Below are 57,671 nucleotides of genomic sequence, written 5' to 3'. Positions count from 1 at the left end.
ATATCCGGCGTGCCATGAAAGCCAATTTCATTCCGTCCATCTGACCAAAAACCAATCCATCTATCTCCCAAGGGACTATCCGTACCAGCCTCAAATACTTTGCCAGTAATCGGGTGACGCCAGATTGGATAGTGTCGCATGTGGATCACCTGGAAAGAACCTGTAGGCGTTTCCCAACCTTTCTTGCCGACAGCAATCGGGTAGCTAGCTATCACCTCATCTCCTGCGTACACATAAGTACGGCGATCGCTTAAATCAACCACCACTTGCGTCTTGACATTGGCCAGCCTACTAGATGGTATTTGTTGGGCTGAAGCCTTAGACCACAGACCTTTTGGCCAACTATCCGCAACTGGATTTTGTCTTTCTACTTGCGCCACCAGCCGCGTTTGGGTTGGTAGGTCGCTTGCTTTAGCTACATTATTCTTAATAATTTGGGGCTTAGTTTGAGGCTTAATCGTAGAAGGCTTGAGAGAAGCCCTACGAGTAGTTGTTTTAGCTAGATTCTTCTTAATTATTTTTGATTTAGTTTTAGGTTTAATAGTAGAGGACTTTGGTGTAAACGTCCTCTGGGCAGTCGAGCCTTGGGTAACTTCATCAAGTGGCACAGATCCACCCAGCGCAATTTCCCCCAAACTCACTTGGGAAAGATTCTTGTAGACTCCCTCTGGCCGGCTTCCCTTAAGATTGGTTCGGGTAGAATCTCGCCGCATCAAAGTAGATGCAGACTTCTCATACTGCCGTTCCGCCGTACTAATGCGCCAATGGACAGCTAAGGATAAAAATGCTGTGCCAAAACAAAGCAGCATTACCATACGCCCTACAGATTCGTTTCTTACCATTGCCATCGCCTATTGTTTATCCCTGACATATCCAGCCGAGCAATTGGATGAGTTCATCATCCGATTATCAAAAATTTATCAATACTTATCATTTCTGCTGTAAATCTGCCAACACCTCTGGGCAAACTAAGACTATGCAAATTGTCCCAGCGGCAAAATTCCAAGTGAGCAACTTCATTCCTCAAAAGTTCTGAGGATCGTAAGCCTCTCCTAGGACTTTTTGGTGGAACTCTTGAAATGTAGCAATCAATCATTAATGGTGTAGGTGGATGAAAAACCATGTTTGAAAAACTATTGCTAGCGGTAACAATTACATTTTCCCTTAATTTATTTTTTCAAGTTCGCGTACCAGAGCAACATAACTCTAGTGCTGCCTTCGGGCCACAACCAGAACAATCAGCAACTATTCTGGTAACGAAATCAAAAAATTAAATCACCATTTTAGCAACCATAGCAACCTAACTTCCAGAAATTATTACCCGAATTTTAAAGGTATCAAGAAGTTAGAATTACAAAATTTTATCTTCATTCTTATAGCCAAATTTAATTATTTTGATCAAGCGTATATACCCAGTTGCTAAAAGTACTAAAATGTGCATCGTGTCGCGCCTTTGTTCGTTGATGGGTCTTAGGCGACTATGGGAGCAGTATAAGGAAAAGTGGCTCTGCTTATTGCTATAAATGTATCCAAAATTGTATGCTTCAGTGTTCCAGTCATAAATCCGTCACCTGAGCATGGAACTTCTGTCTCATTAGCAGGTCTAATAGATAGGGATGATTTAGAGCCAGTACGATCTATGAGTCAATCGATTACTGTATCCTGGTCAACGGTTGATGCAAAGTATCCAGAAGCATCAGTGCAAGTTGACAAACTCCCTAACCACGATTTAATTTTGCGCTGTCAAGCCGGACTGCGACCAGACCGTGCTGCTTTTGCGGAACTATTACGCCGCTATCAAAGTCAGGTCGATCGAGTTCTATACCACCTGGCTCCAGATTGGCCTGACAGAGCCGATTTGGCTCAAGAAGTTTGGATTCGAGTGTATCGGAATATTAACCGATTACAAGAGCCTGCTAAATTTCGGGGCTGGTTAAGCCGCATTGCCACGAACTTGTTTTACGACGAGTTACGGAAACGCAAGCGGGTTATGAGTCCTTTGTCACTGGATGCTCCCCGTTCCTTAGAGGACGGCGAGATGGATTGGGAAATAGCTGGCGATACCCCAGGTCCGGAGGAAGAACTGACAACTAGAGAATTTTACGAGCAATTGCGGGAAGCGATCGCGGATTTACCAGAAGTTTTTCGTACTACCATTGTCCTCAGAGAAATCGAAGGCATGGCTTATGAAGAAATTGCCGAAATCACTGGAGTTTCTCTAGGAACTGTAAAGTCAAGAATAGCCAGAGCTAGATCGAGGTTGCAAGCCCACTTGCAGAATTATCTAGACTCCTAATTTACAGTATCTTGCCTCTGCCCAATGGGAGAATTTAAGCATAGATTAAAAATTACCAGAAAGACGTAGATTGTTTCTGCCTTAAAGAGGAAAATTGCCTAATTTTCCGGAAATTCCCGCCCACTTTACCCGTGTATGAATTGGTAATAATGTTAAGATGACTACTGATTCTCAGTTTTATGACCGTTCTCCTTTGCAACTTCCTCAAGATTTGTCAGATGGAATGGCCAAGCATACCAATGAATCAACGGGTCTTATGGATATGGTGAAGCGCGATCGCTTCGAGTTATTGAGTGCTTATCTCGATGGTGAAGTCACAGCCACCGAACGCAAGCAAGTAGAAGAATGGCTGGCAAATGATGCCTCAGTTCAATGTTTGTATGCCCGATTGTTAAAGCTGCGCCAAGGCTTGCGGACGCTCCCAGTGCCAGCAGCCCAACAGTCGCCAGAAGAAACAGTTCAACAAGTTTTGACACGTTTGCGCCGCCGCTCCCGTTTAAACTGGATGGTGGGAGCTGCGGCCGTTGCCGCTTGCGCGATCGGTGCACTATCTAGCTTAGTAGGTGGTGGTTCGATGGTGCCGCAACTGGCACAACGACCACAAAGAGAACCTATACAAACGTCCTCAGCGTCTATAGTTCCCCCTTCACCGCTGATGGTGGGACTAAATAACCCGGTAATTGAAATTCCGAAAGCAGCAGTAGCCTCTCCAGAAAATTCAATTTATCAGGTACAGCCGCAACGACATGACCCGAAACAGGACATAAACTAATCGCAAAGTTAACAGTTTACAGATCATAACTGTACTTTGGGGTTAAACCACAGCCGCTCCACCAGCCCCCAGGTTGGAGGAAGCCTCCTAATTGATCAATTTTCTTTAAAGTCATTAAATAAACCCAAGCCCAACCCAGAGAGAGCGACTGTGGCTCATAAACCTCGATAATTTGTCGATTATAGAGGTTTTCTGGTGTTTGTCTATTGGGCTGGTAATCTTCCAGCACATCTAGCTCATTTAAAATCTTTGGATTGGAAAAAGAGAGTAAATATCTGTAAACTTGGCTATCCCCTAGCGTCATCGCTGGGTAGCCCATTGGCAGAGCAAATAATTTGCCTTGTACAAGAGCTATTTTGACATCAACTACTTTGCCACTACAGTATCTTTTATAGTTAGCTTCACCTGGTTTGAGCGTGCCGTAGACAAAAACCCTCACCAAATCAGAAAACTTTATATTTGATTCAACCATTTAAACCTTCATCAAATAACTCTTGCGATATCTGAAAGGGTCGCAGTTTGAGCATAATCAGGCTACTCCTCAACCGCATTGATATATATATAAATCTATGAGTAGTTGACCTACAATATTTAGATTAACCTGCTATGTTGACATAGGTGGTTGACATAGTAAATAGACTTAGACCCAGTAGGAGAATTTTTGGTGGATTCCCGATACAACCCAGCAGCAATTGAGGAAAAATGGCAAAAAACATGGGTAGAACTTGGCTTAGATAAGACACCGACAGTTAGCAACAAGCCAAAATTCTACGCTCTTTCCATGTTCCCTTATCCATCAGGTAGCCTACACATGGGTCACGTCCGTAATTATACAATTACCGATGTGATTGCCCGCCTCAAGCGAATGCAAGGGTATCGGGTAATACACCCAATGGGTTGGGATGCCTTTGGCTTGCCAGCAGAAAACGCTGCCATTGACCGTGGTGTAGCACCAGCAAAGTGGACTTATCAGAATATGGCTCAGATGCGGCAACAATTGCAGCGTCTTGGTTTATCCATTGATTGGGAATGCGAACTTGCTACCTGTTCACCAGATTATTACAAGTGGACACAATGGATTTTCTTGCAGTTTTTGCAAGCAGGGTTAGCTTATCAAAAAGAAGCAGCTGTAAACTGGGACCCGATTGATCAAACTGTACTAGCAAATGAGCAAGTTGATAACGAAGGACGTTCTTGGCGGAGTGGGGCAATAGTTGAGCGCAAATTGTTACGCCAGTGGTTTTTCAAGATTACCGACTATGCCGAAGAGTTGCTCAATGACTTGCATAAATTGACAGGTTGGCCGGAACGCGTCAAATCGATGCAGGCAAACTGGATTGGCAAATCTACAGGCGCTTACTTAGAATTTCCCATCATTAGGATAGATGAAAAAATCGGAGTGTACACCACACGCCCAGATACAGTTTATGGTGTCAGCTACCTAGTGTTAGCACCAGAACATCCCTTAACAAAGCGTGTCACTACAAAAGAACAACAAGCGGCGGTAGAAGCCTTTATTAAAGAAGTCTCCCATCAAAGTGAGTTGGAACGTACCTCTGAAGATAAACCGAAGCGGGGTATCCCCACAGGTGGTAAGGCAATTAACCCATTTACAGGGGAAGAAGTGCCGATTTGGATTGCTGACTATGTACTGTATGAGTATGGTACTGGAGCAGTTATGGGTGTACCAGCACACGATATCCGGGATTTTAAATTTGCCAAAAATTACGATTTGCCAGTTGATTTTGTCATCGTTTCCCCAGATGATGTTGAAGGTTTTGACTTAACGCCAACATCAGAGATTGATGAAGTCACACAACTCATTCAAATTGAATACAACCAGGCATACACTGAACCAGGAATTTTAATTAATTCTGGGGCTTTTACTGGTATGACTTCTACAGATGCTAAACAAGCAATAATTCAATACGCCGAACAACAAGGTTTTGGTAAAGTGCGGGTGCAATATCGCTTGCGGGATTGGTTGATTTCGCGGCAGCGTTACTGGGGCGCACCGATACCTGTAATTCACTGTCCCAACTGTGGGATAGTTCCTGTACCTGCCAAAGATTTACCCGTACAGTTACCGGAAGAAGTGGAATTTACTGGACGTGGCGGTTCACCTTTGACTCAGTTGTCAAGCTGGGTAAATGTACCTTGTCCGACTTGTGGCACTCCGGCAAAGCGTGAAACTGACACGATGGATACTTTTATTGATTCCTCGTGGTATTTTTTGCGCTTCCCTGACGCTAAGAATGAACAACAGGTTTTCGATTCTGGTAAAATCAATGACTGGATGCCAGTCGATCAGTATGTGGGTGGGATTGAACACGCGATTTTACATTTGTTGTATTCGCGGTTCTTTACTAAGGTTCTGCGGGACAGAGGCTTGTTAAATTTTGATGAACCTTTCCAACGCTTGTTAACTCAAGGTATGGTGCAGGGTTTAACTTACCTAAATCCTAATAAGGGTGGTAAAGATAAATGGATTCCTTCTAATCTGGTAAATTCAGCCAATCCGCGTGACCCCCAGACAGGTGAACCGTTGCAACGTCTCTATGCCACCATGTCTAAATCAAAGGGCAACGGTGTAGCGCCAGAAGATGTAATTTCCAAATACGGTGTAGATACAGCGCGGATGTTTATCTTGTTCAAAGCGCCGCCAGAAAAAGATTTGGAATGGGATGAAGCCGATGTGGAAGGACAATTCCGCTTTTTAAATCGGGTTTGGCGTTTAGTGACAGATTATATTGCGGTTGGGGTATCCCGTAAAAAAGCTCAACTCTCTGATTTAACTAAAGCAGAAAAGGAGTTGCGGCGGGCAATTCATACGGCTATTCAAGCGGTGACAGAAGACGTAGAAAACGAATATCAATTCAACACAGCTATTTCAGAATTGATGAAATTGAGTAATGCCTTAACTGATGCTGACGGCAAAAGTTCATCAATTTACGCAGAAGGTATTCAGACTTTGGTGGTTTTACTAGCACCATTTGCACCACATATTGCTGATGAATTGTGGCATTTATTGGGTGAAAGTGATTCAGTTCACACTCAAACTTGGCCATCATTTGACCCGGCTGCTTTGGTAGCTGATGAAATCACTTTAGTGATTCAAGTTATGGGTAAAACTCGCGGCTCGATTCAAGTACCAGCACAAGCAGATAAAGCCGCGTTGGAGAAATATGCCCGTGAATCAGAAATTGCCCAGCGTTACATCGAAGGTAAAGAGATTAAAAAGGTAATTGTAGTGCCTGGAAAGTTGGTGAATTTTGTAGTTACCTAAGTACAGCTTTGCATAAAATTGTAGCGAATTGAGGGTTTAAATTTAAACGCAGATGTGCTTCGCCTTTTTGCAGGGTAGGGGCGCAGATAATTCGCTACGAATTAATGAAATGTTGTACTTAGAATCGATAAAATTGTAAATGTAGCCTGACAAAACATCAGAGGATTTACATCTGTGACACTCAAAGAGTTAGAACAACAACTTCTTACTCTCAGTTCCGATGAAAAATTGCAGGCTATACATTTACTTGCTCAAAGTCTTGGTAACAATTGGCAAGGAATTGAAAAAATTCCTAGAGTCTATGGTGGAGAGGCTCGCATCGCTAAAACTCGTATTCCCGTTTGGGTACTTGTGGAAGCTCCTCATCTTGGATATAGTAATGCTGACCTTTTGACAAGCTATCCAACCATTACAGCTACAGATTTAGCTAATGCTTGGGTATATGCAGAAGCTCATCCCGATGAAATCGAATTGGCAATTGAGCGTAATGAGGTTGCCTAATCGATGGCACGATTTTATGCAGATGAGCAGTTTCTATTTCCAATTGTGGAATTCTTACGGGCTTTGGGACATGATGTTTTGACAGTTCAAGAAGCAGAAAATGCAGACCAAGGTATACTTGATGAGGAAGTCCTAGCATTTGCCATAAGTCAAGAACGCTCAATATTAACTATCAACAGAGTTGATTTTATCCGTTTGCATCGTCGTGATTCTAACCACTTCGGTATTATTGTTTGCACGAACAATCGTAATTGGTAACAATTTTCAGCACGGATAAATGAGGCTGTGGCAGCAGAAGAACCGTTGCAAGGAAAACTAATTCGTGTGGTACGTCCGGTCACTTAAAAAGGTTTTAATAGAACGCGCAAATGCTAAAGTCGTCAAGTATATGTTGCAACAACTCTTTTACCAATAGTTTACTTTTCTGATGTATGTGTATTTAAAAACATCTATCTGATCGTCCAGAGAGTTGGACTGTTTTATTTATACACAAAAAAGCGCTTGAGAGTTTTGCTCACTCAAGCGCTTTTCCGTAAAAGCTTATACCAACTCACTCGTTTGATGCAACATTTGAAATCTGCAACACTCCCTAAGGAGGGAGTATTACGAGGATAACTTGTGACAAACATGTGGTGAAATGGTATCACTCCTTGCACTAACTAAGAATATCTCTTTTGCAAGAAGACCGGGGATCTAGTGAGTGACAGTTTATGAACTGAACACTAGTTAAAAACGACTCACCGTGAATAGTAACTAAGAAGACTAAGCACGATTGTAGCAATTTTGTAAGTATAGTATAAAAACTTATAGTTTATGAGCGCCCGCCGTCAGCATCGCTTAGCACTAAGTGCAGTATCAAAAAGTGCAGCAATTAGTAGCATAGATATCTCAATTTCTGCGTCAAATTAGTTGCTATTAAATAAGCCAGAAAAGGCTTGGATATTGGTATCGAAGCGATTTTGACTCAAATAAATCATAGATGAAGGTATTTTTTAGAGAATGGCAACCCAAGAACAAATCTTTGACCCAAATAGATTGAAAAGCTTGGGTTGGGTATCTTCTATCTCTTAGCAAACGGTGACATCCAAGTCTTCCGTATAGTGTAGGGGGTTACTTCTTTCGTGGAAGCAAAACACAACTTTTTCACCGACAATTACCGCGATATTCAAAACGATTTTGCGTTTTTCTATAAAAACAACTGAGGTGGATTATGGGTAGATTTAAGAATTTATTGTACCTATGCTTCATCTACATAGATGTTTCATCCTTGGCTAAAATAGCCGTTCGCCTACGAACAGACACCTTAACCTGGCGTCTAGGTGTGTGGTAAGATTGCCTAGAACAAAGGTTTGATCTGAGTTGGAGTCTGGTATAAATTGCAAAGGTCAAGCTGACCGATCATTAACTCCCACGATACTTTTCCTATGAATTTGGAAAATATACAACAAGGCTGGTGACGATCTGAGTGGAATTTGTAGATGAATATCTAGGATTTACTATCAGACTTAACCAACTTCCCACAATTTTGACTTTTATTTGACTTTTAGGATAGACACATGAACGATAAGCTGATGCTGATGATTCCAGGCCCTACACCGGTGCCAGAAGCTGCCTTACTGGCATTAGCCAAGCATCCGATTGGGCACCGTACTAGTGAATTTAGCAACATATTGGCAGAGGTGACAGAAAACCTCAAGTGGCTGCACCAAACTCAAAGTGATGTGCTGATGCTGAATGTCAGTGGTACGGGTGCTGTAGAAGCGGGAATAATTAATTTTCTCTCTCCAGGCGATCGCATTTTAGTTGGTTCTAATGGTAAATTTGGCGAACGCTGGGTAGAAATTGGTCAAGCCTACGGTTTGAATGTAGAAGAAGTTAAGGTGGAATGGGGAAAACCCTTAGACCCCGCAGTATTTGCCGAAAAACTTCAAGCAGATACTCAAAAGCAAATTAAAGCTGTAATCATTACCCACAGTGAAACCTCGACGGGTGTGTTGAATGACCTAGAAACCATCAACCGCCACGTTAAAGAACACGGTGAAGCTTTAATTATCGTTGATGCCGTCACGAGCTTGGGTGCGTTCAATCTACCTGTGGATGCTTGGGGTTTGGATATAGTCGCCTCTGGTTCCCAAAAAGGTTATATGATTCCGCCAGGATTGGGTTTTGTTTCTGTCAGTCCCAAAGCTTGGGAAGCTTATAAAACTGCGAAGCTACCGAAATATTATTTGGACTTAGGCAAATATCGTAAAGCCACAGCCAAAAATACAACTCCATTTACTCCGCCTGTGAACTTGATCGTAGCGTTACACACCACGTTACGAATCATGAAAGAAGAAGGCTTAGAATCAATATTTGCTCGACATGAACGGCTCAAAAATGCTACCCGCGCCGCCATTAAAGGGTTAAATTTACCCCTGCTTGCAGCAGATAATTCCGCTAGTCCGGCGATTACAGCTGTAGCACCACAAGGAATTGAACCGGATAAAATTCGGTCATTGATGAAAAAACGCTTTGATATTGCCCTCGCTGGTGGTCAAGATCATTTGAGCAATAAAATTTTCCGTATTGGTCATTTGGGTTTTGTGAGCGATCGCGATATTCTTAGCTGTATAGCATCCTTAGAAGTTACCCTAACGGAACTTGGCTACGAAGATTTCACCCCTGGTTCTGGTATAGCAGCAGCAGTTAAAGTGTTTAGTCAGTCCTGAGTAATAAATCAAAAGAGCGAGTTGATAATTTAACTCGCTCTTTTAATTTGTATATACAGTAAAAACCGTCAGTCAAGAGAGCTATATATCAATCTTTGCATCAGGTAGAGTTGATGTGACATACCTCAATCTTCCTAAATGACACCAAGTTGCCCTAGATAGTATTATTTGCTTTGAAGAAAGTCGTACTATATCTTTGACACCAAACAAGACTAACTTTGGCAACTTAGTATCATACAAAATTGGCATCAATAGTATTCTTTGAGATTCTGCTAATATGCATTTGCTAGAAACTTTTAAACCAAAGTCTAAAAACTACAATCCAAAATTGGTATAATCTACGCCGTCTCCAGCCAATCATAAATTTGTTCTAATTGCTCTAGAGTAATTAACCCATATTGCCAAAGAATCATTGCCAAAGGGCCTGGGTCTTGCTCCCGATGCCGAAGCGCCACCGCTAGTGATGCTGTAGAAATTGCCAAATCTTCTTGCAAAAAATTAATCAGTCGAGAATATTTTGATGGTGACATTTGTATCTCACCTCCTTGTGCAGAATGTATTGTCATATATCAATTCATCATTACTTGGTAGACAGTAGCCAGTATTTCATCTGTCACTGTGCCGTTATCGGCCATACACCCCAGCACAGTTTTTGTTAATCTGCCTTCAACAGAGGCTTCCCATAGAAGGTCTGAGAAATAAAAATTCTCATACAAATCATCTGCTAGCTTATTAAGCAGTATTTTTACCTAATTAAATTGGCTTCATCTTATTTACCTTTGTGTTTTATTTAATTACACAGGTAGTAATAAAGATTCCATAGCCTATACTCTCTTATTGGCGACTATTTACACTTGCGCCCAAGGGAATATTTTTGAGACCAAACCTGAAGACTGCGATTTCAGGTTTGAGACAGTAGAATTTTACATTATTACCACAGTTTTTAAATAGTAGCGTTACAAGTGCTATTTGACCACATAAAGTGACATTTTTTACAGAAAAAATATATATTTCGACCGTATAGGCTCTCAACCGAGTAATTACCCAAGTTTTTATCCCCGCAAAGCACTGGAGTTTCAAAACTCAATTTTGAGAATATCGCCCACTTTCAACTTCAATTCGGCAGTTCTTCCAGAACGAAGTTCAATCACCTTATCAATTGGTGTATTGGGGCCATAGGTAGGACAAGGCTCACTTGCACAAGGAGGTGCAGCAACCTGAATATATTTAACTACACCTTTATGTAGAAACACCATGTCCAGAGGTACAGGTACATTCTTCATCCAGAAACTGACTGGTTGTGCTGAAGGGAACCCAAACAGCATCCCTCGGTCATCTGGCAAAGCCGGCCGATACATCAACCCCATCGCTTGCTGTTGTGACGTCTGCGCTACCTCTAATTGAATCGTTGTACCATTAGGCACAATGGCTTTAGCAGAAATTGGTAGTTTTTGACCTAAACTCTCTGGTGCTGGAGTTTCAGAACCAGAGGTGAGGCTAGAAGATTTAGCTGTTGTTGGCACAGAACAACCCATCAGAAAAATACTTAGCACTATCGAGAGCAAACTTAGCCGACGAGTCATATAGCTTTTTAATTTTGTAATTTAGACTTCAATTTTACAGTGTTGTAGGCAGAAAAACCCCTTGGGTGGGAGGCAGTAGCACCCAAACAAAGCATTCCCAGTCTGAAACTGGAAATGACGCAAGGAGATAAGCAAACTCCCGCTACAGTATACTAGGATTCTCTTAAAACGTACCCTACGCCTCGCACTGTTTGAATCAGGCGCTTTTGACCTTCATCTTCGATTTTTAACCGCAAGTAACGAATGTACACTTCAATCACATTTGATTCACCCAGAAAGTCGTAACCCCAAACATTTTCTAGAATTTGTTCACGGGTTAACACTTCACGAGGATGTTCCATTAAGAATTTTAATAGTTCAAATTCCTTCATTGTCAGGTCAATTGGTCGCCCATTATGTATGGCACGGCGAGTTGCTATGTCTAAAATTAAATCCCCAAAGCGTAATTGCTCCGTGGTATCTACATCGGGTTTTAAGTAGAGGCGAATCAACTTCAAAAAGTCTTCTGAGCGGTAAGGCTTAAGGATGTAATCATCCGCTCCAGCTTCTATACAAGCTACACGATCATCAACTGTATCCCTTGCCATTAAAATCAATACAGGCGATCGCATACCAGTGCTTCTCATATTTTTGCACAATGAGAGTCCTGATTCTCCTGCTAACATCCGGTCTAAGACAATTAAAGCAGGTTGGCGATCGCGACAGTGTTGTAAACCACTTGTCGCATCATGAGCCAAAATTGATTCATAACCGGCTTCTTGCAAATCGCAAGAAAGCTGATTTGCAAGGCTCTCATCGGTTTCAATCACCAAAACACAGGGACTTTGAGCAACTGTCATAACAATTTGAGATATTGGATTTGGGATTGTAAAGATATTCCAGAGAAAATCTTTACATCAGTTATTAAAGTGCAATTACCAGTTTTGAGTGATGTAACAATCCTGATTTGACGCGCTGCTAAAGATGTTTTAGCACGTTCAGGTGTCAGCTATCGAATTCTCGGATGCAATCTTAATAACTAACTCCAAATTCCATCTCTATACCAGTAATTCTGGAAGGAAATCACTAAGTTGGGGAGTATGGAGTAGGAAGATCAGGGAGAAATCAATTCAAAATTCAAAAACTTTTGCCTCCTGCCCAATGCCTACGGCAATTCTACCGAAGTTGGTTTAGCGATATGTGGTAAACCCCAACCTAATTTTTCTCGCAAAATTCGGAAAAACTCAGGCGGTTGCAGGCGAATAAATCTGGCACTATATTGCGATCGCTCCATATATACTCGATCTTCTGGTAAGATATAGCACCCTCCATTCCCATCTACTACCATTACCAGCCGAGGGATATTGACTGGGTAGATATTCACTGATTCAGTATCTGGAAATACCAATGCTCTAGAAGCTAGGGAATGGGGACAAATGGGTACTAGCTGTAAAGCAGGTACGCCAGGAGTCACAACTGGGCCACCAGCACTCAATGAGTAAGCTGTAGAACCAGTAGGCGTAGAAACAATCACACCATCTGCGGCAATATCTACTGGCGCATGACGCCCTATGGCAATTTCAAAATGGCACATAGAGGTCAAAGGTTCCCGGTGCAGTACCATTTCATTCAAGCAGAGCGCTTCCCACAGTACTGAATCATCCCGAAACACTTTGACGGTGAGCATGGCTCGTTCTTCAATTTCATACTCACCCGCCATTGCCTGTTCTAGTGCTTGGGGCAATTGGTTCAGGAAAGTTTCCGTCAAAAATCCCATGTGGCCGGTATTCACTGTTAACAGTGGAATCCCACAGGGGGCTACCTGACGAGACGCTGCTAAAACAGTGCCGTCTCCCCCTAATACCACTGCAAACTCCATATCTGAGTCAAAACCAGGGGGTGTTAGACCGTCAATGGGGGTGTGGCACACAGGACTATCCGGGTTAGGGTAGCCCAGTATACCACCAATACTCGATGTGATACATACATTCCAACCGGCTGCGGTTAGCTTGTCTTTTAACTCGATAGCGACACGGCCCGCTATCGGTTTAACGTCATTGTAGATAATGCCTGCTTTCGGCACACTCAAATATCCAATTTTAGGCGATGCTCTGTATTATGTAATCGTTACACATTTTTGGTCATGTAGTCATTAATCTAGAGTCAAATATCCAGAGTCTAGAGTTTTACGACTCATGTCTGTTTTGTAATGACTATTGACTGTTGGCTTTTGAAGATTGTTTAAAAGGAGTTTTTTTAGGTTTCTGCTTTTTATTTTTATTTTTTTGGTAGTCTACCTCTTTGAGTTTCTTCATTATTCGGCTGAAGTACTCTTGTAGATAGCTTTCTAGGGTTGTGGTTTGTTGCGGATCTAAACCAAACACTGTGTATACTTCATCCATTAAAGCATTTAACTGTTTACCACTAGCCAATACTTCTGTAAATGCCAGTCTGTCTGCTACGTTCCATCCCCACTGAAAGAATCGCATAATACCCTGCACAGCACGCAGTAAGTTTATTGGCATCCGCGTTACTCTGGCATCTTTTCCAGATAAGCGTTCGCACAGGTTGATAATTTCTTCTGCACTCCATGCACGAGTACCGACTACAGGAAAAGCTTGGTTTTCCGTTTCTGGTACACTCAATGCTCGGATTGCAAACTTAGCAATGTCTTGAGTGTCCATATAGGCGATGGGAGAAGAATTACCTGTTACCCAAACTGGCTGTCCTTCCAAAATGGGAATCCCATACTGACCGATTAAACCTTGCATAAACCCAGCTAGCCGCAAGATGGTATAATTCAAGCCTGACTCAGCCAAGAATAGTTCTGTACACCGCTTAATTTCCATTAGCGGCACTTCTGGGTATTTATCAGCATCTAAAATTGAAAAGAAGATAAAACGCTCGACACCTGCTGCTTTTGCTGCTTGAATCAATGCTACTTTGCCTTCCCAGTCCACTTGTTTGATACTCAGTGAATCTGTAGGGCGAGATGTTGAGGCATCAATAACTTGGGTTACACCTTCTAATGCTTGCGTTAGGGTATTGGGGTAACGTAAATTTCCGGGGACAAGTTCTGCACCCCATTCTTTAAGAAAAGCTGCTTTTTTACTGCTGCGGACAAGACAGCGTACTTTATATCCATCATCGATAGCACGACGAGCCACTTGTCTTCCTAAGGTGCCAGTGGCACCGACGATTAATAATGTCATGAGGGTTGTAATAAATTTTAATGTTTTATGAAAAGAATGTTATCAGAATAACCTATGCAAACAAAAGTTTACATCTTTTCTCAGAAAATCAATTTATTTGGATAAACTCATGAAAAAATAGCTGTCCGGTTAACGGACAAGCTTTTTTCTCATTTCGATGACAAAGGGAGTGGGGAATAGGGAGAATAATAACTTTTAACTCCTAACTCAGCACGGGCTAAACCTGAGCTATCCGCTAACAGCCCTCAATTATTCTTCTGTGCCCTGAATTTTCAGTAACAACGCGCCTAAGCCCCAGCCCACGAAGATTAAACCGAAAGACAATAGAGCTGCATTCAAAAGTTCGCCGCCCATTAGTATGATTCTCCTTATGCAAAGTGGTGTGTAAACTAGGTCTACTAGAAGCTTTTCAATAGTTGCTAGGATTAGACCTGTGTAAATAATTTTAAACTAGTTTAGCAGGTAATCCCTACTGGCTTGGGGGGCAATCCCTACTGTTGGGAGAAGAGAGATGGGTAAATTGAGAAAATTTAATGATAATAATTATGAAGAGATTTTATGTATCAAAATAATCAAGGTAGTTTAATAAGTTTTGTAAAAGAAAATTGTCCGCGTTTGGCGCTGACGCTGGGAGATCCGGCGGGGATTGGGCCGGAGGTGATTTTGAAAGCTTTAGCTGATCCAGAAATTCGTAAAAAATATGACGTTACAGTAGTGGGTAACGGAGATTTGCTCGCACAGATTTATTACAAACTGAATTTAACTGAGAATTTAGTAGCTTTGGCAAATCCAGATGAGTTGTCAGTCAGCAATGTGCAGTTGGATGGAAAAATTAAAGATCAAATTATTTCAGGAATAGGTAATGCAGCTAGTGGTGCGGCTAGTTTTGCATATATGGAATATGCGATCGCTCAAACACTGGCTGGTAAATTTGATGCTATTGTCACAGGACCGATCGCTAAATCTGCTTGGAAAGCCGCAGGCTATAATTATTTAGGGCAAACAGAACTTTTGGCACAAAAATCAGGTGTTGACCGTTTTGGGATGTTATTCGTAGCGCGATCGCCTCATACTGGTTGGACACTTCGCGCTTTACTTGCTACCACACATATTCCCCTACGTCAAGTAGCCGATGTGTTGACACCGCAGTTGTTGACACAAAAACTGGATTTGCTGGTGGAGTGCTTGGAGAAAGATTTTGGTATATATAGAGGGAGAATTGCGATTGCCGGGTTAAATCCTCACAGTGGCGAACAGGGACAACTTGGACATGAAGAACAAGATTGGTTAATTCCCTGGTTAGAGCAAGAGCGGCAAAACCGACCACAATTGCAACTAGATGGGCCAATACCGCCAGATACAATGTGGGTTAAACCTGGTCAAGCTTGGTATGGAAATTCTTTAGTAGAAAATCCTGCTGATGGCTACTTGGCACTTTACCACGACCAAGGCTTAATTCCTGTGAAGCTGATGGCATTTGATCGGGCAGTTAATACTTCTATTGGTCTTCCTTTCGTTCGGACTTCACCAGATCACGGAACAGCATTTGATATTGCGGGTAAGGGAATTGCTGATGCTACGAGTATGAAAGCAGCAATACATTTAGCGGCTGAGTTGGTTAGTCAAAGATTGGCAGTGGGTTGTGGTTAAAAGTTCTTTGTTGCAATATTTACTAGGAGTAATGCTTACTTGAATTTTAAAATTATCGGAGACATCACAATATTGAAATAATTGCTGTTGGTAACTCCATTCGTGAACTAAAACGCTTGCGTAAAACTTATGGTTCAGGACGGTAGCGGAAACTTAAAGGCTTTGCAACCATTAACTTAGACGACGGAAGCATTTATGAAACGGAGTTACACTGGTATGAAGCCCACAGAATTGGTAAGAAAGAAATTAAAATAAAACGTTTTCTATAGGAGTAGTTATGCAGTCAGCGAACACAGAAACTCAATATGTTGTTTGCATTAGCAACAAAGATTATCCTGCTTCTTTAGAAATTCGGAAAATTTACCAGACTGTTCCTGATTCTGATGCTGTTAAGCACCAAATGATTAGAGTTATTGATGAATCAGGTGAACACTATTTATATCCTAGTAATTATTTTGTATTGATTGAATTACCAAAAGCGGTTGCAGAAACTTTTTATCTAGCTAGTTAAAATTTCATTAAGTTATTTACTGTCTGAGGCTTGGGCAGACACGAAATCACCAAATCAGTTTGTATCAATGTCCCAAATTGACACAACTTATACGGTCAAGCCTTAGTAAAAGTATCTAGGTAAGTCAGATGCTATGAAAATTTATAATTATTACCCCATGCATAAATGCACCCTTTTGTCTCATTAATAAACAATGGTGCAAATACTCATTAATTACAAATTAGTATTCTCATCAGGTGCTTCAAACTTGTAACCATAGCCCCGTACAGTTTTAATAAACTCCGGTATGCTCGGATCGACTTCCATCTTTTTGCGAAGCTGACCAATATGCACATCAACCACCCGCCCATCTCCTATGTAGTCGCAACCCCAGATTTGTTGGATTAGTTGTGGACGACTCCAAGCCTGATTAGGATGACTTGCCAAAAAATGTAAGATATTAAATTCCAGCGCTGTTAAGGCAAGAGTTTTATCGTTAAGTGTTACCTCTCGGCCCTCTGGATTAATTACTAGTTGCTTGAAAACGATACGTTGTGTTGGGGAGGGATTGATGTAGCGTATCCGCCTCAAAAGAGCTTCTACTCTAACTTCAACTTCTGCAAGACTAAATGGTTTAGTCATGAAATCATCAGCACCTGCGCTTAAAATTTTAATTTTATCAGCCTCGTCAGTTCTACTAGTTAGTATCAGTACTAAAACATTAGTACGACTCTGCATTTCTTGGCAAAGGCTATAACCAGTAACATCCGGCAAATTCCAATCCAGAATTACTAAAGCTGGGTTGAATTGCTCAAACAATGATAAGGCAGTCCTACCATCTGCTGCCGACTCTATTTGATATTTCCGACTTAAAAAACGATAGACGAGATTTCGGACGCCAAAGTCGTCATCAACGATCAGAATTTTAGGAGTAGTAGCAGTAACCATAACCATAATGCTGTCTATTGTAGATTGGGCGATTTGCTGTTGCGCCAGTTTTACTTTACGTGTTTCTATTGAGAATTTATTTACGCGCTTCTCTGCTAAGTACCATCGCTACTGTAGTACTTGTATACATTTAATTTCCATGAAGCTTATGACAACCTCAGCCATTGTCATGCCGATAAAATTTATAATTATCGCATTATTTTTGCATAATTTTAAATTTGTATTATATAATATTAAACTTTTAGATTTTGAATAAGTGTAATTAAAACTCATCTCCGTAACCGCAAATAGTCAAAAGACACATCCAGAAGTGACGGCAATTGCTACAACTTTAAAAGAGTAACGCACTCCCTAATTAATTAGGTCTCTACAAAGGCTCACAAACTAACTTATCAGCCAATCTAGATTCTCAACTCCTACTTACTCGACTGTACTATAACCAATAGGTTTGTTCTCTTGAAGAAGTCTACGAAAATCTACCCTGGTGCATTTACATATAGCTGCCCTCTTAAGCATATACTATACTACAAGTTTCAGCCTGAGACTATAACAAGCTAAAGACCCAAAGCATCCCCAGAAGGTATATAGGGCAGCAAAACCAGCTTTAACAGACAAAAGCAACAGCAAAAAGAATTGCCTTAAGCAATATATATATATGATGTCAATAAATTGCTGGTAGCTTGCCTCATGCTGCTGACAGCAAAATTTAGCGCTGCGCTAACAGAAGTAAAACACCCTTTGTATCTGGTTAACAGATTTAGCTTGTGTACCTCACAAACTTCTAATTTTCTGTATATAAATATACAAGTACAGCAGGAGATTGAGGAGACATTATTATTAGCGATCACTGATATTAAAAAGCTATTAATAACTATATTCATCGCTTAATATTCTTCATTTTAAACTAATGTTTTTCTCGATTTATGAGGAATTTGGTAAAATTAAAAATATCTAAATGACTAAAATATCAAAAGTATAAACTTTAAATATATTGAATTAGATTTCAAAAAAAATATTGTTATTACTCTTAAATGGCGTTATTTACAATGAATCAATTGGTATAATTTCTGGAAACGACTCAGTCTATCTGAGGAGAGAGTTTGAAGATATTCATACCAGAGAAAGATCGATTAAATATCTTCAGTTCGCTAAATTGCTATTATTATCTTCAGTAAGGAAAATTATGGTTAATAATTTAGTCGGTGGCATCATTCCCCCACAACCACCAATAGAAGCACAAACTGAGGCTCATGTCCTAAAGACTCGTCTGGAATGGGGTGAACCAGCTTTTACAATCCTGGATGTGCGCGATCGCGCGACCTTCAACGAAGGTCACATTATGGGAGCAATGCCAGCGCCAGCAGATGAATTGGTAGAGCGTGCAGTAGCTTCTTTAGATAAGAGCCGTGACATTTACCTTTACGGTGCCAACGATCAAGAAACTGCCCAAGCCGCACAACAACTGCGCTCTAATGGATTTGAGCATGTCTCCCAACTTAAAGGTGGTCTTGGCGCATGGAAGGCGATCGGTGGCCCGACAGAAGGGATTGTTGAATCAAAAACTCCTCCAGGTGCAGATGACTATAATGTTGTAGATCGGCTAAAAAACCACCAAGAAAATCTGCAAAAGGGTGGTACTAGCGCAACGGAATCCATTAAGAAGGGAGCAAGTGACCTCAAGGAAGGCATTCAAGAGGGAGTCAGTAACCTCAAGGAAAATATTCAAGAGGGAGCCAGTAACCTCAAAGAAGGCATTCAAGAGGGAGCCAGTAATGTCAAAGAAAACGTTCAAGAGGGAGCCAGTAATGTCAAAGAAGGCATTAATGAAGCTAAAACTCCTAGAGATAATGTATGATTCCAATCTTGGATCTTAGGCAAAAAATAACTTAGAAAATTAACGAATAGACCTCTTGCATAAATCAAGAATAAGAACCCGACTCTATCTTTGACTAACGTTAAAGTCTCTCTTGTTTGCTTGCCGGGCAGAGTTTAAGAGTGGGCTGTTAGAAGATTTTCCAAGAGGTCTAATCTCGATTTATCATAATCAGATAAGTCACAATTCACAAAGAGAGCCGAAAACTGCGAAATTCCGGTCAGAAGACAGAATATTCTGTCTAGTAATGCTTGCCCTCCAGATAAATAACTTTTGCAAAAGGTTTACTGTTTGATCAATGTTCAAACAAATCTTTAAATTGCAATAAATCTAAAGAAACTATAGTTGGTAGAAATTCAAAACATTCTTGAGCAATTTGCCAACGTTCTTCTCGTTTGAGCATTTGTATTAACTTCTGCTGAACACTAAGTAAGTAGCGCACATCATTTGCAGCATAACTTAATTGAGCTTCAGATAAGCTAATGGCGTTACCCCAATCAGAACTTTGAGAGCTTTTATCTAGTTCCACTTGTTCTAACTCTTGTACCACGTCTTTAAGTCCGTGGCGATTTGTGTAAGTACGGGCTAATTTACTGGCAATTTTGGTGCAAAAAATCGGCCGTACCTGAATACCCAGATTGGCTCGCAAAGTGGCCAAGTCAAACCGAGCAAAGTGAAACACTTTCACAACATTGACTGCTTCCAAGAGTTTTTTTAAGTTGGGGGCGTCAGCTTGTCCTTTTGCTATGCGGATTGCAGTCACTTTCCCTTCAAGATTGCACAGCTGGACGAGACACAAGCGATCGCGCAATGGCAACAATCCCATCGTTTCTGTATCAACTGCGATCGCTGTAGATTCTAAATACTGGCTAAGGGCTGCGTCACTGAGGTCGCGATCGCTCACCTGAAAATCTGGTAATGTCATCAATTGTTCAAAAATAATAGCAGTGTCCAGCAGAAAAAAGTCTTGTCAGACACTACATTATTATTGTGCAAAAAAATCAGAAATTAAATCTACCTAGTACGAAAAAACATCTGTGTTAGGTAGACTTCGCCTTGATTATTAGTAGCAACCCCAATTCCAGTCAGGTTGTAATTTCCTTTAAGATTTTTTAGGTGTCCGGGACTTTTAATCCAACCAGTAACAGCTTCCTCCACGGGGTTGCTATATCCCCGGTTAAAAGCAACATTTTCCGCTGCACTGTTGTAGCGAATCGGGATAGCTTTGACTCGCCCTTCAAATCCCTGATGGCTAAATGGGGTTTTACCTTTAGCCATATTTTGACTATGAATTCTTGCCTGTCGAGTTAAATTTGCATTTAAAGTCAACTTTGGCAGCCCTTTAGAAACCCGATATCGATTAATTTGGTCAAATACTGATTTTTCTAACTCAGTAGTTTTAAAAGTAGGAGTCGATATTGCAACCTGACTAGAAAAAAGCGACAACAGCTTATTACGGGTGGATGTATTCGTAGAAGTATGATTTGGTATCGGAGCAGTCGTTAATCCACTAGCAAGGACAAGCGCACTTAAAGCGATGCCAAAAGCAGTTTGTCGGAACATGGACAATTGCGTAATGTGTAGAGATATAAGACTTCTACTCTACCTTATTGTTCCGAGGATATATACCACAATACTATTAAGTAATGATGAATTTCGGCAATTTGGCTACATCCTTTACAAGTAACACAAGCAATCATTTCCAATTGTCAGTACTTCAATGGGGCAGCTTCATGAAAATCACGGTTAATTTTGCTAATAATTTCAGATTTTCCGGAATTATCTAGCGAAAGCTTTACTAACAGGTTAAAATCTGGGGAATTTGAGAAAAAACCTAAATTTTACCAAATCTAACGCTGTGTGCAATTTTTACTCAAACCTAATCTCTTTGCCTAATAATAAGGAATGGGTAGAATTCAAAGCCTCTCTCTTTGCAGGCTACGGTGTACATACATCTTGGTAATGAAGCCCAAATTCTGGATTTACCCCCCTTAATCTCCCCGGTGCATTGGGGGAAATATCCGGTTCTCCCCCAAGGTATCGGGGGAGTTAGAGGGGGTCAGAAAGACTTGTGTGTACACCGAGCTTCTTTGCAGGAGAGAGGAATGCAAGTGAGGTAGAGAATATTAAGTTGCACATCGCGTCAAACATATCAGCGAATGAACATTTGTGTAAAGTAGATTGCACCTTGACTGTTTTTGGCAACACCAATCCCCGTCAGATTATAATTACCTTTGATATTGGCAAGATGCCCTGGACTTCTGAGCCAGCCTTGAACAGCTATTGTGGCAGGATCGCTATATCCCTGGTTGAAAGCGACATTTTCAGCAGCTGCTCTGTAAGAAATACGGGTTGCTCTAAGACGTTCTGAAAATCCATTATGTCCAAAGGGAACAGTACCATTAGCCATGTTCTGACTGTGAATCCTCACTTGATTATCGATGGCAGCATTACGAGTCAGCGCTGATAGCCCTTGGGAAATTCTGTAGTTATTAATTTGGTTAAAAATCGACTGTTCTAGAGCAGCAGTGTCGATGCTATATGCTGCAATTTTAACAGTATTATTTGACACATGTGAACCCATTGGTATAAAAGCTGGATTTGTCACAGGAGTAGCGATCGCTCCACTACTGAGAGCAATAGTGCCTAAAGCAACGCTGTAAATTATTGATTTAATCATTTGTTGGCAGTAAAGTTTTAGACAATCTAACCAACTAATATCAATGTGACAAATGACTTATAGGTCTATATAGCTTTATTTGTAGGCTTTTTTGCTCAAAAACTACTAGCAAACATTTAAATTCACGATTTAACGTAAAAATACTACTTTTCAATCAATAATTGTCTTATACCATTAGTATGATTATTTATATTCCAGATTCTGCACTTAGACTGCCACATAGTGTAATTACTGAATTTATTTAAACTCAAGAGTTTTAAATTATGCTTATTTATCTTCATAAGTTCAGCTATTTTACTGTATTTCAGTATATTAAATAGCTTTTCCATATCAAAAAAACAGTAAAAACCGATTGTGGCAGTTGAAGATACAGAATATCAGATAAAAATGGCTGGATTTCTTCAGCAAAATATCTATGTGATTTCAACTAGCTTTTTTTGAGGTTTTCTAACTCTTCCTGTACCACACGCAACACCCGTGCAATATATTCTGCACGCCACTGTTCCCGTTCCTTGGTTACTTTGACATCCGGCTCGTAAGCTTCAATCTCACTAGCGGATAAAATACCTTTCACCTCTAGCAACCGTTCAATGGTGTCTAGCCGCTCATGCAGCACAGACACCTCACCAGTCAAAGCCATGACGATCGCTAATAATTTATCAGTTTGCGGATTTTCTAAGTAAACAGGTCGTTTACCCTTGGCTATTTTTGTCATCCTAATACCAATTCTCCAAAAATAAGACTAGACATACAAAATGAGGAAAGCCAGATAAAATCTGACTTTCTCAATTACGAATTACGTTAGCGTAGCAGTCCGTAACCCATTACGAACTTGTACTGAGCGTAGCCGAAGTATTACGAAACTTCCTCAGCTTACTTAGTTGCAGCAACCATAAACCAAGTGCCTTGGGTAGCTGAGTTACGATTTGGAAATATACCATTAGTTTCTTTTGCTTTCCACGCCCCATTCAGGACAAATTTCTCAAATGTCTTATCTGCTGAAAAACCAGCCTCAGTAACTAGCGGCAGCAAATCTAAATCGCGTACAGCACTCCAGAAGGGTTCGTTGTTGTTAGCAGTTTGCCAATCAGAAATAAACTGTGTATAAACATCCATGTGATGATACAGGGGTCCTTCTAGATGAATCATCATGCCACCGGGAACCAGTAGACGATAAGACTCTTGCATAACTTTACGCACAGATGACGGGGGGATTTCATGCAGCAAAATGTGAGAAACCACTAAGTCAAATGATTCATCGGGGAAGTTAGTATGTTCGGCATTTTGCTGAGAGAAGTGTACCCGTTTTCCCAAGGCTTCGGCTCTTGCATGAGCATAACGCAGTATAGATGCACCTATATCTATAGCATGGACTTCCGCATCTGGGAAACCATCGACATAAGGTAATGTGCTATTGCCAATAGAACATCCCATATCGAGGATTTTGCTCGGTCGAAAGTTGGGAAACTCCGCTAAAAGGTAGTTTTGGACTATAGATAGCCCCATATTATCGTTGAGCGGCCCCAACCAACCGAGTCCATAAACGTAAGCGCCGCGATCGTAGGTTGCACCGGCTGCGACATCATCGGCAGTGAATTCACTGTGATATCCTCCGGGCATACAGTGAATGTCTACAGCCTTTTGATAAGTAGGTATTTGAAAATTTGGATCGAGGGTTAAAGTACCCAGTTCACCACCCTTATCTTTGGCACGCTCTATCAACTCTGGCAGTTGTCTGTCAACATTGGCATTTACAGCATCCCATAACATTTCCTGGTTGATGCGCTTTAGGGCACTAGTCCAACGGTAATAGGGTTCGTGCTGCATTACTTCCCGAATTTCATAACGATTCTGGGGAGGACGCTGATGTTCTTGTTCAAACTTCGGCTTGGCTAGTTTTTCATAAACTTCTTTATTACCAGGAAGGATATTCTTGAAAATGTGCATTGTCATACTTTGCACAAAGCTTTGGCGTGCCAACTCATCGTGAGTGGGTTGGGGTAACATTGGGTGTTGGAATTGTTGATCCATTATTGTTTTCTCCCAAATATTTTATGTAGATTTACGCTGGGTATAATAATTTGGCTACCGTTTGTACATCTTTGTCACCACGTCCAGAGCAGTTAATTACAATCCGAGGACTGCCGGTTAGTTGAGAAGAGAGGGTTTCGAGATAAGCGATCGCATGGGCTGTTTCCAATGCTGGGATAATCCCCTCCAATTTCGATAATTGCTGGAATGCCGCCAAAGCTTCTGCATCCGTCACACTATAGTATTCAGCGCGACCAGTATCCTTTAAATAGCTATGTTCTGGCCCCACACCGGGATAATCTAATCCGGCACTAATTGAGTGTGCCTCAATGATTTGCCCATCTTCATCTTGCAGTAGGTAGCTCATGGCTCCGTGCAATACACCAATTCGTCCTTTTGTCAAAGTTGCTGCGTGTTTTTCGGTATTAACACCTTCTCCGGCTGCCTCAATCCCAATGAAGCGTATAGAAGGCTCATTGATAAACTCATAGAATAGTCCCATCGCATTGGAACCACCACCGACACAAGCCAAGAGAATATCAGGTAATCCACCCCACTTTTCCATTGCTTGGGCGCGGGTTTCTTCGCCGATTACTGCATGGAAATCACGTACCATCATTGGGTAAGGATGAGGCCCTGCTACCGAACCCAGGATGTAGTGAGTAGTTTCCACATTTGTCACCCAATCTCGGATTGCTTCGGAAGTAGCATCCTTCAAAGTTCCGGTTCCCGCCTCCACAGGCCGCACTTCTGCCCCCATCAGCCGCATTCTAAATACATTCAGAGCTTGACGTTCCATGTCATGAACGCCCATGTAGATTACACATTCCAGCCCAAAACGAGCGCAAACTGTGGCTGTAGCAACTCCATGTTGTCCAGCGCCCGTTTCGGCAATAATCCGCTGCTTACCCATGCGTTTCGCCAACAATACCTGACCAACGGCATTATTGATTTTGTGAGCGCCAGTGTGATTTAAATCTTCACGTTTCAAGTAAATTTGTAGCCCGGTGCGATCGGGTCGGGCATAATGAGCAGTCAGGCGTTCAGCAAAATACAATGGTGTCGCACGTCCTACATAGTCTCGTAACAACTGCTGTAGTTGTGCTTGAAAACCAGGGTCATTACGGTATTGCTGATAAGCTGTTTCTAATTCAGCCAGGGCAGGCATGAGCGTTTCAGGTACATACTTACCGCCAAAGCGTCCAAAGCGGCCTAGCGTATCTGGAACCTGAGCAGTTGAACTTGGAGATAGGGGAGTGGTAGTCACAGGCTGTTTTTGATGAGGGGAATGACTTAATTATTATAGAAAAGTCTGAAGCATATCTGGGGAATGGGGAATTGGGAATAGGAGAATAATAGTCCTAAAAACTTAGCTTGGTGAGGCTTTTCTTATTCTCATGTAGAACATGGGAACGAGAGTAATGGCATTGTCAACCGAAACAATAGCATTGCAGGTCAAGAAACTTGTGAGTACACTGTAGTTTTTTTCTTCCCGCGTCGGGAATGGGATTAGGTTTCGCCCTCTTCTTTTCCACATGACGCGAAAAGTCAGGAAGAGATTAACCCAAAGCGGACTTTAATTCATTTTCCGCTTGTGCCAACGCATCTGGTAATTTACTTGCATCGCGTCCGCCGGCTTGGGCTAAGTTCGGTCTTCCACCACCGCCACCGCCGCAAATTTTAGCGATCGCACCCACAAATTTACCAGCTTGCAAACCTTTTCTGTTCACTTCTGGACTAAAAGCTGCAACTAGACTCACTTTTCCCTCTTCGGGAACAGAACCCAGTACCACAGCACCGTTACCGATTTTTTGCAACAAGCGTTCGGCTGCGGTTTTCAATGATTCTGGATCAACATCTTCTAATTGGGCGACAATAATTTTATGATCGCCTACGGTTTGGGCTGTTTGTAGCAAGCTGTCAGATTTAGCGATCGCTAACTGTACCTTTAAGGTTTCTAATTCTTTCTGGCTATTTCTCAGTTCGCTTTGCAGACTTGTGATTCTGTCTGGTAATTCTTCAGGTTTCACTTTAAAGCGATCGCTCAAATCTTTTACTACTTTATCCCGCAGGTTGAGATAATCTAATATTGCTGGCCCCGAAACGGCTTCAATCCGCCGCACTCCAGAAGCTACGCCAGCTTCTGAGATAATCTTGAACACACCAATTTCAGCAGTGTTACTTACGTGAGTTCCACCGCATAGTTCCATTGATACGCTAGGAAAGTCAATTACCCGCACTTCCTCACCGTATTTTTCCCCGAACATGGCAACAGCACCCCTAGCTTTCGCCTCTGCTAAAGGTAATACTTCCACTTTTGCTGCATGAGCCTCAGCAATCCAAGTGTTCACCTGTTCTTCAACTTGTTGAACTTCCTCTGCTGTCAACGCGCGAGGACAGTTGAAGTCAAAGCGCAACCTGTCAAAAGAAACCAGGGAACCTGCTTGAGATATACCTTCATCAACAATTTTCTTCAACGCCGCTTGCAATAGGTGTGTTGCAGTATGGTTAGCTTGAGCGCGACGGCGACAAGCTGGATCGATTTGGGCGCTGATGCGATCGCCTACGCGTAGTGTACCGCGTTCGATGCGTCCGAAGTGAACAAAGAAATCAGATTCTTTCTTCACGTCTTCTACCCGAACAACGATACCATCACCAGAGATATAACCGCGATCGCCAATTTGCCCTCCAGATTCACCATAAAATGGCGTTTTGTCAAGGATAATTTGCACCTGTGTCCCCACTTCTGCTCCCTCTTGAGAAACACCTTCTACCAAAATCGCTTCAACTTTTGCCGTCGCCGCCGATTGGGCATAGCCTAAAAACTCGGTGACTTGGATGTGTTCTGCTAATTTGTCAAGGGAACCTTGCACAGTTAAATCGATGGTTTCGTGTGCTGCTTTGGCACGTTCCACCTGTTTTTGCATTTCGATATTGAATCCCACTTCATCAACTTCTAGTCCCTGTTCTTCCGCAATCTCCTGCGTCAGTTCCAAGGGGAAACCGTAAGTATCGTAAAGGGTAAAAGCATCGATTCCAGAAATTTTTTGTTTTGGTGAACCAGAAACTTTTGGTTCTGGCAAACCAGAAACTTTTGATTCTGGCAAACCAGAAACTTTTGATTCTGGCAAACCGGAAACTTTTGGTTCTGGAGAAGAAGATGGACGATACTGCTCATCTTGTATTGAAGATGGACGATTTATAATTTCTTCTAGCAGTTTTTCGCCTCTATCCAGAGTTCTGAGAAAATTGGATTCTTCCCGTTGCAGTTCAGCTTTAATTGCTGCTTCCCGTTGGCGCACATTGGGGTAAGCTGATTCCGAAAGAGCGATCGCAGTTTCAGCAACTTGGGTAGTAAATTCGCCAGAAATCCCAATTAATCGCCCATGACGCACCACCCGCCGAATTAACCGCCGCATTACATAACCGCGTCCGACATTGGAAGCACGAATTTCATCAGCAATCATGTGGATGACAGCGCGAATATGATCACCAATGACTTTTAGGGAAGTTTTGGTTTTTTCATCACTGCTGTGGTAATCAACACCAGCAATTTGCGCAGCTGTTTGGATAATTGGGAAAATCAGGTCAGTTTCATAGTTATTGGGTACTTTTTGGAGAATTTGCGCCATTCTCTCCAAACCCATGCCGGTGTCGATGTTCTTGTTTTGCAGCGGCGTTAAATTGCCTGACGCATCCCGGTTATATTGCATGAAGACGAGGTTGTAAAACTCGATGAACCGGGAATCGTCTTCTAAATCTATATTTTCGTCACCGCGTTCTGGATGGAAGTCGTAATAAATTTCGGAACAAGGACCACAAGGGCCAGTCGGGCCAGATGCCCAAAAGTTATCATCTTCGCCCAAGCGTTTAATTCTCGCTACTGGCACACCGATTTGATCGCGCCAGATTCCAAAGGCTTCATCATCATCTTCAAAAACGCTGACCACGAGATTTTGGGGGGAGAAGTCAAAGACTTGTGTGGAGATTTCCCAACCCCAAGCGATCGCTTGTTCTTTAAAATAATCACCAAAGCTGAAATTGCCCAGCATTTCAAAAAAGGTGTGATGCCGTTTGGTGCGTCCGACATTCTCAATGTCGTTGGTGCGGATACACTTTTGCGAAGTCGTAGCCCGTTTAAATTCTGGTGTGCGCTGCCCCAAGAATATTGGCTTAAATGGTAGCATCCCCGCGATCGTCAGCAGTACAGTTGGGTCTTCTGGCACGAGGGAGGCACTTGGGAGAATTTGGTGTTCCCGTTGAGCAAAGAAGTCGATAAATATGTTGCGAATTTTGTTACCGCTTAGGTACTGGGAATTTGAAGACATAGGTGTTTTTAACTTTAGACTTTAGACTTTCGACTTAGGCGTAGCGGCACTAGGTAGGTGTATTTTCATAAATAGCTTTATATATTCTTGCATTTTGTTTTATATTACTGCCAGCGAATTCTGCCAGTGGGTGAGCAAAATGCATTGATTAAGACGCTTTTACAACATAATCCGACTCTGGCAAGATGCGTGTAGGCGTAGTCCGCACTTCTCTACGAGAGGCTGCGAACTGAGTGACCGTCGTAGACATTGTATTTCGATGCTTAAAATTAATCATTAAGAAATACTTTAAAATTCCCATACTGAGGTAACAAATGGCACTAAAACTGAAAGTATCAAATATTGCTTGTGAGGGATGTGCAGAAATAATTACTGAGTCTATCCACGTTATGGAACCTGAGACCAAAGTGGATGTTGATATTAACGCTAAAACTGTCACGGTGGAGTCCGAAGCTTCTGAGGAGTCAATCAAACAGGTAATTGTTACTGCTGGTTACGCTGTAAAAGGTTATCGATCGGATTCCAGCTTTTCACAGAAGAAGTTTAGACTTTAATATCTCAGGCGACGCTAACAAAATTTTTTTATATTTTCCGCCTGTAGAAGGGCGGAATAGAAATAATTTCCCTAAATTAGGGGCAGGTTTTGACATAATTTTTTTATTTAGCTTTGTTTTCCAAATTTATGATATTACAGCAAATAAAAAAGATGTGAATTAAGTAAATAGACAAATCCAGATAAAGTGTAAGCAGAAATATTTTATTTCTTCTGCTAATGCATTGTTTTTTTGTTAAATTTCACTTAAATTATAAATTTTTACCCGACACTTTCTGTCTTTGTCTAGAGGGTAGGTAAACCCCAAAGACCTGCTGTACATTGCAGGAGGTGGTTTTACTGTATACTTGCTATAAAATTTAAATATTTTTTTACTATTTAATAAAAGACTAGTTTGTAAAGGGAAAGGCTAAAAAAATTTATAGGAAATGACATTTTTAATTACATAATAAAATTTTGGATTTGATAATTCAATGAAAAACTTTATATTTTCTTTATTTTTCTATTTAAAAATAAATTTAACTGCCTAATGCAATGGTTATTACAAACTATTTATTTTGGTAATTTCATCAGGTAAATAGTACTTAAGAAACAACAGCAATAGTTTTTAGAGATTTAAATAATATTCAGTATTTTTACTGTTTTAAAAATAAACTGTAAAGAAGACATTAGTTGTTAGCAATGAATATTTCCGAAACTGTAGTAGTAAATACAAAGTCTTAAAATGAGATTAAATTTGAAAGTTTACTATCTAATCGATGCTCAAAAAACAAGATGTCAAAAAATATAATTTAGCTGAGAACATTATATTTAGTATTAGACAACAAGAGCAGTAGTTACCCAAGTGAATTTATTTAGAATTTAAATAGGATAAAAATAAAGCAATGAATATTTCTATTCTGATCTTTGGAAAAAATAATTTTATCGCCACACTTCCAGATCAGATCCGTTATGCGACTGCTTTTAGTGTAGAAGTTATAGATAATTTGGATCAAGCAGTGTCGTGGATTAAAACAACACCCCCCGATATAATCCTGGTGCAGGCTAGCCTGGATAGTAGTATGGAACTCTGCGGTTGGTTGAAAGATCAGACAAAACTATCGTGGATATATTGTATTCTTTTCGAGGATCGTTCCCAGCAGCTGACTGATAGAAATAAGGGTTGGCAAAGGGAATTGGAGATGAGTGCTGCGGCCCTAAAGCAAGGAGCCGATGCATATATTTGGCATCTTATTGAAGAAAAAACAGATTATAGGTTGGCAGAGTTGACTGCCAATCATGGACTAATACTTGCTCAATTGACAGTTGGTTTGCGGAAAGCACAAAAATACCGAGATTTGATTCGGACAAATGATATGTTATCTGCGATCGCCTTAGCCGATTCCTTGACAGAATTAAATAATCGTCGTGCTTTAGAATGGGACTTGCCCAGACAAATTCAAAGAGCCAGGACTCAAAAAACTTCCCTGAGTTTGATTATTCTGGATGTAGATCATTTTAAGAAAGTTAACGATACTCATGGACATTTAGTAGGCGATCGCATTTTGCAAGTATTATGTCAGCGTTTGCGCCACAATCTGCGCTGTCAAGATACAGCATTCCGCTATGGTGGCGAAGAATTTGTAATTCTTCTAGCTAATACTACCGATGACGAAGCACTACCAGTAGCCCGTCGTCTCAATCGCGTAGTCAGCGATGAACCATTTGCACTCAATAATAAACTAACAATTAATGTCACCATTAGCCTGGGTACAGCCTCTCTGCAAGCTGAGGATGATGAGAAAGGAGAGAGTCTGCTGCATCGTGCCGATCAATGTCTGTTACAAGCTAAAACTTCTGGGCGTAATCGGGTGATTAACTCAAACTACTTATCTCATCATGGCTCACATTTGAAAGCTGTTTCTTCTTAAAAGTGCGGGGCATACGTGTCAATTTAAGCTAAAACCCTTTTAAAACCTCATTGGGCAGCAGCCTCAAGTGAAAATCATTTTGTCAAAACTAGAATTGCTTTACTAAGGTACGTTTCAGTCGCAATTTTTTATGGCTAATGGTAATGCGATCGCGAGTTGCTATCAAAGGCTCAGATTTAGTATTAAAAATTACAATGGTTCAATATAATTTTTATATAATTCCTTGAAATCCGCTATTTGAGGTGTTGAATCAAAATAGAAGTCGCTAAAATCTATACATCAAACCAAGTATTTCTATTACTAAATGACAACTCCAATACCTTACTACATCTCTCGTAAGCAAGCGCAGGATTTTCTCGCTAAATTTACAAAAGCACTGGAATTTCCAGAGTCTAACCCACTGCTGTCCCAGGTTTATGGGTTCGGGGGAGTTGGTAAAACTACCCTCATCAAAAAACTGAAAGAGACGCACGAATTGCAAGTTGACTTTGTAGAAGTCTCTTTTGGTCTTACAGCAGGTATTGAAACGCCACTGAAGCTAATGGAAAAGCTTTATGAGCTATTACCAAAACCTACCGGACTCTGGCGAAGGGATTTATTACCTAAAACCGACCCTTTTACATCACTTTATGAGCAGTATCAGGAAACTGTTTACAAGCTGAAAACTGAACCTGTACAAGGTAAATCAGTTGATGCACAGCAACAAAACACGGTTAAAGATTGGTTTGAACTAGGAACAGCCACACTGCTAGCAACAGGTGCAAGCTACTTGGGAGATCACGGAACAGCATTGAGTTTAGGTTTGGATGCTACGGTCAAGGCTGGGGGAATGTTATCAGATGCATCACAGGCACTCAAACCGACGAAAGAGCGTATACAAGAACTGCTGCAACAGCATCCAGCAACAAAGAATGATAAAGAGCTTCAGGAGTTGGTGCTGGAACCAATACCCAAGTTGACTCATGCATTTGCTCAAGGGTTAATCCAGAAAACTCAAAAACACAAGCGCTCGATTGTACTGATTCTAGATACCTATGAAAAAGCATCGTCAGATATTGACACTTGGCTGTGGCAGTATTTGTTAGAAGATACGCCCCTTAAGTCTTATAGTATACGTATTTTGGTGGCAGGACGACGTTCTCTACTAGAAAAAGAAAGTTGGCGGAAGTTGCAACAGGATCGGGATTTAATCTATGAACAACGGCTAGATGAATTCAATAAAGAGCAAACTAAGGAATATCTTCAGCATATTGGTATTACTAAATCTGGAGAGATTCAGAAAATATATAAAGCTACTAAAGGCTTACCCTACTATCTCAACTGGATTAGACGGGAGAAAGAAGCAGGTAAAGAAATTGACTTTTCCCGTGGCAACCAGGCGATTACTGATCTGCTACTGCAAGGACTAAATGCAAAGCAAAAACAGATAGTACAATTTGCAGCTTGTTGTCGTTGGTTTGATCGGTCGTTGATTCAATACTTGATGCAAAAGCAAGGAATAGACTTTGAAACTGGTGTTCATGCAAGTATAGACTGTTTTGATTGGCTAACAAAGTGCGATTTTGTTGAGTTTGTTCAAGGTCACTATCGGCTGGATGATGTAGCTCGTAATGTTTTTCGGTTGTCATTTTGTCAGGAGGACAAAACGCGATTTCGTGAAACCCATGAAATGCTAACCAGATATTTTGAGCAACAAGCTAACCAAGAAGTTGCTCCAGATAGCCCTCAACCAGAAAAATACGATAACTCTGATTGGCGTCAAGACACTGCTGAATTTCTCTATCATGCTCTTTTTGCGAGAAGAGATGAGGGTCAGCGTCAATTTCTTTCCCATTTCTTTGCTTCTCGTTATCTCAATCAAATTGATGTCGTAATGATTCCTTTCGCCGCAATTGCCGCAGAAGCAGCAGTAGAGAATTATCGCCTCTTGCCCGATTCAACTGAGAAGTTTCTGAAAAGCATAAAATTGGGCTTTCCCTTTAGTTGGATGATGTTACCAGAAAATCCAGCTAAATATGATATTGAGTACAAAGGCTGGACTGGCCCCTCTAAGGAAGAGATAGAGGCAGCATTACGACCTTGTTTTTCTCAAGTTGACTTTTTGGAAGATGGACTGGGTAAATATACAGGGCTGTTGTCTAAATCCCTACGTAGTCAACCAAATCAGCAAGTTGATTTGCTACAGACGGCAGCAGAACAGGCTGAAAAAATTGCAACTGATAGTTATCCTCAATTCAGCGTTAGTCTATTTTTAAATTTAGGTCATCAGCAGCATAATCTAGATTGTGATGAAGAAGCGCTCGTTAGTTACAACAGAGCCTTAATAATTCAGGATGACAATCCCATAATTTGTTACTGCCAAGGCAATGTCTTAGCAAAATTAGGTCGTTATAAAGAAGCGCTCACTAGCTACGATAAAGCCTTGCAAATTAAAAACGACTATGGCGAGGCTTGGAACAACCGAGGCTTGGTACTGGGAGCATTAGAGCATTATCAAGAAGCACTTGCTAGTTTATATAAAGCTTTAGCAATTAAAGATGATGACCTGAATATATTGAGAAATATAGCTGTTACACTGATGAGCTTACATTCTTATAAAGAGGTAATTACTATCTGCGATCAGGTCTTAAAGATTAAACCCGAGGCTACTGATATTTTAAGCAACAAGGGTTTGAGCTTGAGTTTGTTGGGGCGTTATGATGAAGCATTGGCTAACCTTAATAAAGCTGTAAAACTTAAACCAGAATATCCGCTTTGGTGGGCTAACCAGGGCATTATCCTAGCTCGTGCAGGACGTTACCAAGATTCACTGGCTAGTTGCGAGAAAGCTTTAGAATTAAAAGCTAATGATGAGAGTGGCTATTATGGCAAAGCTTGCTATTTCGCTTTACAAAATGATGTTAATTTAGCCATTGAGAACCTACAACAAGCAATTAATATCAATCCCTCTCGATGCCGTATAGAAGCAAAAATAAACCCTGATTTTGATAGCATTCGGGATGATGCAAGATTTCAGGGATTGTTGCAAGGTTAAATCGGCAGATGACACTAAGGAGCAAGCAACTCCAAATAAAAAGATCCAATTAGTTAAGAGCATTCCCCAAACTATGCTCTAAAATTTATCTAAATTCATTAAAGCCTTAACTTATGCTTCTTACCGAACTCATCCCGCTAGTTAAAGAATTATCCCACACTGATAAACTCTTACTAATGCATTTTCTGGCAGCCGAATTGTTGAAAGAATCAAGTTTAGTTCCATTGGATGCTGAGGACAAAGTAGCTAGTCTTGGCTTATATGATTCTTTTGAAGCTGCTACTGTTTTAGCAAAGGCATTAGCAGAAGAAAAAGCGGCAACACATGGTTGATAAAGTTAGATTTGCATTTACTGAGGTAAATCCAGAACTTGGTGCATTAAGTACGCTGCCTTATCTACGGTTAATTCTGACTTATCAGAATCGTTCTGTAAGTGTATCAGGCTTACTAGATACTGGTTCTACTGTTAACGTATTGCCTTACGAAATAGGGTTAAGGCTGGGGGCAGTTTGGGAACGTCAAAGACTCTCTGTTCCATTGGGTGGTAATTTGGCTAGGTTTGAGGCGAGGGCATTGGTGTTGATGGCGAATGTTGAACAATTTCCGACAGTAGAGCTAGTTTTTGCTTGGACAAAAGATAGAAACGCCCCATTGATTTTAGGACACATGAATTTCTTTTTAGCGTTTGATGTGTGCTTCTATCGTTCTGAATTAGTATTTGAAATTAGCTCTAAAATAGCCTGATGGAAATAGTGAAACCCAACATCATATTAGGTTAACGGTGGGTTTCACAGAATTTAACTACCTTGATTAGGCGGTATTTGTTCCGGTGGCGTTTCTGCTGGGGGAGCGAGTACCGCATCCGGCGCAATTTCTTCTACAGGAATCGGTTGCTTGTCCTCAATTTCAAAATCTGGTTGCGCTGCTTCCACCAATTCAGGAGATGGGGGATGTGGGGGAATCGCTTCCGGTACACTCTCGGTTTTTGCTTCAGTGTCGGTTGTAACTGTCTCCTCTGCTGGTTGTTCTGGTATGACAATAGTTTTGTCGATAATCTCAACAGCAGGTTTCTCTGACAGTACAGAGATAATATCTTCAGGTTTGGGGGTTGTGGGTGTATTTTTACTCACAGTCTGTTGCACTTTGTCTTTTGCACCACTGAAGGTACTACCAAGACCTTTTTGCAACTGGCCCAGCCGTTCCTGAAGGGACAACTTATTCACCTGTTCTTGAATGCCAGTTTTTACCGTCTCAGCACTGGGTACTTGGGTTTGTTGTGCCTGTGGAGTCAATTGCCGACGTAATGATAGAGTTTGCCAGCCAAACCAGACCAAAAGAGCCACACTAGCCAGATGACCCAGCAACAAACCTCCAGTAATGCGTGGTGCAAACACCCATAAAACTAAAGCGTAGAATAATCCTACGCCACTCCAGATAAAGTCATTCTTGCGGTGGATTTCTGGGAAAAAGAAAGCTGCTATGTAAATGGCTAAACTACCAAGACCCACTACCAAAGCTAGGACAAATGCCAGCATTATTTGGTTACTCCTTACTGCGTCCTTTGATTATTTCAATTTTGCAAATTTTGCCAGTCAATTGTTGATTTAGATACAATTTAAAATTAATTATCCATGTTAGTTGTGGATTTTTGTCGTTTATATCAAGTCTTAAGGTCTTCTTTAGGGGAGAAGGAAAAATATCGGACTACCCTTAAGGTAAAAGGATCTGCAAGAGTTAGCCAGAAATTTTTTATGACACTACAAAGCTTTGGTGTGATTGGATTAGCCGTTATGGGTGAGAACATCGCTCTAAACGTGGAGCGCAATGGCTTCCCAATTGCAGTTTACAACCGCTCCCGAGAAAAAACGGATGCGTTTATGGCGCAGCGTGCGCCAGGACGGAACGTCAAAGCCGCCTTTACCCTAGAAGAATTCGTTGCCGCATTGGAACGTCCCCGTAAAATTCTAGTGATGGTGCAAGCTGGTAAGCCAGTAGATGCGGTGATTTCTCAACTCCGACCTTTGCTAGATGAAGGCGATATCATTATCGACGGTGGCAACTCTTGGTTTGAAGATACAGAACGACGCACTCAAGAATTAGAACCGGCTAAACTTCGGTTTATCGGGATGGGTGTCAGCGGTGGTGAAGAAGGTGCGCTAAATGGGCCTTCACTCATGCCAGGAGGTACAGAAAGCTCCTACGAGTATCTATCGCCAATTTTTAATAAAATTGCTGCCCAAGTTGACGATGGTCCTTGCGTAACCTATTGCGGTCCTGGTGGCGCAGGTCACTACGTCAAAATGGTACACAACGGCATTGAATACGGCGATATGCAGCTGATTGCTGAAGCCTACGACTTGCTGAAAAATGTTGCTGGACTAGACCATAATCAGCTACACGAAGTTTTTACCGAGTGGAACACCACCGACGAACTCAATTCGTTTTTGATTGAAATTACGTCAAAGATTTTCCCCTACATTGACCCAGAAACAAATCTACCCTTAGTCGATTTGATTGTTGATGCCGCAGGGCAAAAGGGAACCGGACGCTGGACAGTGCAGACTGCAATGGATTTGGGAGTTTCTGTACCGACAATGATTGCAGCGGTGAACGCCCGGATTATGTCTTCCTTCAAAAAAGAGCGGGTAGTAGCATCCAAGATACTTACAGGCCCTTCTGGCAAGTATGAGGGAGATACCAAAGCTTTTATCAATATGGTGCGAGATGCTCTGTATTGCTCGAAAATCTGTTCTTACGCTCAGGGCATGGCACTGTTAGCTACAGCTTCAAAAACCTACAACTATAACTTGCATTTAGGTGAATTGGCGCGGATTTGGAAGGGTGGCTGTATTATTCGTGCTGGATTTTTGAATAAGATTAAGAACGCATTTAACGAAAATCCAGCGCCACCTAACCTGCTATTAGCTCCGGAATTCAAGCAGACAATTCTTGATAGACAAACAGCTTGGCGTGAAGTGTTGGTAACATCAGCAAGACTGGGAATTCCAGTGCCAGCATTCAGTGCGTCATTAGATTATTTTGACAGCTATCGACGCGATCGCTTGCCCCAAAACCTCACTCAAGCTCAACGCGACTACTTCGGAGCGCACACCTACGAGCGACTTGATAAGCCCGGAGCCTTCCACACCGAATGGACGCCGATTTCTGAAGCATCAGTGCAAACTTCCACACCAAGAGAGCTGCAAACTTCAGAACCAACTACACCTACAACACCTACAACATCTCCAAATGTTTAGAGAGTTTTAAATTGTAAATTTTAAAGTGGCTCTTACAGAGCCACTTTTTTTGTTCAGTTATCACTGTTAATTGTTAAGCTAATACACATTTAACTTGCATATTTTTCATTTTAGAGAAAAAGCATCAATCTTTTTTTATTGTTCCTCTGCCCTTTTGCTGTCTAAATGTGCTTTCTTAGATGTATATAGCACTTCTTGTTTGCGTGAGGTATACCCACCCCGCGATATAATGTTGTACCGCATCTGAATGAGAACCGCTATAACAGCTTATGTCCTTCTCACTACCTTAATATTAAGAGTTGTTATTACCAAGATATTTGGCTTTTAATTCTTCTAATTCTTCATCTATTTTGCTTTTATTAGAAGGCTGAGGTGTTGGCTTTTGGGGCTGTATTTTATTTGGTTGAGGTTTGCTGTTACCCATAAATTGGGTTTTCATTTCTTCTAATTCTTTCTCAAGTTGACTAGGAGATTTCGATACAAAAGCGGGTGAAGAATTTGCTGGTGATTGAGGGATAGGTTTTGGTGGAATCGCTGGCTTTGATGCTACTGGCAAGTATTTATTTAAGTCTTTGAGAACTTCGTCTACTGTTTGATAACGCCGAATCGGGATACTTTCTAGCATCTTGTTGAGAATGCGGCTCAACTCATTACTGACGGGAGTTTGCAAGTATTGCTGCCATACCCAAGTATCGTTGTTGGTATCATAAGAATCGAAGGGCGATCGCACTGTTAATAAATTAATACAAGTCGCACCCAAACTATAAATATCGCTGGCGAAAATAGCCCTACCTCTCATTTGTTCAGGGGCAACATATTCTGGACTACCAATACTAGTACCAGTTTTATTTAAGGCAGCGCCAGTGGCAGATTTAGCAGCACCAAAATCTACTAAGACTAGTTTGCGTTCGGCATCGCTTTCACGAATAATATTTTCTGGCTTGATATCGCGGTGAATTACGTGTCTGGCGTGACAAAATTGCAAAACTGACAATAAATCGTTTAATAGTTGCCAGATTTGTGTTTCACTAAAAGCACCTCTATGTGCCAATTCCTGGGCTAAGTTTTGCCCGTCGATAAATTCTTGTACAAGATACTGCCGATTTTCTTGGGTAAAATATGCCAGTAGTTCGGGAATTTGGGGATGTTTGCCCAATTCATCTAACTGCACTGCTTCTTGGTTAAATAACTCTACGGCTTTGGCAAGCGTGTTAGTGCCTTGGGATTGGGGATAAAATTGCTTAATTACGCAGCGTGGTTTTGAGGGTTTATCCTCATCTACAGCTAAGAAAGTTTTGCCAAAACCACCTTGTCCGATTGGTTTGATAGCACGGTAACGTTCTTTGAGGAGTAACTTGGTACCGCAAGTCCGGCAAAACTTGACATCATCAGGATTTTCAGGCTTGGGACAATGAGGATTAAGGCAGTAGCTCATACAGGCGATCGCTCTTATATCTCTTTATTTTACTGGCGTTAAGGGTGGAGACTTTTGCGAATCCGTTAAAATATGAGCGATCTCTACGACGGGTTATTCGGCGTCGCACTACTAACTACTACAACGCGGCGGAAATCAAGCCACCATTTTAAACAAGCAAAAGCCTTGATATACAAACTTTTGACTTTTGACTTTTGACTTTTGACTTTTGACTTCCGCCTTGCGGTACTACCTCATACCTTCCATCACTGGATGGAAGTAGAAGGCGAACCCCAATACTGTATAAGCAGCTAATAACAAAGTGCCTTCCAGCCAATTGGATTTACCATCAGAACTAATACTGTTGGCAATCAACACTGACACAACCACAGCGACTAATTCAAAGGGTTTGAAATCCAAATCCATTGGTTGCCCCAATACCCGCCCTGCTATAACTAACACAGGTGCAACAAATAGGGCAATCTGCATACTCGATCCCACAGCTACCGACAGGGAAAGATCCATCTTATCTTTCATCGCCACGGTGACTGCTGTGGCGTGTTCAGCCGCGTTACCGACGATGGGAACCAAAATTACCCCTGTAAACAGCGCCGTCAAACCTAGCTGAGATGTGGCCACTTCCAGAGAATCGACCAACATTTCTGACTCAATTGCCACTAGCAAAGTACATACTAGCAGCACGCCAACCCATAAAGGCATATTTGGTTTACCATGAGATATTTCTTCAACTTCTGCTTCTGCCTCCGCTAGACCCACATCATAAAGATAGGAGTGAGTTTTCATCGAAAATAGCAGTGTTAGGGCATAAACCAAGATTAATACTACAGCAACAGCAATAGAAAGATTTTGCAGTGTTTGTTCGTTAATTCCTTCAGAGGTATAGTTCATTGCCGTTGGCATCAAAATGGCAATCACCGCCAAATTCATCGAAGCAGCATTCACCCGCGCCACAATTGGCTGAAATGTCTGTTCTTTGTAGCGCAGTCCTCCCAAAAGCATCGAAAAACCCATCACCAGTAGTAAGTTGCTAATAATCGATCCCGTGATACTGGCTTTGACTACATCTATTAACCCAGCGTTCAGCGCTACTAGGGCGATGATTAGTTCTGTAGCATTGCCAAAAGTGGCGTTTAACAAGCCCCCCAATGATGGCCCAACTACCACAGCAATTTCTTCTGTGGCTGTACCCATCCAAGCTGCTAAGGGCAGAATTGCTAATCCAGCTGTAATGAAAACTGTCAATTCTCCCCATTCTAGAAAGTGGGCTGCTACAGAAACCGGGATGAACAGTAGTAAAACGAAAAGAATAATGTTTTTGGTTGACATTTGTTGTCTTAAGTTGAGGGTATCATTCACAGCGACCAATCCTAAGTTTCAAATTTGGAGTGTTGAATTAACTAATCACTTTCACTCAGCACTCCGATATGGTACTCTCAACCGCCTGTAGAGCAATTCAGAAATTGTACTGTTTTCCGTTCAACGCTGCGGATGTTGTGTAAAGCAAAATTGCGATATAATGAGTTTTCGTAATCTTTTGTTGCAAAAGTATGAATTTAAGCCAAAATATTACATCAAAAATCGGGTTTAATATATTAAAAGACAATTAAAATATTGATTGGCGCTAAAGAAGAAGAAAAAACCCCTAACTGAGGCTTTGTTCAATGGCTAATTATTTTAAGTCTTCAGGGAAAGGGCTGTGCGATAACGCAGATTTCCCACTACAATAAGACCGCCTTGTCAAAAATTTGGTTGAGTTTCATAGTTGTTGTTTATACCGGATTTTGTGTGAAAACTATCGGACAAAGGTTTATGCACAATTATTTCGGTGCAAATGCAAGTTTTTTGTTTTGGATAAATATACATGACTTCTGCTGCCCAAATGCCAGCTAGCTCTGGCTCAACGTTAACATTACATTCAGATCCCAATAACACCAAAGAAACCGATCCCCTGAGAAAGGCTAATGGTGTTTATGTGACGGTGCATGGTCATTTTTACCAGCCACCAAGGGAAAACCCTTATCTGGACGCAATTGAACGCCAACCGAGCGCTGCACCTTTCCATGATTGGAATGAGCGGATTCATTGGGAATGCTATCGTCCAAATGCCTTTGCCAGAGTCTTAAATGACCAAGGCGAAGTCGTGGGGATCGTCAATAATTACGAGTATTTCAGTTTTAATATTGGCCCAACGCTGATGTCGTGGCTAGAACGCTACGATGTGGAAGTTTATCAGCGAATTTTAGAGGCGGATGCCAAGAGTAGCCAACGCTTGCATGGTCACGGCAATGCGATCGCGCAAGTATACAATCACATCATCATGCCTCTGGCGAACGAGCGCGACAAATATACCCAAATTCGCTGGGGTAAAGAAGACTTCCGCTCCCGCTTTGGACGTGATCCCGAAGGGATGTGGCTAGCAGAAACTGCTGTAGACTACGCCACTTTAGAAGCTCTTGTTGCTGAGGGTATTCGCTTCATTGTCCTGGCACCATCTCAAGCACTGCGTTGCCGTCCCCTCCCCACTCCAGATCATCCCAATCCTGAATGGATCGAAGTTGGTGGTAGTCAGATTGATTCCACCCGTCCCTATCGTTGTTATTTACAGCCCACACTAGATATTTCATCTTCACCTCTAAGTGCGATGGGCTACGCCCCGCCGGAGGCGATCGCTACAAGCCCCAAAGATGGTAGTACAGAAGAATTACCCTACATTGATATCTTCTTCTACGATGGGCCGATATCACGGGATATGGGTTTTAGTGATGTCGTTTATAATTCCAGTCACTTTGCCGGACGTATCGGTTCAGCAGTGCGTGGGGATCATCGTCTGGCACAGTTGATTTCTGTGGCAACGGATGGGGAAACCTTTGGACACCACAAAAAGGGAACAGAGAAAACTTTAGCCTACGCCTTTACCAAAGAGTTTCCTCAACAGGGTTGGACGGTGACAAACTTTGCCCACTACCTGAGCTTAAATTCTCCCAGTTGGGAAGTGGAATTAAAGTCAGTCACAGCCTGGAGTTGCGCCCACGGTGTCGGCAGATGGGAGGATGATTGTGGTTGTGGTGGGGAAGGCTCAGTTTGGCATCAGAAATGGCGTCGTCCACTGCGGGATGCCCTAAATTGGCTGCGGGATCAGCTAACTGAGGTGTATGAAGAACATGGTAGACAGTTATTTCGCGATCCCTGGCTAGCGCGGGATGAATATATCCAAGTAATGCGCGATCGCTCTGCTACCAATGTCAACCGTTTCCTCGCCCGTCATCAAACCCACAAACTAACCGCAGCCGAACAAGTAGACGCACTCCGCCTATTAGAAATGCAGCGTCACGCTTTGTTGATGTTCACTAGTTGCGGTTGGTTTTTTGAAGAAATTTCCCGTCCAGAGGGGACACAAATTCTGCGCTATGCCGCCCATGCTTTGGAATTGGCAGGGGATGTGGCGGGTGTGCAGTTGGAAAAAGGCTTCGTCAAACGTCTTGGTTTAGCCCCCAGTAATGTGAATCAGTTCAAACACGGTGCGGAAATTTATCGGCAACTCGTGCTAACTGCCCAACTTGGCTTTAAGCAAGTAGCAGCCCACTACGCCATTACTTCCCTGTTTACCAATCAGAAACTAGCAGAGACGCACAATTCCCTACCGAGAAAAGATACTGCTGAAAAACAGTCTCAACGTTACCATAAGCGGGTTTATTGCTACGCTGCCAATGAACTAGATTACCAACTGCAACGCATGGGATCGCTAACTCTGGCTGTGGGAAATTTAAAGCTAGTGTCAGAGATTACTTGGGAAAGTGAGCATTTGGTATTTGCAGTTTTGCATTTGGGAGGCTGGGATTTTCATTGCGGCATTCAGCAATTCACTGGGCGGCGTGACTACAGCCAATTAAAAGAAAAGCTGTTTGGCGCACTAAAACAAGCTAGTGCGGCTCATACTATTTCGGCGATGACACAGCTATTTGGAAAAGAAGCTTTCAGCTTGCAAAATCTATTTGCTGAAGAACGTCATCGAATTATGGGGCTGCTGAGTCAGGAAACACTGGCACGCTTAGGGCAGTTGTATACCCAAGCCTACCGCGATAATTACGGTGTGCTGATGGCGTTTCACCGAGATGAAATAGCAGTACCACAAGAATTGCAGGTAGCAGCCGATATTGCTTTAGGGCATCGCTGTCTAATGACATTACGATCGCTTGAGCAAGATATTGCCGATCCCCAAAAGAGTTGGAATCACATCTTAGAATTAGAGGCGATCGCTACTGAAGCAAAACATCTGCGTTGTCGGCTGAATATTCCCGACGGTAAGCAGATGTTAGAACAGTTAATTGCACGATCGCTCTGGCAATTATTGCACGATGCCAATGGTAATTTTAATGCAGATATCCAACTATTGGAACGATTGATTGATGTCGGGGATCAACTAAATATTCATATTTCCCTACAGCGATCGCAGGAACTATACTTTAGTTGTCTGCAAAGTCAGATAGCGCCAGTGTGTATTACTAGCCTTGGTAATGAAGGAGATAATCAGTGTCTTCAGTTGCTCAAGTTGGGTAAAAAATTAGCTGTTGATGTCAGTTCGATCTCAAATCAGTTGGGATAGATGTAGAGGCTGTACAGTGGTAAATTAGTTGGGGTAAAAATTTCACACAGAGAAAAGGGGATAATTATCCTCTTTTCTTTTTATAGCGGTTCCCATTCAGATGCAGTACAACATTACATCACCAGTGTAGGGGGGCACGGCAGTGCCCATACGTGTCAACTTAACGTGAAACCCGCTTGGTGAGAACGTTTTGCCCTCACCCCCAGCCCCTCTCCCATCCGTGAGAGGGGAGCAAGAGATTTAATTCCCCTTCTCCCAAGGGAGAAAGGGTTAGAGAATGAGGGCGTGAGGTGATGTGTAAAACACCTACCCAATATAGCTTTCAGCTTAAGTTGACACGTAGGGGCACTGCCATGCCCCTACGGGTGTACCTCACGTAAACGAGAACCGCTATAACTTCCTTTACTTAACATGAGAGCGATCGCAATGGTAGGGATAAAGCCACTCACACTTGAAGAGTCCACGGGTATGTTTTTCAAAAAATGTTCCTGCATGGCGTCCAGGTGATATATCGATCCCAGCTTTAGTTTTAATCTCATATAACCAGGGAAAGGCTACTACTAAAATAGCTATGACAGTAAAGAGGTAGAAAATCGTAGTTTTAATGTTAGGAAATCTTCGGGAATTGCTATTGTGATTTTGAGACATAGAAATGAAGAGAAACTAATAGCCCATACCATCGTAACCTAAAGCTGAAAATATCGCCGGAAACGCGGATCGATATTATCTGTTTTCTGCTGATTACAGGTAAAACAGAGAGTTTGAAGATTGCTGATATCATTGTGACCGCCACGAGCCAGGGGAATGATATGATCAATGCTGAGGTTAGTTTCTACATTAGTTTTACCGCAGCTTCGGCATTGATATTGGTCGCGTTGAAAAACATATTTTTTGACTTCCGGTGGGATACGAATGCGGGGAGTTTTGCTCATTTGTTTTCTAGTTACTAAGAAATTCTTCCAAACTGGGTACGTCTACCCAACTTGCTTTTTGATGCGATTCATGAGATAAATCCATCAACAACTGAGAATAAATTCCTTCGCGTAGCGATGGTGTGATTTCCTGATTGCGATCAATTCCTTGCACCCATTGGTCTACTACACGAATAAATGCCGAAATGCGGCCATCAGCATAATTTTTGGGAAAAATTAATCGATTCGGTATTTCTATTTCTATTAGAGGTTTACCTGGCTGGGAACCCCAAACACGAAAACCATGTATATAATCTTTTTGATTTTCACTGCCCACTATTAATGTACCGCGATCGCCATATACTTCTACCCAATGGGTTCTTGCTGCATGAACAACCGCACTGATAGAAAGTTGGCAAGGTGTACCATTCGTTAATTCCAGCGTTAATATACAGTTGTCATCTGTATTCACTAGCTTAGATTCCCCACTAATCGGGTCAACTCGTGTAGGAATAGCAGTAGTTAAATGGGCGTTTAATCTATGCACTGGCCCGAATAACCAGTGAATATAATCGAAGGCGTGAGAACCCAAAGAACCCAATGCACCGCCTCCTTTATCTTTATCAGAATACCAATTCCAAGGGCGTGAAGTATCAGCACGAGAAGAACCTAACCAATCAATTTTAATTAGGCGTAACTTACCCACATAGTTTTCTGACAATAATTCTGCAAAGAATTGCCATGCTGGTACAAAGCGAAATTCAAAATCTACAGTTGCAATGACGCTTTTTGCTTTAGCTAACTGATAAAGTTCTTTCGCTTCAAATACATTTAAAGTTGTCGGTTTTTCTAGTAATAAATGTTTTCCAGCTTGCAATACAGTTTTTGCCATTTCATAGTGTAAAAAGGGCGGTGTCGAAATGCTGACGGCTTGCACTTCTGGTAATGCCACAATATCTGCAAGTGAGTCGTAAGCATGACGAATATTATGAGATTCTGCTATAGCTTTGGCTTGATTTATATCTCGATGATAAACAGCAACTACCTCAGTGCGAGGATGTGCTTGGAATCCAGGGATGTGGACTTTTTGACCAAATCCAGTGCCTGCGATCGCAACCCCAATCATATCATCATTTACTCCCATAATTATCCAAGTTACTATTTGCTTAATATTCTTTGGTCAATCATATCTAATATATCCGAATCTTTACTTGCATCAAACTTTCTAGCGAATAATTTTTCTGATTGCCTGATTTTTTCAAACTCATTTTTATCTAAAGTTTTTGGATGATAAGGATTAATATTACTCCAATCTATATATCTCAAGTTATCGTTTACTACTTTATCTTTAAAAGGTGAATTTAAAATAAGTGTATGAAAAAATATCTCATCTGCACAAAAAGTGTAATTAAAACGTTTAACAAACTTAGGGTTTTTCTTTACAAAAATATTTATCCATTTTATACATTCTCCTGTTAAACACCAAAATTGAGAACCTCCATAAATAGCAAAGCCTTCAGGAAGTTTACGTTTTTTAAGGAAAGGTAAAATAAGTAATGAATATAAGAAAGATGCAATAGGAGATTTAAATTCCTGTTTTTCGGGAATAGAAAAGCATTTATTATTCCAACGGATGTGCCAATATTCTATTCTTCTTAAACCACCGCCGCCCCATCTACTATCAGGTAGTGAGAAATATTCTATAAATTCTTTACCTTGATTAGCTTGTAGAAACGTCTTGATATATGCATTTGATTTTATCAAGTAATCTTGCCCTGATAAGAGTATAATATAATCAAATTCAAGTCCTGTTTCTACTATTAAATTTATCCCTTCTAAAGTAGCTTTTACAATGTTAACAGTTCCCCATACTGAATTATATCTCTTGATAAAAAATACATTAGTCAACTCCTTAAATTGATTAAATATCTGATTATATATTGTCATATCTGTTTTTTTATCTATATGTATAAAAAAGAAAATATCATCTGTATTCAATTTAGAAATAAGATGAGCCAATTGTTCAGGATAATGATGTGCCAAAATTACGTATGCTATTCTCATAAAAATTATTTTGGTATATGTATAAGTAAATTTCGTTCTTCCGTTCTCTTGATTTTATAGTATTTATTTAATTTCAGCTTGATCACGCAATGATGAATGCCTCAAAAAAATTTTCAGACAAAAAAGCAAGTTCTAATCTATCAGTTCTCGGTTGAGTGATCTACAATAACCCCACCCTTAACCCCCTAAGAGCAAGCGAGGAGGGGAGGACTATGATGTACCTTGTCTGATTGGAAATGCTATATTGTATCATGCTAACATCCCATAAAGGGAGCGATAGAGGTGTAAATTTTTAGTCTTTGTTGAAAATTGTAAGTCTTACCCAACAAAGGCTTAATCATTTTTTATTGTAAAATTTTAATTGTAAAAGGGTAACGATCAGGCTCACCATTGTAAGCTTTAATAGCAGCAAAAATCACCAGAAACGATGGCAAAGGGCTGTAAATCTTCAGTGAGTAGTCGAAGTTTAAAACTACTAAGAATAGCTGCAACCGACAACTTTAGCAACTTGGGCGATCGCAATCTGAAAATAGTCTGAAAGTTTATACTGGGTACTGGCGAAACTAGCAGCCGTCTTTTGGGATACCTAATAGCAAGGGTCTTGCACAAATGCAAAATTCGCCCACTCTGAGGGATTTTGCTACATCTCTCAACCTCTTCTCCCAATTTTGGCATAAGGGGAGCCAAATTCAAAGTCCCTCTCCCAAGCTTGGGAGAGGGATTTAGAGGTTGTTTGAAAAGTATTTCACTGTGATTTTAGGCACTTTTAGATCCCCCCTAATCCCCCTTAAAAAGGTGGGAACCGGAATCAAAGTCCCCCTTTACAAGGGGGATTTAGGGGGATCTAAAACTTTTTATACCGACAATACGACTTTTCAAACATCCTCTTAGGGTGAAAGCTCATTGATTCATGCAAGAAGTCTAATATTCCTTATTAACATTGCAATGTTCCTCATCAGCATTGCAACGTTCCTCATCAGCATTGCAACGTTCCTCATCAATATTGCAATGTTCCTCATCAGCATTGCAACGTTCTTCATAAACCTTGAAATGTTCCTTATTAACATTGTAATATTCCTCATCAACATTGCAATATTCCTCATCAACATTGAAATGTTCCTTATCAATATTGTAATATTCCTCATCAATATTAAAGGAATTGCAAAGAAAAATAGGTAAAAACTGAGAATCAAGAGAAATTACTCAGATGGGTTTGGATTTTTTTAACAAATATAATTATTCACTAATTTTACTGAACCAAAAAACAGCTTTAGTAAGGCAAAGTAGCTTTAGAAACCTCTCTAAGGAATATATTGATGTCTCGTAAAAAACGTACATCCCGTGTTCTCGAAAAAGCTGAGTTGAGATCCGCTGGACTAAAAGCAATTGATTCAAATATGAATTTTGGTGATGATTGCGATTTGCAAAACTTGAGTCAAGCAATTGAGCAGCTAAGAACTATGCTTGATGCTTATAACATTGCTTTAACTGTAATTGATTCTTCCAAAACTAAAATCGATACGATGGAAAAAACTCTAAGTAATCTTACAGACAAGATGGTAAGAGGGGTTGCTTTTAAATATGGCAAAGATAGCAGCGAATATGAAATGGCGGGTGGGGTTCGTGATAGTGAACGGGTTCGCAAAAGTAGATTGAGCCGCCTGAAAGCTGTTGTTGGAGAAGCATCTAATGAAAATCCTAAAACTACCTAATACAGCCCGGATAAAAGCATAAGACAGAGCCAAAGTAATCTTCTTGCAAGGGATGTAGGCAGCGAACAAAGGCTACTTTGCTGATTAAAATTATTTTCTCAACTATTGCAATTGTTTATGTTACAGCATAACCTATTGCAATTTTTTATATTTACTAATGCTCATTGATAAACAATAATTATATACAGTTACTATCATGCCTTATCATGCATATTAGAGCGGGCATTTTGTAGTCCTACCTAATATTTTGTAGTACTGAGAGTCTTGCAGCATAGCGTTTTCAAGCATTTTACTTGTATAAATACTGATTAGAGTTTATAGTGATACGGTGTTTTCCGTTCCTTGTCTCGGCAGATTCATAACATGATATATTCTGGCAAATTACAAAAGTATTTTGCGGGCATTTCTTTGTCTGTAATTTTAGTAGGTGATCTAGTTCTCACACAAAAAACTGCTCCAGTTATAGCCAAAACCATAAATACATCGATCGGTGATGCTGTGACATTCAGTTGCAATGATAGTGAAGCGGCAATCGCAGCTAAAAATGGCCCCAAAGTAGTTAATGGATCAGCAAGAATTTACATTGGTTATCAGCAACTCTCAAATAACAAAAACCCTGTAACTATCCGCTTCAATAATGGGATAAAAGCATGGTGTCGTAATGATTACGAGACAACAAATGACGATGGTACAGGTTACGGATTGTATTGGAATGGAAGTGATGTTTTATATGGCATTTACTCTTCCACAGGCACTCAGACAGGTAATGATTTTCGCCGCTTTGCCAGTGGGCGTTGGTTGTCTAGCTATGGCAATGGAGGCGGGGCAAAAGCCGCAGTTATAGCTCGGATTAATCCAGCTAATGGCCAGGTTAATTATGCCACATTCTTATCTTCTAAAAAGCCAGATAATGGACAAACTAACTCTTTACTTGTCAATCACCTATCATGGAATGGCACAAATTTGACTGTGAAAGCTCAGTCATGGTGGAATCCCCGTGGCACTAATACAAATTCCATGAATTGCTCTGGTTCATCACCTTATCAATACACAGCTGTATTTACAGATGATTTAAGGGATATGAACTCAGCTTCAGCAAATACTTGTAGATAGCCCGTGAAGCAGAACTTGGTAAGAGATATGCAGATAAATTAGTTAAAGTCTGGCAAATTTAAGGACGCATTCAAACTCTTTCCCTAGAGCAATTAGAAGCACTTGGCGAAGCTTTATTGGATTTTACAATCATTTAGGATTTACTTAACTGGTTGGAGGCAAATCAAACAGCATAAGAAATTTCTTGATGGAAGATCAAAAAGATGCGATAAATCGCTGTCTCTACAATAATCAGTCTTTTGTCTTGATGGCGATTCCTCGCGTCTCTTGCCTTAACCGAACTATCTCTTTACCAGCTAATTACCCGGACATGATATGAGTTAATAGAAAAATAAAGCTTTTTTAAACCCGCCTGCGCGGGTTTTATCTATGTAGACGCTATAGCCGTCGATTTAACTTCCGATTCCTAACTCCCAAATTCTGCTGCATCTGCCCCTAATTGTTTCCATTTGGACGCTGAATAATTGTTTCCACCACTCGCCGCTTGGCTTTAGGATCGATACCTACTAAGCGCACATACTCACCGCTATATTCTGCCAAAGTTGACTCCAAATTTGAGATGGCATCAGACTCGGCATCAATGTGGCTATGAACACAAGTTTGCCAAGAACCTGTGCGGAAGCGGCGCTCATCTACGTGTTCAATACTAATTTTGTAACCTTGAGATAATAATTCCCTAATTTGAGCTTGTGTATCTAGAGTCAAATGTGGACTGAATGCTTCCTGTTTTTGAAATCCATTAGTTTTTGCTTCTTGAGTTGCACCATTGCTTGACGGTTGACTAATTGGTTTCACAACAGCAGGTGGTGCTGATTGAGAATTTCTACCTCGATTAAGTCGATTGTAATCATCAACCAAATGGGAATTTTCCACCCGTTTTTGTTCGCCAACTAGGAAGTTACCAGACTCGATTAAGTGAGACAGTCTGAAATCTGGCTTTTTAAACTCTGGTGGCCCTTTAGCGCTGTTAACCACACTTAAGGATATCTGCTCAAAACCTACTTTATGAATGTAGTTGCGGATTTGTTCGTCATAAATGCGCGATCGCAAAGCGCTAAAAAAGTCAATAGACTGATTGACAAAAGTATCAACTAGCTGTTCAACTTCCTTTTGTGACAGTCCATCCGATTCAAAAATACCCTTGACAATTCCTACTTTGTCATCTCTATCTGGTTCCCAGTAGAATTTCTCCATCCGTCCATCCCGAATTAACGGTGCATAAAGGGTGGAAAAATCATTACCTGTGACAATAATCGGCACACGATGTAAAGGTGTGGAATCATAGCTTCCCGGCAACTGCACATCTGTGGGATTATCAGCAATATTCATCAGTGTGGCATTCACCAACTGCGTGTTTACAGTATATTGAGTCCCTTCGTCAAAGCGTCCAGCACCGGCATCTAAATCGTTAATCATCAGTACACACATTTTGCCGCGTACTTTGATCAGTTCTGCTGTTTCCCGATAGCGCAACCGGATCAACCGTGCTGGATCTCCCGCATCTGGACTTTCCAATTCGCCGCCAGATATGTGAGTTACTTCGATACCCATTTTCTCGAAGACTAATTGACATTGAAATGTTTTGCCTTCTCCTTTGCGTCCATGAATACCCAATATCACGGGAACTCGCACGCCAGGAAGCTTTAGAAAATTTTTGGTGATGTGGACAGCAAGTTTGTCCAAAAAGCGGGGAGCGATGTAGTAACCCATGAGTTTATGTGATGAAAAATTAACACTTATAAGGTTAATGTTAAGTTTTTTTTGGGGATAGCGATCGCTTTTCTTTCAGACAAGCTTGTACTTGTTAATTTGTTGGGTTGATTGTCTGTTGCCATTGAACAGGCTCCCAAGCATGGAAGAAGTTAAAACTGCTGTTATTTGGTAGTGCCAAAGATTTGATTACAATATCAAATGACCAAAACAGACTCATGATACAAGCCCCTAAATAAATTTATGGGGATAATAATTTTGAATTTTGAATTTTGAATTTTGAATTCCCTAAAGGGGTTGACTTTGATCAGCCATTAGAATAATTCCAGGATTACTTACAGCAGATTGCAAGTTAATGAAGTACAAAAATACCTCTCCCTAACCCTTCTTGATGCATTGGGGAGGGAACTAGATTGAGAATTTACCCTCAATACATCGGGGGGATTAATAGAGGTAGAGGATATACTTCATTTAAATGCAAAATGCTGTAAATTAATCTATTTTTTTAGGATACAGTCTGTTTGAAAACATGTCCTAATATTACATATCATTATAGTTAATGGAAATCGTTTATATCTACTACGTCTTATCACCCAAAATTTCTTTTAAAGCAGACAACGCCTCTTCTGTTAATATATTTGGGTTGTTAGGATCATTAGTCACTTTAATACCGCGCTTTTCAAGAGCAGCAATAATTTCAGGGCTTAGTCGTGAAACAGGAGGTGTTGCACCACCGTATACACTTTTTAATTCCTGATCATTTGTTACTTCCTCAATAAACATAACTGGAGCTATATTTAAATCGATGTTATCTTTGATTTTGTTTTTAGTCATAAATCACGCCTCAATTAGGTATTTTTAACTAGTTATTGAATACATACTTAATCTATCACCTCGAAAAAGGATAAATCAAGGGTTTATACAAAATATCCTACTTTTATTACTACTTTTTTGATTAATGCAATTAGGCAATGGCTGAGAACGCGATGCCTGCGGCGGGCGTAGCCATCGCACTTGCTGGCAATCTGCCAGTTGGAAAATGTTAAGCCCACCGCTGACGGTGGCTTTTCGTGTGACAGCAAAATCGATTGTAAAAAACCTTGAGAGTGCAGTCTCAACGTTACAATTGACCCAATACTTTATTTGCACTTGTTATGGTTTAACATGACTTTTTATTTAATTTTACTTCTGTAATGTTGATGGATACTTATAATATGGGAATTAAAAATTTAACTATGGAAATACAACCGATACAAGTAATTGGAGGTGGACTAGCTGGGACAGAAGCAGCTTGGCAAATAGCCCAAGCTGGAGTGCCAGTAATTTTGCATGAAATGCGTCCAAAGCGATTTAGTCCTGCTCATCATACAGAACATTTAGCAGAATTAGTGTGTAGTAATTCCTTTGGGGCAATGGCAAGCGATCGCGCGGCGGGATTATTGCACGAAGAGTTACGCCAACTCGGTTCGATCGTCATCTCAAAAGCTGATGAACACGCCGTTCCGGCTGGTGGGGCGCTAGCTGTAGACAGGGGACAATTTGGCCAAGATTTAACTGAAACTTTAGCGAGTCATCCTTTAGTTGAATTTCGCCGGGGTGAAGTGTCTGCAATTCCTGAAGGAATTGTGGTTTTGGCAACCGGGCCTTTAACGAGTCCTGATTTGGCAGAAGATTTGCGCCGCTTTACGGGGATGGAATACCTCAGCTTTTTTGATGCAGCTAGTCCGATTATCGTGGGAGAATCGATTAATCGTGACATTGCTTTTATGGCATCACGTTATGACAAAGGTGAAGCCGCTTATCTCAACTGCCCAATGAATAAAGAGCAGTATTTGCACTTTCGAGAAGAACTCTGTAAAGCTGAACAAACAGAACTCAAGGGTTTTGAACGAGAAACGGCGAAATTTTTTGAAGCCTGTTTACCCATAGAAGAACTAGCACAGCGGGGAGAAGATACCATGCGCTACGGTCCCCTAAAGCCAGTGGGATTGTCAGATACTCGCACAGGGGAACGCTCTTATGCTGTGGTGCAGTTACGACAAGAAGATAAAGCTGGTCAACTATGGAATATGGTAGGATTTCAAACTAATCTGCGTTGGGGTGAGCAAAAACGAATCTTTCAATTAATTCCAAGTTTAGAAAAAGCAGAGTTTGTCAGGCTGGGAGTAATGCACCGCAACACTTTTATTAATGCTCCCCAGTTAATGCATCCTACCTTGCAATTTAAAGAGCGTCCGACATTGTTAGCCGCTGGACAATTGATTGGTACTGAAGGTTACACTGCTGCGGCTGCGGGTGGTTGCTTGGCGGGAATTAATGCAGCGCGATTAGCTTTGGGTAAAGAAGCTTTGGTTTTACCACCAACAACAATGATGGGTGCGTTATTAGAATTTATTAGTTCCGCTTCGCCGAAGCATTTCCAACCAATGCCGCCTAACTTTGGGATTTTCCCCGATTTAGGAGTGAAAATAAAAAGTAAACCAGAGCGTTATGGACGTTACCGCGATCGCTCTTTAGCTGATTTGGCAAACTGGAAAGTTAATCATAATTAATGGGAATGGGGCATTGAGATTTCCCCATTACCCCTTATCCCCAGAGGGGGCCCCACCTTCCCCACTCCCTATCTATACCTTCAGTACCCAGGCTTCACGATTCTCAGAGCTAACAAAAGACACTGGTACGATTTCGAGATTTACTCCAAGTGCTTTGAAAGTGGCACGAATAGCCGCAGCATGGGCAGCCTCAGTAGAACCGATACTTGCCCCGACAGTAATCAATTTTGGAGTTTTCAACTTAGCAATTTCGTGGCTATAGGCGATCGCAGCATCAGTCTCCAAAGCTAAAGCCAGCTTGGCAATATTCACATCGCTATCCAAGTTCCCCTCACCCCTTTTGATGTAAGATGAAAGATCATAGGTAGACTCTGTTTTTACTGGAGTTCCCCCTAAAGTGGTGATCGTAGCTGCTAAAGCATCTCGATGCTTTTTATGATCCGCTTGGTTGCGGAGCGCCAAAGCCAAAACAGCTTTACCAACTTCAGTATTAGTCAGTTTGCCAGCAGCAGCACCATAAGCCCAAATTGCCTGATGTTCGTAATAAAGAGCATTGTTCAGAATTTTTACATCGTTTCGCCCAGCAGTTGTTGTCCGAGCATCAGCCTTCTGGGCAATCAGGGGCAAACCTAACGCAGTCGCTATACCACCAACTGCTCCACTCACTATTACCCCACGGCGGGAGGATTTTTTGCTGAAAGGGTTTTGATAGTCCATGAGTTAGTGTCTCCTAAAGAAATTACGGTTTTTTTGATACGGATATGAAAATGAGCGAATAGCCAGGGCATGAATACAGCATTTTGCATCTAAATGAAGTACATCCTTACCCCCTTTATAAAGGGGGGAAATAAGAAATCTTGTTCCCTCCCCTTAGAAAGGGGAGGGTTAGGGTGGGGTATATTTGTACTTAATTAACTTGCAATCTGCTGTAACCCTGGCTGCAAGTATTACCCTTGGAAAAGAACAATTTTACCCAACGAATAGTTCTAATGTGTCTTGACTAGATGTTCACTTTCCAAGTCAATGACTGCTCATTTGTAACTCATTTTGGTAATAGTGTCAGCAATTACACTAAAGATGGATAAATACTATTTTTGTATTTTTAACGAAACGCAGTATAGTCAAGCATTTAGTCAGATTATTCACTTTTCAAAGAAAAGCGAATAAAAGTAACTTTGTATTATTTATGCTCGTTTAATTTACTTATCTTAATAGTGACTAATCCGTGTATACCTAGCACTGTAATTACAGTTCCTAGCAATCCCCAAGTCCCATCGGCAAATACGTTGATGCGATGAATATAGGTGCGATGATAGGCATACTCTAACTGTCTATCATTTACTTTTCCAACCTCTACCAGGTTTTCCACATACTTTTCAGCTTTAATCAGTGCTGCATAATCGAGATTAAACCAATACAACGATACTCCCACCACTGCCAAACCTGGAAAAACCAAGGTAATTACAGCTATTTTCAGGTAAATAGACCACGTGGTAGGGGCGCAAGGCCTTGCGCCCCTACAACAGATGTGGTTCAAATACATGAAAACTGCTGTAAGAGAATTGCTATACGTGCGTTCATACATTTCACCCACTCACATACCTGCTCAATGCTGACATAGCTGGAATCTTTGTGTTATATCATGTCCGCCAAATTACCCATAATGAAACGATGGGGTTCCGGGTATTATGCTTAATTGCCTGGACATTACAACTTGGCAGACAATTTAATAATGCATTGGAGTAGGTGAATCAAATTTTGGGAATAATCCTCATAGTGTTTGAAAGTATCGTTTTGATTAGGTTCGCACTATGAGAGGGCGATTTCTAGAAAAAAAGCAGATTTATTGCTGTTTATTGATTGCATTTTGCTGCATTTTGTGGATTTGTTTGGCATTAATTCCAGCCGACGCAACGTCTACAGGGTCTATTGATACTCTGCGACAACAGCAGCAACAAATGAACCAGCAGCGTCAGAGTGTGGTTAACGATCGCGATCGCTTAAATAATCTCCAACAAGAGGCCCAAAAACACCTCACTGGTTTAAAGCAAAATCTGCAAACTACAGATAGCTATCTTCAAGAGAGCGAATCACGATTACAACTCGCTACCCAACGCCTCCAGCAGTTAGAAGCTGATTTAGATGTGGCAGAACGTTCATATCAGGAGCGGCAAATCGCAACAGTAGCACGATTGCGTTACCTCCAGCGATCGCCTGCTTTTGCGGGATGGGCAGTTTTGCTCGAAAGTGAAAATATCAGCGACTTTTTCAGCCGTCGTCATCAGTTGAAGTTAGTGTTTCAGGCAGACCAGAAAATTTTACTAAAACTCAACACCCAAGCAAACTCAATCGATAAACAAAAAACGGAAGTAGAACAGCAAAAAAACGAAATTGGCTTAATTCGTGAGCAACTGTTGGCACAAAAAGCTGATTATCAAACCCAGACGCAATCACAATCAGAATTGATTCAACGCCTGAATAGCGATCGCCTCGCTTTGGAAGCAGCGCAAAATCAGCTAGAAAGAGAATCGAAAAATCTGGAAGTCTTGATTCAACAAAAGGTAGCAGAAGCCCAAGCAAAAACCAACAGCCGAACAAGTATCATCATTCGGGGAACTGGTATAATGGCATATCCTAGCGATGCTCCTACTAGCAGTCCCTTTGGCTGGCGGATACACCCTATTCTTGGCTATCGTCGCTTTCATGCGGGGTTAGATTTTGCCGCCAGCTATGGTAGTAAAATTCGGGCAGCCGATTCGGGAACAGTAATTTTTGCTGGGTGGTACGGTGGTTATGGCAGAGCGGTAATTATCGACCACGGTAATGGCATGACTACACTCTACGGTCATACCAGCGAGTTGTATGTTTCTGAGGGACAAGCAGTCGAACGCGGACAAGCGATCGCTGCTGTCGGTTCCACAGGTTTCTCAACCGGCCCCCATCTCCACTTTGAAGTTCGTCGGAATGGTACACCCGTAGACCCAGCTAATTATCTTTAGGGCTGCAAATTCTATCACAGACGTGCTATAATATTCAAGAATAAGGGCGCGTAGCTCAGTGGATAGAGCAACAGATTCCGGTTCTGTGGGTCGGGGGTTCAAATCCCTCCGCGCTCGTTACCTTTATAAGACTAACCACAAAATCGAGAGGTCAATTTTCTCTCAAGGGATAAACCTAGTTTACCCTATGAGACAGAATGGCAATGGATAGTCTGGAATACAAAAATTAGCCAAAAACCTTAAACTGTGTAGGTTGGGTTGAGGAACGAAACCCAAATTTCCGGGGCTTGGTTGGGTTAAGCAAAGCGCAACCCAACCTACAATTTTTCTTAACTCATTCAATCTTTCAGACTTATACCTACCCCAAACTTTTTTAAAAATAAAACAACGTCGCATTTGTTGGAAGGAATTCCTAAAGTAGAGATAGAGGCTAAATCTTCCCTATTTAACAGCGTATGGGTTTGATGCAACTAGGATTTTTGTAGAGCGCAATTAATTATGACTGCTTTAACCTTACAATTACCTTCTAATCTGCAATTTACTGATGAGGAATTTGCACAAATTGTAGCCGTGAATAAAGAATTACGACTAGAGTTAACTGCTGAAAGGGAATTAATTATCATGTCACCTACTGGGGGAGAAACTGGAAACCGTAATTTTGAACTGTATCTTGATTTAGGAGTTTGGAACAGACAGAATAAGCTGGGAAAAGCTTTTGATTCTTCTACTGGGTTTAAACTGCCAAATGGTGCAACTCGTTCACCTGATGCTTCTTGGGTAAGGATAGAAAGATGGGATGCTCTTACCCCAGAACAAAGAAAGAAATTTCTCCCTTTGTGTCCTGATTTTGCAGTGGAATTAGTTTCTGAAACTGATGATGTGGAAGATACTAAATCCAAAATGGAGGAATATTTAGCGAATGGCTTACAACTGGGTTGGTTAATTAATCCTAAAGATAAACAAGTAATAATTTATCGCCCAAATCTTGCACCGAAAGTTTTACAATCTCCTACAAGTTTATCGGGTGAAGATATTCTCCCTGGTTTTATTTTAAATTTACAGCAGATTTTTGCATAGATGACTGATTATCTTGATTTTATTTCTACAATCACTGAACGTTCTCAAATTCGCTTAAACCATCGACACCTCTTTAAACATCAAAAGCCTTGCTGACGTAGGCTACTGGAACTACATTTAAAATTTTATAGCGATGCCTGCGGCGGTCACTGAGCGCAGCCGAAGTGCGGGCTATGCCTACGCACGATTAGAAATCCCCTTCAAGGAACTTGTAGTAAGAACTTCCAATCTTTGATACCACTGCTTTCTTGACGCTCAAATTTATGCTGGCTAAATTCCCATTATCTGTATTCACATTTTTATTAGCAGGACTTACGCAACTGTCACAAGCGAGGGCGCGGCGCAGCCGTGCCAAGCGCCAAACAACTAGACAATAAACATAGGAATATCCGGACGTTTTA

The 57,671-nt window shown here is 41.2% G+C and carries 50 protein-coding genes, 1 tRNA gene and 3 pseudogenes (1 of these 54 running past the window's edge); 24 read left to right on the top strand and 30 right to left on the bottom strand.

Annotated elements, in window-relative coordinates; translation table 11 throughout:
• Positions 1-842, bottom strand: the 5' portion of a protein-coding gene (locus V7K60_RS33260) for a L,D-transpeptidase (RefSeq protein WP_442944508.1). 112 nt of this gene lie to the left of the window's left edge; only the first 842 of its 954 coding nucleotides appear in the window; the start codon lies at positions 840-842; its stop codon lies off the left edge, out of view.
• A 279-nt stretch (positions 843-1,121) separates the two neighbouring features.
• Between V7K60_RS33260 and V7K60_RS33255 the strand changes: the two genes are divergently transcribed.
• From V7K60_RS33255 to V7K60_RS33245, 3 genes are all read left to right on the top strand, one after another.
• Entirely contained in the window at positions 1,122-1,274 is a 153-nt protein-coding gene (locus V7K60_RS33255) for a hypothetical protein (RefSeq protein WP_292783309.1), read from the top strand.
• A gap of 365 nt (positions 1,275-1,639) precedes the next feature.
• Positions 1,640-2,296, top strand: coding sequence for a sigma-70 family RNA polymerase sigma factor (locus tag V7K60_RS33250; RefSeq protein WP_094352725.1), 657 nt, complete (start codon positions 1,640-1,642; stop codon positions 2,294-2,296).
• 157 nt (positions 2,297-2,453) lie between these two features.
• Positions 2,454-3,068 (top strand): anti-sigma factor family protein, encoded by a 615-nt coding sequence (locus tag V7K60_RS33245; protein ID WP_334932254.1) that lies wholly within the window; start codon positions 2,454-2,456, stop codon positions 3,066-3,068.
• 16 nt (positions 3,069-3,084) lie between these two features.
• On the opposite strand, the gene V7K60_RS33240 is transcribed toward V7K60_RS33245, so the two are convergent.
• Positions 3,085-3,540 carry a gamma-glutamylcyclotransferase family protein gene (locus V7K60_RS33240; RefSeq protein WP_334932252.1) on the bottom strand — a complete coding sequence of 152 codons (456 nt, stop codon included), beginning with the start codon at positions 3,538-3,540 and terminating at the stop codon, positions 3,085-3,087.
• Positions 3,541-3,732: 192 nt separating this feature from the next.
• On the opposite strand from V7K60_RS33240, the gene leuS reads away from it, so the two are divergent.
• The 4 genes from leuS (at position 3,733) to V7K60_RS33220 (ending at position 9,566) form a co-directional block, all read left to right on the top strand.
• The gene (gene leuS, locus V7K60_RS33235; RefSeq protein WP_334932250.1) at positions 3,733-6,354 is read left to right on the top strand and encodes a leucine--tRNA ligase; all 2,622 of its coding nucleotides are present in this window, start codon (positions 3,733-3,735) and stop codon (positions 6,352-6,354) included.
• Positions 6,355-6,528: 174 nt separating this feature from the next.
• Positions 6,529-6,855: a DUF433 domain-containing protein gene (locus tag V7K60_RS33230; RefSeq protein WP_334932248.1), complete on the top strand. Its 327-nt coding sequence runs from the start codon at positions 6,529-6,531 to the stop codon at positions 6,853-6,855.
• Positions 6,856-6,858: 3 nt separating this feature from the next.
• Positions 6,859-7,113 carry a DUF5615 family PIN-like protein gene (locus tag V7K60_RS33225; RefSeq protein WP_334932246.1) on the top strand — a complete coding sequence of 85 codons (255 nt, stop codon included), beginning with the start codon at positions 6,859-6,861 and terminating at the stop codon, positions 7,111-7,113.
• A 1,298-nt stretch (positions 7,114-8,411) separates the two neighbouring features.
• Positions 8,412-9,566, top strand: coding sequence for a pyridoxal-phosphate-dependent aminotransferase family protein (locus V7K60_RS33220; protein ID WP_334932244.1), 1,155 nt, complete (start codon positions 8,412-8,414; stop codon positions 9,564-9,566).
• 338 nt (positions 9,567-9,904) lie between these two features.
• Here V7K60_RS33220 and V7K60_RS33215 read toward each other — a convergent pair whose 3' ends face one another.
• The 6 genes from V7K60_RS33215 to petM all read right to left on the bottom strand — a co-directional run bounded on the left by V7K60_RS33215 (position 9,905) and on the right by petM (position 14,694).
• Complete coding sequence (locus V7K60_RS33215) at positions 9,905-10,132, bottom strand: DUF2949 domain-containing protein (protein ID WP_292719964.1); 228 nt, start codon at positions 10,130-10,132, stop codon at positions 9,905-9,907.
• Between the two features lie 510 nt (positions 10,133-10,642).
• Positions 10,643-11,149 (bottom strand): DUF192 domain-containing protein, encoded by a 507-nt coding sequence (locus V7K60_RS33210; protein WP_334932242.1) that lies wholly within the window; start codon positions 11,147-11,149, stop codon positions 10,643-10,645.
• Positions 11,150-11,301: 152 nt separating this feature from the next.
• Positions 11,302-11,988, bottom strand: coding sequence for a response regulator transcription factor NblR (gene nblR / locus V7K60_RS33205; RefSeq protein WP_334818820.1), 687 nt, complete (start codon positions 11,986-11,988; stop codon positions 11,302-11,304).
• 305 nt (positions 11,989-12,293) lie between these two features.
• Complete coding sequence (locus tag V7K60_RS33200; RefSeq protein WP_334932240.1) at positions 12,294-13,211, bottom strand: NAD(+) kinase; 918 nt, start codon at positions 13,209-13,211, stop codon at positions 12,294-12,296.
• A gap of 130 nt (positions 13,212-13,341) precedes the next feature.
• Entirely contained in the window at positions 13,342-14,340 is a 999-nt protein-coding gene (locus tag V7K60_RS33195; protein WP_334932238.1) for an SDR family oxidoreductase, read from the bottom strand.
• A gap of 249 nt (positions 14,341-14,589) precedes the next feature.
• On the bottom strand, positions 14,590-14,694 hold the full coding sequence (gene petM, locus V7K60_RS33190; RefSeq protein ID WP_118167852.1) for a cytochrome b6-f complex subunit PetM: 105 nt from the start codon (positions 14,692-14,694) through the stop codon (positions 14,590-14,592).
• Positions 14,695-14,898: 204 nt separating this feature from the next.
• Here petM and pdxA point away from each other — a divergent pair, with 204 nt between their 5' ends.
• Both pdxA and V7K60_RS33180 read left to right on the top strand, forming a co-directional pair.
• The gene (pdxA, locus tag V7K60_RS33185; protein WP_334932236.1) at positions 14,899-15,990 is read left to right on the top strand and encodes a 4-hydroxythreonine-4-phosphate dehydrogenase PdxA; all 1,092 of its coding nucleotides are present in this window, start codon (positions 14,899-14,901) and stop codon (positions 15,988-15,990) included.
• Between the two features lie 277 nt (positions 15,991-16,267).
• Complete coding sequence (locus V7K60_RS33180; protein WP_334932234.1) at positions 16,268-16,501, top strand: hypothetical protein; 234 nt, start codon at positions 16,268-16,270, stop codon at positions 16,499-16,501.
• A 213-nt stretch (positions 16,502-16,714) separates the two neighbouring features.
• On the opposite strand, the gene V7K60_RS33175 is transcribed toward V7K60_RS33180, so the two are convergent.
• Entirely contained in the window at positions 16,715-17,434 is a 720-nt protein-coding gene (locus tag V7K60_RS33175; RefSeq protein ID WP_334932232.1) for a response regulator transcription factor, read from the bottom strand.
• A gap of 1,177 nt (positions 17,435-18,611) precedes the next feature.
• Here V7K60_RS33175 and V7K60_RS33170 point away from each other — a divergent pair.
• Positions 18,612-19,058 (top strand): annotated as a pseudogene (locus V7K60_RS33170) (rhodanese-like domain-containing protein); the annotation flags it as partial.
• Between the two features lie 538 nt (positions 19,059-19,596).
• On the opposite strand, the gene V7K60_RS33165 reads toward V7K60_RS33170, so the two are convergent.
• The 7 genes from V7K60_RS33165 to alaS all read right to left on the bottom strand — a co-directional run bounded on the left by V7K60_RS33165 (position 19,597) and on the right by alaS (position 28,340).
• Positions 19,597-20,226, bottom strand: coding sequence for a ribonuclease H-like domain-containing protein (locus tag V7K60_RS33165; RefSeq protein WP_334932230.1), 630 nt, complete (start codon positions 20,224-20,226; stop codon positions 19,597-19,599).
• Positions 20,227-20,315: 89 nt separating this feature from the next.
• Positions 20,316-20,864 carry a CAP domain-containing protein gene (locus V7K60_RS33160; RefSeq protein WP_292783269.1) on the bottom strand — a complete coding sequence of 183 codons (549 nt, stop codon included), beginning with the start codon at positions 20,862-20,864 and terminating at the stop codon, positions 20,316-20,318.
• A gap of 589 nt (positions 20,865-21,453) precedes the next feature.
• Positions 21,454-21,981, bottom strand: coding sequence for a CAP domain-containing protein (locus tag V7K60_RS33155; RefSeq protein WP_334932224.1), 528 nt, complete (start codon positions 21,979-21,981; stop codon positions 21,454-21,456).
• Between the two features lie 427 nt (positions 21,982-22,408).
• Entirely contained in the window at positions 22,409-22,696 is a 288-nt protein-coding gene (locus V7K60_RS33150) for a hypothetical protein (protein ID WP_334932222.1), read from the bottom strand.
• 158 nt (positions 22,697-22,854) lie between these two features.
• A complete protein-coding gene (locus tag V7K60_RS33145) occupies positions 22,855-24,012 on the bottom strand; it encodes a class I SAM-dependent methyltransferase (RefSeq protein WP_334932220.1) in 1,158 nt (385 codons plus the stop codon).
• 31 nt (positions 24,013-24,043) lie between these two features.
• A complete protein-coding gene (gene trpB / locus V7K60_RS33140; RefSeq protein ID WP_334932218.1) occupies positions 24,044-25,279 on the bottom strand; it encodes a tryptophan synthase subunit beta in 1,236 nt (411 codons plus the stop codon).
• A 292-nt stretch (positions 25,280-25,571) separates the two neighbouring features.
• Positions 25,572-28,340 (bottom strand): alanine--tRNA ligase, encoded by a 2,769-nt coding sequence (gene alaS / locus V7K60_RS33135; RefSeq protein ID WP_334932216.1) that lies wholly within the window; start codon positions 28,338-28,340, stop codon positions 25,572-25,574.
• 314 nt (positions 28,341-28,654) lie between these two features.
• Between alaS and V7K60_RS33130 the strand changes: the two genes are divergently transcribed.
• The 5 genes from V7K60_RS33130 to V7K60_RS33110 all read left to right on the top strand — a co-directional run bounded on the left by V7K60_RS33130 (position 28,655) and on the right by V7K60_RS33110 (position 34,581).
• On the top strand, positions 28,655-28,894 hold the full coding sequence (locus V7K60_RS33130) for a heavy-metal-associated domain-containing protein (protein ID WP_334932214.1): 240 nt from the start codon (positions 28,655-28,657) through the stop codon (positions 28,892-28,894).
• Positions 28,895-29,777: 883 nt separating this feature from the next.
• Positions 29,778-30,803, top strand: coding sequence for a GGDEF domain-containing protein (locus V7K60_RS33125; RefSeq protein ID WP_334932212.1), 1,026 nt, complete (start codon positions 29,778-29,780; stop codon positions 30,801-30,803).
• 304 nt (positions 30,804-31,107) lie between these two features.
• Positions 31,108-33,837: a tetratricopeptide repeat protein gene (locus V7K60_RS33120; protein ID WP_334932210.1), complete on the top strand. Its 2,730-nt coding sequence runs from the start codon at positions 31,108-31,110 to the stop codon at positions 33,835-33,837.
• Positions 33,838-33,950: 113 nt separating this feature from the next.
• A complete protein-coding gene (locus tag V7K60_RS33115; RefSeq protein ID WP_334932208.1) occupies positions 33,951-34,169 on the top strand; it encodes a hypothetical protein in 219 nt (72 codons plus the stop codon).
• Positions 34,162-34,581 carry a hypothetical protein gene (locus V7K60_RS33110; protein ID WP_334932207.1) on the top strand — a complete coding sequence of 140 codons (420 nt, stop codon included), beginning with the start codon at positions 34,162-34,164 and terminating at the stop codon, positions 34,579-34,581. Before V7K60_RS33115 ends, V7K60_RS33110 begins: the two co-directional genes overlap by 8 nt.
• Before the next feature lie 53 nt (positions 34,582-34,634).
• On the opposite strand, the gene V7K60_RS33105 is transcribed toward V7K60_RS33110, so the two are convergent.
• Complete coding sequence (locus tag V7K60_RS33105; protein ID WP_334932205.1) at positions 34,635-35,372, bottom strand: Ycf66 family protein; 738 nt, start codon at positions 35,370-35,372, stop codon at positions 34,635-34,637.
• Positions 35,373-35,588: 216 nt separating this feature from the next.
• On the opposite strand from V7K60_RS33105, the pseudogene gndA reads away from it, so the two are divergent.
• Positions 35,589-37,010, top strand: a pseudogene (gndA, locus tag V7K60_RS33100) (NADP-dependent phosphogluconate dehydrogenase); the annotation flags it as partial.
• 376 nt (positions 37,011-37,386) lie between these two features.
• On the opposite strand, the gene V7K60_RS33095 reads toward gndA, so the two are convergent.
• Both V7K60_RS33095 and cax read right to left on the bottom strand, forming a co-directional pair.
• Entirely contained in the window at positions 37,387-38,529 is a 1,143-nt protein-coding gene (locus V7K60_RS33095; RefSeq protein ID WP_334932203.1) for a serine/threonine-protein kinase, read from the bottom strand.
• Between the two features lie 228 nt (positions 38,530-38,757).
• Complete coding sequence (cax, locus tag V7K60_RS33090) at positions 38,758-39,855, bottom strand: calcium/proton exchanger (RefSeq protein ID WP_334932202.1); 1,098 nt, start codon at positions 39,853-39,855, stop codon at positions 38,758-38,760.
• Between the two features lie 535 nt (positions 39,856-40,390).
• Here cax and V7K60_RS33085 point away from each other — a divergent pair.
• Positions 40,391-43,132, top strand: coding sequence for a DUF3536 domain-containing protein (locus V7K60_RS33085; RefSeq protein WP_334932201.1), 2,742 nt, complete (start codon positions 40,391-40,393; stop codon positions 43,130-43,132).
• Between the two features lie 402 nt (positions 43,133-43,534).
• Here the strand turns inward: V7K60_RS33085 and V7K60_RS33080 are convergent, their stop codons facing one another.
• The 6 genes from V7K60_RS33080 to V7K60_RS33060 form a co-directional block, all read right to left on the bottom strand.
• A complete protein-coding gene (locus tag V7K60_RS33080; RefSeq protein ID WP_334932200.1) occupies positions 43,535-43,780 on the bottom strand; it encodes a hypothetical protein in 246 nt (81 codons plus the stop codon).
• Positions 43,781-43,818: 38 nt separating this feature from the next.
• Positions 43,819-44,064, bottom strand: coding sequence for an HNH endonuclease (locus V7K60_RS33075; RefSeq protein WP_334932198.1), 246 nt, complete (start codon positions 44,062-44,064; stop codon positions 43,819-43,821).
• A 7-nt stretch (positions 44,065-44,071) separates the two neighbouring features.
• Positions 44,072-45,187, bottom strand: coding sequence for a Gfo/Idh/MocA family protein (locus tag V7K60_RS33070; protein ID WP_442944506.1), 1,116 nt, complete (start codon positions 45,185-45,187; stop codon positions 44,072-44,074).
• A 14-nt stretch (positions 45,188-45,201) separates the two neighbouring features.
• On the bottom strand, positions 45,202-46,107 hold the full coding sequence (locus V7K60_RS33065) for a beta-1,6-N-acetylglucosaminyltransferase (RefSeq protein WP_334932196.1): 906 nt from the start codon (positions 46,105-46,107) through the stop codon (positions 45,202-45,204).
• Between the two features lie 344 nt (positions 46,108-46,451).
• Positions 46,452-46,598 carry a DUF4870 domain-containing protein gene (locus V7K60_RS35500; RefSeq protein ID WP_442944505.1) on the bottom strand — a complete coding sequence of 49 codons (147 nt, stop codon included), beginning with the start codon at positions 46,596-46,598 and terminating at the stop codon, positions 46,452-46,454.
• 417 nt (positions 46,599-47,015) lie between these two features.
• The gene (locus V7K60_RS33060; RefSeq protein ID WP_334932194.1) at positions 47,016-47,252 is read right to left on the bottom strand and encodes a hypothetical protein; all 237 of its coding nucleotides are present in this window, start codon (positions 47,250-47,252) and stop codon (positions 47,016-47,018) included.
• Positions 47,253-47,423: 171 nt separating this feature from the next.
• Here V7K60_RS33060 and V7K60_RS33055 point away from each other — a divergent pair, with 171 nt between their 5' ends.
• From V7K60_RS33055 to V7K60_RS33045, 3 genes and pseudogenes are all read left to right on the top strand, one after another.
• Positions 47,424-47,819: a hypothetical protein gene (locus V7K60_RS33055; RefSeq protein ID WP_334932192.1), complete on the top strand. Its 396-nt coding sequence runs from the start codon at positions 47,424-47,426 to the stop codon at positions 47,817-47,819.
• Between the two features lie 363 nt (positions 47,820-48,182).
• Positions 48,183-48,932 carry a hypothetical protein gene (locus V7K60_RS33050; RefSeq protein ID WP_334932190.1) on the top strand — a complete coding sequence of 250 codons (750 nt, stop codon included), beginning with the start codon at positions 48,183-48,185 and terminating at the stop codon, positions 48,930-48,932.
• A 65-nt stretch (positions 48,933-48,997) separates the two neighbouring features.
• Positions 48,998-49,069: pseudogene (locus V7K60_RS33045) on the top strand (DUF4351 domain-containing protein); the annotation flags it as partial.
• A gap of 298 nt (positions 49,070-49,367) precedes the next feature.
• On the opposite strand, the gene V7K60_RS33040 reads toward V7K60_RS33045, so the two are convergent.
• Both V7K60_RS33040 and V7K60_RS33035 read right to left on the bottom strand, forming a co-directional pair.
• Positions 49,368-50,642, bottom strand: a complete 1,275-nt coding sequence (locus V7K60_RS33040; protein ID WP_334932188.1) for a ribulose bisphosphate carboxylase small subunit — start codon at positions 50,640-50,642, stop codon at positions 49,368-49,370.
• A 579-nt stretch (positions 50,643-51,221) separates the two neighbouring features.
• Positions 51,222-51,476, bottom strand: coding sequence for a hypothetical protein (locus tag V7K60_RS33035; RefSeq protein ID WP_334932187.1), 255 nt, complete (start codon positions 51,474-51,476; stop codon positions 51,222-51,224).
• Between the two features lie 401 nt (positions 51,477-51,877).
• Here V7K60_RS33035 and trmFO point away from each other — a divergent pair, with 401 nt between their 5' ends.
• A complete protein-coding gene (gene trmFO, locus V7K60_RS33030; RefSeq protein WP_334932185.1) occupies positions 51,878-53,194 on the top strand; it encodes an FADH(2)-oxidizing methylenetetrahydrofolate--tRNA-(uracil(54)-C(5))-methyltransferase TrmFO in 1,317 nt (438 codons plus the stop codon).
• A 72-nt stretch (positions 53,195-53,266) separates the two neighbouring features.
• Here trmFO and V7K60_RS33025 read toward each other — a convergent pair whose 3' ends face one another.
• Together V7K60_RS33025 and V7K60_RS33020 are read right to left on the bottom strand one after the other, a co-directional pair.
• Positions 53,267-53,911 carry a DUF4439 domain-containing protein gene (locus V7K60_RS33025; protein ID WP_334932184.1) on the bottom strand — a complete coding sequence of 215 codons (645 nt, stop codon included), beginning with the start codon at positions 53,909-53,911 and terminating at the stop codon, positions 53,267-53,269.
• 463 nt (positions 53,912-54,374) lie between these two features.
• Positions 54,375-54,650 (bottom strand): hypothetical protein, encoded by a 276-nt coding sequence (locus V7K60_RS33020; protein ID WP_334932182.1) that lies wholly within the window; start codon positions 54,648-54,650, stop codon positions 54,375-54,377.
• A gap of 355 nt (positions 54,651-55,005) precedes the next feature.
• Here V7K60_RS33020 and V7K60_RS33015 point away from each other — a divergent pair, with 355 nt between their 5' ends.
• The 3 genes from V7K60_RS33015 (at position 55,006) to V7K60_RS33005 (ending at position 57,270) form a co-directional block, all read left to right on the top strand.
• The gene (locus V7K60_RS33015; RefSeq protein ID WP_334932180.1) at positions 55,006-56,193 is read left to right on the top strand and encodes a murein hydrolase activator EnvC family protein; all 1,188 of its coding nucleotides are present in this window, start codon (positions 55,006-55,008) and stop codon (positions 56,191-56,193) included.
• A 44-nt stretch (positions 56,194-56,237) separates the two neighbouring features.
• A tRNA-Arg gene (locus V7K60_RS33010) sits at positions 56,238-56,310 on the top strand.
• A gap of 381 nt (positions 56,311-56,691) precedes the next feature.
• Positions 56,692-57,270, top strand: a complete 579-nt coding sequence (locus tag V7K60_RS33005; RefSeq protein ID WP_334932179.1) for a Uma2 family endonuclease — start codon at positions 56,692-56,694, stop codon at positions 57,268-57,270.
• Positions 57,271-57,457: 187 nt separating this feature from the next.
• Here V7K60_RS33005 and V7K60_RS33000 read toward each other — a convergent pair.
• Positions 57,458-57,671, bottom strand: a 214-nt coding sequence (locus V7K60_RS33000; RefSeq protein WP_334932178.1) for a hypothetical protein, incomplete at its 5' end; no start/stop codon positions are given.

The organism is Nostoc sp. (genome assembly GCF_036917555.1).
Classification (GTDB): domain Bacteria; phylum Cyanobacteriota; class Cyanobacteriia; order Cyanobacteriales; family Nostocaceae; genus Nostoc.
The sequence above is the reverse complement of the archived record's forward strand: the minus strand, read 5'-3'. Positions and strand labels throughout refer to the sequence as shown.

Bases quoted from the DNA above. Each gene is read 5' to 3' on its own strand.
- V7K60_RS33255 (WP_292783309.1), top strand. From the start codon at position 1,122: ATGTTTGAAAAACTATTGCTAGCGGTAACAATTACATTTTCCCTTAAT.
- V7K60_RS33250 (WP_094352725.1), top strand. From the start codon at position 1,640: ATGAGTCAATCGATTACTGTATCCTGGTCAACGGTTGATGCAAAGTAT.
- V7K60_RS33245 (WP_334932254.1), top strand. From the start codon at position 2,454: ATGACTACTGATTCTCAGTTTTATGACCGTTCTCCTTTGCAACTTCCT.
- V7K60_RS33240 (WP_334932252.1), bottom strand. From the start codon at position 3,540: ATGGTTGAATCAAATATAAAGTTTTCTGATTTGGTGAGGGTTTTTGTC.
- V7K60_RS33225 (WP_334932246.1), top strand. From the start codon at position 6,859: ATGGCACGATTTTATGCAGATGAGCAGTTTCTATTTCCAATTGTGGAA.
- V7K60_RS33220 (WP_334932244.1), top strand. From the start codon at position 8,412: ATGAACGATAAGCTGATGCTGATGATTCCAGGCCCTACACCGGTGCCA.
- V7K60_RS33215 (WP_292719964.1), bottom strand. From the start codon at position 10,132: ATGACAATACATTCTGCACAAGGAGGTGAGATACAAATGTCACCATCA.
- V7K60_RS33210 (WP_334932242.1), bottom strand. From the start codon at position 11,149: ATGACTCGTCGGCTAAGTTTGCTCTCGATAGTGCTAAGTATTTTTCTG.
- nblR (WP_334818820.1), bottom strand. From the start codon at position 11,988: ATGACAGTTGCTCAAAGTCCCTGTGTTTTGGTGATTGAAACCGATGAG.
- V7K60_RS33195 (WP_334932238.1), bottom strand. From the start codon at position 14,340: ATGACATTATTAATCGTCGGTGCCACTGGCACCTTAGGAAGACAAGTG.
- petM (WP_118167852.1), bottom strand. From the start codon at position 14,694: ATGGGCGGCGAACTTTTGAATGCAGCTCTATTGTCTTTCGGTTTAATC.
- pdxA (WP_334932236.1), top strand. From the start codon at position 14,899: ATGTATCAAAATAATCAAGGTAGTTTAATAAGTTTTGTAAAAGAAAAT.
- V7K60_RS33180 (WP_334932234.1), top strand. From the start codon at position 16,268: ATGCAGTCAGCGAACACAGAAACTCAATATGTTGTTTGCATTAGCAAC.
- V7K60_RS33175 (WP_334932232.1), bottom strand. From the start codon at position 17,434: ATGGTTATGGTTACTGCTACTACTCCTAAAATTCTGATCGTTGATGAC.
- V7K60_RS33165 (WP_334932230.1), bottom strand. From the start codon at position 20,226: ATGACATTACCAGATTTTCAGGTGAGCGATCGCGACCTCAGTGACGCA.
- V7K60_RS33160 (WP_292783269.1), bottom strand. From the start codon at position 20,864: ATGTTCCGACAAACTGCTTTTGGCATCGCTTTAAGTGCGCTTGTCCTT.
- V7K60_RS33155 (WP_334932224.1), bottom strand. From the start codon at position 21,981: ATGATTAAATCAATAATTTACAGCGTTGCTTTAGGCACTATTGCTCTC.
- V7K60_RS33150 (WP_334932222.1), bottom strand. From the start codon at position 22,696: ATGACAAAAATAGCCAAGGGTAAACGACCTGTTTACTTAGAAAATCCG.
- V7K60_RS33145 (WP_334932220.1), bottom strand. From the start codon at position 24,012: ATGGATCAACAATTCCAACACCCAATGTTACCCCAACCCACTCACGAT.
- alaS (WP_334932216.1), bottom strand. From the start codon at position 28,340: ATGTCTTCAAATTCCCAGTACCTAAGCGGTAACAAAATTCGCAACATA.
- V7K60_RS33130 (WP_334932214.1), top strand. From the start codon at position 28,655: ATGGCACTAAAACTGAAAGTATCAAATATTGCTTGTGAGGGATGTGCA.
- V7K60_RS33125 (WP_334932212.1), top strand. From the start codon at position 29,778: ATGAATATTTCTATTCTGATCTTTGGAAAAAATAATTTTATCGCCACA.
- V7K60_RS33120 (WP_334932210.1), top strand. From the start codon at position 31,108: ATGACAACTCCAATACCTTACTACATCTCTCGTAAGCAAGCGCAGGAT.
- V7K60_RS33115 (WP_334932208.1), top strand. From the start codon at position 33,951: ATGCTTCTTACCGAACTCATCCCGCTAGTTAAAGAATTATCCCACACT.
- V7K60_RS33110 (WP_334932207.1), top strand. From the start codon at position 34,162: ATGGTTGATAAAGTTAGATTTGCATTTACTGAGGTAAATCCAGAACTT.
- V7K60_RS33105 (WP_334932205.1), bottom strand. From the start codon at position 35,372: ATGCTGGCATTTGTCCTAGCTTTGGTAGTGGGTCTTGGTAGTTTAGCC.
- V7K60_RS33095 (WP_334932203.1), bottom strand. From the start codon at position 38,529: ATGAGCTACTGCCTTAATCCTCATTGTCCCAAGCCTGAAAATCCTGAT.
- cax (WP_334932202.1), bottom strand. From the start codon at position 39,855: ATGTCAACCAAAAACATTATTCTTTTCGTTTTACTACTGTTCATCCCG.
- V7K60_RS33085 (WP_334932201.1), top strand. From the start codon at position 40,391: ATGACTTCTGCTGCCCAAATGCCAGCTAGCTCTGGCTCAACGTTAACA.
- V7K60_RS33080 (WP_334932200.1), bottom strand. From the start codon at position 43,780: ATGTCTCAAAATCACAATAGCAATTCCCGAAGATTTCCTAACATTAAA.
- V7K60_RS33075 (WP_334932198.1), bottom strand. From the start codon at position 44,064: ATGAGCAAAACTCCCCGCATTCGTATCCCACCGGAAGTCAAAAAATAT.
- V7K60_RS33070 (WP_442944506.1), bottom strand. From the start codon at position 45,187: ATGGGAGTAAATGATGATATGATTGGGGTTGCGATCGCAGGCACTGGA.
- V7K60_RS33065 (WP_334932196.1), bottom strand. From the start codon at position 46,107: ATGAGAATAGCATACGTAATTTTGGCACATCATTATCCTGAACAATTG.
- V7K60_RS33060 (WP_334932194.1), bottom strand. From the start codon at position 47,252: ATGAGGAATATTACAATATTGATAAGGAACATTTCAATGTTGATGAGG.
- V7K60_RS33055 (WP_334932192.1), top strand. From the start codon at position 47,424: ATGTCTCGTAAAAAACGTACATCCCGTGTTCTCGAAAAAGCTGAGTTG.
- V7K60_RS33050 (WP_334932190.1), top strand. From the start codon at position 48,183: ATGATATATTCTGGCAAATTACAAAAGTATTTTGCGGGCATTTCTTTG.
- V7K60_RS33040 (WP_334932188.1), bottom strand. From the start codon at position 50,642: ATGGGTTACTACATCGCTCCCCGCTTTTTGGACAAACTTGCTGTCCAC.
- V7K60_RS33035 (WP_334932187.1), bottom strand. From the start codon at position 51,476: ATGACTAAAAACAAAATCAAAGATAACATCGATTTAAATATAGCTCCA.
- trmFO (WP_334932185.1), top strand. From the start codon at position 51,878: ATGGAAATACAACCGATACAAGTAATTGGAGGTGGACTAGCTGGGACA.
- V7K60_RS33025 (WP_334932184.1), bottom strand. From the start codon at position 53,911: ATGGACTATCAAAACCCTTTCAGCAAAAAATCCTCCCGCCGTGGGGTA.
- V7K60_RS33015 (WP_334932180.1), top strand. From the start codon at position 55,006: ATGAGAGGGCGATTTCTAGAAAAAAAGCAGATTTATTGCTGTTTATTG.
- V7K60_RS33005 (WP_334932179.1), top strand. From the start codon at position 56,692: ATGACTGCTTTAACCTTACAATTACCTTCTAATCTGCAATTTACTGAT.